This window comes from Natrinema halophilum, from assembly GCF_013402815.2.
GTDB classification, from domain to species: Archaea; Halobacteriota; Halobacteria; order Halobacteriales; family Natrialbaceae; genus Natrinema; species Natrinema halophilum.
This window is the reverse complement of sequence record NZ_CP058601.1, coordinates 4165465-4223135: the sequence shown is the minus strand read 5'-3', so window position 1 is coordinate 4223135 and position 57671 is coordinate 4165465. Positions and strand designations below refer to the sequence as shown.

The 57671-nt window shown below is 61.0% G+C and carries 53 protein-coding genes and 1 pseudogene (2 of these 54 only partly in view); 30 read left to right on the top strand and 24 right to left on the bottom strand.

The genetic code is table 11. The features are described 5' to 3' along the window. Nucleotides 1-68: the start of a hypothetical protein gene (locus tag HYG82_RS41095; RefSeq protein WP_179264033.1), read on the bottom strand. Its footprint begins 136 nt before the window's first position; 68 of the gene's 204 nt are visible here — the first part of the coding sequence; the start codon lies at nucleotides 66-68; the stop codon falls past the left edge of the window. Nucleotides 69-168: 100 nt separating this feature from the next. On the opposite strand from HYG82_RS41095, the gene HYG82_RS41090 reads away from it, so the two are divergent. The 4 genes and pseudogenes from HYG82_RS41090 to HYG82_RS41075 all read left to right on the top strand — a co-directional run. Further along, entirely contained in the window at nucleotides 169-378 is a 210-nt protein-coding gene (locus HYG82_RS41090; RefSeq protein ID WP_179264031.1) for a DUF8131 family protein, read from the top strand. A gap of 74 nt (nucleotides 379-452) precedes the next feature. After that, entirely contained in the window at nucleotides 453-1250 is a 798-nt protein-coding gene (locus HYG82_RS41085) for a sulfite exporter TauE/SafE family protein (protein WP_235217912.1), read from the top strand. 2 nt (nucleotides 1251-1252) lie between these two features. Beyond that, nucleotides 1253-3796: a heavy metal translocating P-type ATPase gene (locus HYG82_RS41080; RefSeq protein ID WP_179264029.1), complete on the top strand. Its 2544-nt coding sequence runs from the start codon at nucleotides 1253-1255 to the stop codon at nucleotides 3794-3796. 149 nt (nucleotides 3797-3945) lie between these two features. Beyond that, nucleotides 3946-4233, top strand: a pseudogene (locus HYG82_RS41075) (hypothetical protein); the annotation flags it as partial. A 124-nt stretch (nucleotides 4234-4357) separates the two neighbouring features. Here HYG82_RS41075 and HYG82_RS41070 read toward each other — a convergent pair. Both HYG82_RS41070 and HYG82_RS41065 read right to left on the bottom strand, forming a co-directional pair. Further along, a complete protein-coding gene (locus HYG82_RS41070) occupies nucleotides 4358-4849 on the bottom strand; it encodes a cupin domain-containing protein (protein WP_179264027.1) in 492 nt (163 codons plus the stop codon). A 269-nt stretch (nucleotides 4850-5118) separates the two neighbouring features. After that, nucleotides 5119-5358: a CDGSH iron-sulfur domain-containing protein gene (locus HYG82_RS41065; protein ID WP_179264025.1), complete on the bottom strand. Its 240-nt coding sequence runs from the start codon at nucleotides 5356-5358 to the stop codon at nucleotides 5119-5121. Between the two features lie 151 nt (nucleotides 5359-5509). Between HYG82_RS41065 and HYG82_RS41060 the strand changes: the two genes are divergently transcribed. Together HYG82_RS41060 and HYG82_RS41055 are read left to right on the top strand one after the other, a co-directional pair. Then, nucleotides 5510-5803, top strand: a complete 294-nt coding sequence (locus tag HYG82_RS41060; RefSeq protein ID WP_179264023.1) for a DUF7521 family protein — start codon at nucleotides 5510-5512, stop codon at nucleotides 5801-5803. 402 nt (nucleotides 5804-6205) lie between these two features. Further along, entirely contained in the window at nucleotides 6206-7399 is a 1194-nt protein-coding gene (locus tag HYG82_RS41055; RefSeq protein ID WP_179264021.1) for an NAD(P)/FAD-dependent oxidoreductase, read from the top strand. A gap of 1 nt (nucleotide 7400) precedes the next feature. On the opposite strand, the gene HYG82_RS41050 is transcribed toward HYG82_RS41055, so the two are convergent. Next, nucleotides 7401-7925 carry an Hsp20/alpha crystallin family protein gene (locus HYG82_RS41050; RefSeq protein WP_179264019.1) on the bottom strand — a complete coding sequence of 175 codons (525 nt, stop codon included), beginning with the start codon at nucleotides 7923-7925 and terminating at the stop codon, nucleotides 7401-7403. 206 nt (nucleotides 7926-8131) lie between these two features. Beyond that, entirely contained in the window at nucleotides 8132-8290 is a 159-nt protein-coding gene (locus tag HYG82_RS41045; protein ID WP_179264017.1) for a DUF7559 family protein, read from the bottom strand. 334 nt (nucleotides 8291-8624) lie between these two features. Between HYG82_RS41045 and HYG82_RS41040 the strand changes: the two genes are divergently transcribed. Together HYG82_RS41040 and HYG82_RS41035 are read left to right on the top strand one after the other, a co-directional pair. Then, the gene (locus HYG82_RS41040; protein ID WP_179264015.1) at nucleotides 8625-10376 is read left to right on the top strand and encodes a radical SAM protein; all 1752 of its coding nucleotides are present in this window, start codon (nucleotides 8625-8627) and stop codon (nucleotides 10374-10376) included. 173 nt (nucleotides 10377-10549) lie between these two features. Further along, nucleotides 10550-10960, top strand: coding sequence for a TRAM domain-containing protein (locus HYG82_RS41035; protein WP_179264013.1), 411 nt, complete (start codon nucleotides 10550-10552; stop codon nucleotides 10958-10960). Nucleotides 10961-11247: 287 nt separating this feature from the next. On the opposite strand, the gene HYG82_RS41030 is transcribed toward HYG82_RS41035, so the two are convergent. The 3 genes from HYG82_RS41030 to HYG82_RS41020 all read right to left on the bottom strand — a co-directional run bounded on the left by HYG82_RS41030 (nucleotide 11248) and on the right by HYG82_RS41020 (nucleotide 13129). Next, nucleotides 11248-11925, bottom strand: coding sequence for a YkgJ family cysteine cluster protein (locus HYG82_RS41030; protein ID WP_179264011.1), 678 nt, complete (start codon nucleotides 11923-11925; stop codon nucleotides 11248-11250). Between the two features lie 30 nt (nucleotides 11926-11955). After that, nucleotides 11956-12747, bottom strand: coding sequence for an MBL fold metallo-hydrolase (locus HYG82_RS41025; RefSeq protein ID WP_179264009.1), 792 nt, complete (start codon nucleotides 12745-12747; stop codon nucleotides 11956-11958). A gap of 100 nt (nucleotides 12748-12847) precedes the next feature. After that, nucleotides 12848-13129: a MarR family transcriptional regulator gene (locus HYG82_RS41020; RefSeq protein ID WP_179264007.1), complete on the bottom strand. Its 282-nt coding sequence runs from the start codon at nucleotides 13127-13129 to the stop codon at nucleotides 12848-12850. Between the two features lie 223 nt (nucleotides 13130-13352). On the opposite strand from HYG82_RS41020, the gene HYG82_RS41015 reads away from it, so the two are divergent. Both HYG82_RS41015 and HYG82_RS41010 read left to right on the top strand, forming a co-directional pair. Beyond that, complete coding sequence (locus tag HYG82_RS41015) at nucleotides 13353-14060, top strand: class I SAM-dependent methyltransferase (protein WP_179264005.1); 708 nt, start codon at nucleotides 13353-13355, stop codon at nucleotides 14058-14060. A 53-nt stretch (nucleotides 14061-14113) separates the two neighbouring features. Next, a complete protein-coding gene (locus HYG82_RS41010; RefSeq protein ID WP_179264003.1) occupies nucleotides 14114-15013 on the top strand; it encodes a glycosyltransferase family 2 protein in 900 nt (299 codons plus the stop codon). A gap of 451 nt (nucleotides 15014-15464) precedes the next feature. Here HYG82_RS41010 and arcS read toward each other — a convergent pair whose 3' ends face one another. Next, nucleotides 15465-17222, bottom strand: coding sequence for an archaeosine synthase subunit alpha (arcS, locus tag HYG82_RS41005; protein ID WP_179264001.1), 1758 nt, complete (start codon nucleotides 17220-17222; stop codon nucleotides 15465-15467). A 180-nt stretch (nucleotides 17223-17402) separates the two neighbouring features. Here arcS and HYG82_RS41000 point away from each other — a divergent pair, with 180 nt between their 5' ends. Next, the gene (locus HYG82_RS41000) at nucleotides 17403-19400 is read left to right on the top strand and encodes a hypothetical protein (protein ID WP_179263999.1); all 1998 of its coding nucleotides are present in this window, start codon (nucleotides 17403-17405) and stop codon (nucleotides 19398-19400) included. Between the two features lie 1078 nt (nucleotides 19401-20478). On the opposite strand, the gene HYG82_RS40995 is transcribed toward HYG82_RS41000, so the two are convergent. Continuing rightward, nucleotides 20479-20841, bottom strand: coding sequence for a TRAM domain-containing protein (locus HYG82_RS40995; RefSeq protein ID WP_179263997.1), 363 nt, complete (start codon nucleotides 20839-20841; stop codon nucleotides 20479-20481). A 1172-nt stretch (nucleotides 20842-22013) separates the two neighbouring features. On the opposite strand from HYG82_RS40995, the gene HYG82_RS40990 reads away from it, so the two are divergent. The 3 genes from HYG82_RS40990 to HYG82_RS40980 all read left to right on the top strand — a co-directional run bounded on the left by HYG82_RS40990 (nucleotide 22014) and on the right by HYG82_RS40980 (nucleotide 27348). Beyond that, complete coding sequence (locus tag HYG82_RS40990; protein ID WP_179263995.1) at nucleotides 22014-23627, top strand: outer membrane protein assembly factor BamB family protein; 1614 nt, start codon at nucleotides 22014-22016, stop codon at nucleotides 23625-23627. 181 nt (nucleotides 23628-23808) lie between these two features. Beyond that, nucleotides 23809-25452, top strand: a complete 1644-nt coding sequence (locus HYG82_RS40985; protein WP_179263993.1) for a PQQ-binding-like beta-propeller repeat protein — start codon at nucleotides 23809-23811, stop codon at nucleotides 25450-25452. A gap of 225 nt (nucleotides 25453-25677) precedes the next feature. Further along, nucleotides 25678-27348, top strand: coding sequence for an outer membrane protein assembly factor BamB family protein (locus tag HYG82_RS40980; protein WP_179263991.1), 1671 nt, complete (start codon nucleotides 25678-25680; stop codon nucleotides 27346-27348). Nucleotide 27349: 1 nt separating this feature from the next. Here the strand turns inward: HYG82_RS40980 and tgtA are convergent, their stop codons facing one another. Continuing rightward, a complete protein-coding gene (gene tgtA, locus HYG82_RS40975) occupies nucleotides 27350-28825 on the bottom strand; it encodes a tRNA guanosine(15) transglycosylase TgtA (RefSeq protein WP_179263989.1) in 1476 nt (491 codons plus the stop codon). A 345-nt stretch (nucleotides 28826-29170) separates the two neighbouring features. Here tgtA and HYG82_RS40970 point away from each other — a divergent pair, with 345 nt between their 5' ends. The 8 genes from HYG82_RS40970 (at nucleotide 29171) to HYG82_RS40935 (ending at nucleotide 38836) form a co-directional block, all read left to right on the top strand. Beyond that, the gene (locus HYG82_RS40970; RefSeq protein ID WP_179263987.1) at nucleotides 29171-30508 is read left to right on the top strand and encodes a hypothetical protein; all 1338 of its coding nucleotides are present in this window, start codon (nucleotides 29171-29173) and stop codon (nucleotides 30506-30508) included. 174 nt (nucleotides 30509-30682) lie between these two features. Next, a complete protein-coding gene (locus HYG82_RS40965) occupies nucleotides 30683-31777 on the top strand; it encodes an archaeosine biosynthesis radical SAM protein RaSEA (RefSeq protein ID WP_179263985.1) in 1095 nt (364 codons plus the stop codon). 509 nt (nucleotides 31778-32286) lie between these two features. After that, entirely contained in the window at nucleotides 32287-34017 is a 1731-nt protein-coding gene (locus HYG82_RS40960) for an ABC transporter substrate-binding protein (protein WP_179263983.1), read from the top strand. 13 nt (nucleotides 34018-34030) lie between these two features. Further along, a complete protein-coding gene (locus HYG82_RS40955) occupies nucleotides 34031-35005 on the top strand; it encodes an ABC transporter permease (RefSeq protein WP_179263981.1) in 975 nt (324 codons plus the stop codon). After that, complete coding sequence (locus tag HYG82_RS40950) at nucleotides 35002-36171, top strand: ABC transporter permease (RefSeq protein WP_179263979.1); 1170 nt, start codon at nucleotides 35002-35004, stop codon at nucleotides 36169-36171. The genes HYG82_RS40955 and HYG82_RS40950 overlap by 4 nt, the downstream gene beginning before the upstream one ends. Then, nucleotides 36168-37199, top strand: coding sequence for an ABC transporter ATP-binding protein (locus tag HYG82_RS40945; protein ID WP_179263977.1), 1032 nt, complete (start codon nucleotides 36168-36170; stop codon nucleotides 37197-37199). The genes HYG82_RS40950 and HYG82_RS40945 overlap by 4 nt, the downstream gene beginning before the upstream one ends. Next, nucleotides 37196-38539: an ABC transporter ATP-binding protein gene (locus HYG82_RS40940; RefSeq protein WP_179263975.1), complete on the top strand. Its 1344-nt coding sequence runs from the start codon at nucleotides 37196-37198 to the stop codon at nucleotides 38537-38539. The genes HYG82_RS40945 and HYG82_RS40940 overlap by 4 nt, the downstream gene beginning before the upstream one ends. Before the next feature lie 132 nt (nucleotides 38540-38671). Next, nucleotides 38672-38836 (top strand): hypothetical protein, encoded by a 165-nt coding sequence (locus tag HYG82_RS40935; RefSeq protein ID WP_179263973.1) that lies wholly within the window; start codon nucleotides 38672-38674, stop codon nucleotides 38834-38836. Nucleotides 38837-38849: 13 nt separating this feature from the next. Here HYG82_RS40935 and HYG82_RS40930 read toward each other — a convergent pair whose 3' ends face one another. From HYG82_RS40930 to HYG82_RS40915, 4 genes are all read right to left on the bottom strand, one after another. Then, a complete protein-coding gene (locus HYG82_RS40930; protein WP_179263971.1) occupies nucleotides 38850-40757 on the bottom strand; it encodes a PAS domain S-box protein in 1908 nt (635 codons plus the stop codon). A gap of 120 nt (nucleotides 40758-40877) precedes the next feature. Continuing rightward, nucleotides 40878-41570: a phosphoribosylformylglycinamidine synthase I gene (gene purQ / locus HYG82_RS40925; protein ID WP_179263969.1), complete on the bottom strand. Its 693-nt coding sequence runs from the start codon at nucleotides 41568-41570 to the stop codon at nucleotides 40878-40880. Nucleotides 41571-41629: 59 nt separating this feature from the next. Then, a complete protein-coding gene (purS, locus tag HYG82_RS40920; RefSeq protein ID WP_179263967.1) occupies nucleotides 41630-41881 on the bottom strand; it encodes a phosphoribosylformylglycinamidine synthase subunit PurS in 252 nt (83 codons plus the stop codon). Nucleotides 41882-42019: 138 nt separating this feature from the next. Continuing rightward, a complete protein-coding gene (locus HYG82_RS40915) occupies nucleotides 42020-42334 on the bottom strand; it encodes a HalOD1 output domain-containing protein (RefSeq protein ID WP_179263966.1) in 315 nt (104 codons plus the stop codon). Between the two features lie 488 nt (nucleotides 42335-42822). On the opposite strand from HYG82_RS40915, the gene HYG82_RS40910 reads away from it, so the two are divergent. After that, nucleotides 42823-43782, top strand: a complete 960-nt coding sequence (locus tag HYG82_RS40910; protein ID WP_179263963.1) for a formyltetrahydrofolate deformylase — start codon at nucleotides 42823-42825, stop codon at nucleotides 43780-43782. A gap of 48 nt (nucleotides 43783-43830) precedes the next feature. On the opposite strand, the gene HYG82_RS40905 is transcribed toward HYG82_RS40910, so the two are convergent. After that, nucleotides 43831-44001 (bottom strand): DUF7576 family protein, encoded by a 171-nt coding sequence (locus tag HYG82_RS40905; RefSeq protein ID WP_179263961.1) that lies wholly within the window; start codon nucleotides 43999-44001, stop codon nucleotides 43831-43833. A 189-nt stretch (nucleotides 44002-44190) separates the two neighbouring features. Here HYG82_RS40905 and HYG82_RS40900 point away from each other — a divergent pair, with 189 nt between their 5' ends. Beyond that, nucleotides 44191-45498 carry an acetamidase/formamidase family protein gene (locus HYG82_RS40900; RefSeq protein ID WP_179263959.1) on the top strand — a complete coding sequence of 436 codons (1308 nt, stop codon included), beginning with the start codon at nucleotides 44191-44193 and terminating at the stop codon, nucleotides 45496-45498. Nucleotides 45499-45638: 140 nt separating this feature from the next. Beyond that, nucleotides 45639-46397, top strand: a complete 759-nt coding sequence (locus tag HYG82_RS40895) for a hypothetical protein (RefSeq protein WP_179263957.1) — start codon at nucleotides 45639-45641, stop codon at nucleotides 46395-46397. Between the two features lie 128 nt (nucleotides 46398-46525). Here the strand turns inward: HYG82_RS40895 and HYG82_RS40890 are convergent, their stop codons facing one another. The 4 genes from HYG82_RS40890 to HYG82_RS40875 form a co-directional block, all read right to left on the bottom strand. Beyond that, nucleotides 46526-46798, bottom strand: a complete 273-nt coding sequence (locus HYG82_RS40890; protein ID WP_179263955.1) for a MoaD/ThiS family protein — start codon at nucleotides 46796-46798, stop codon at nucleotides 46526-46528. An 83-nt stretch (nucleotides 46799-46881) separates the two neighbouring features. Further along, the gene (locus tag HYG82_RS40885; protein WP_179263953.1) at nucleotides 46882-47091 is read right to left on the bottom strand and encodes a hypothetical protein; all 210 of its coding nucleotides are present in this window, start codon (nucleotides 47089-47091) and stop codon (nucleotides 46882-46884) included. Between the two features lie 180 nt (nucleotides 47092-47271). Next, nucleotides 47272-48291, bottom strand: coding sequence for a phosphoribosylaminoimidazolesuccinocarboxamide synthase (locus tag HYG82_RS40880; RefSeq protein ID WP_179263951.1), 1020 nt, complete (start codon nucleotides 48289-48291; stop codon nucleotides 47272-47274). A gap of 146 nt (nucleotides 48292-48437) precedes the next feature. Further along, nucleotides 48438-48617, bottom strand: a complete 180-nt coding sequence (locus tag HYG82_RS40875) for a hypothetical protein (RefSeq protein WP_179263949.1) — start codon at nucleotides 48615-48617, stop codon at nucleotides 48438-48440. 99 nt (nucleotides 48618-48716) lie between these two features. On the opposite strand from HYG82_RS40875, the gene HYG82_RS40870 reads away from it, so the two are divergent. From HYG82_RS40870 to HYG82_RS40855, 4 genes are all read left to right on the top strand, one after another. Then, nucleotides 48717-49718 carry a potassium channel family protein gene (locus tag HYG82_RS40870; RefSeq protein ID WP_179263947.1) on the top strand — a complete coding sequence of 334 codons (1002 nt, stop codon included), beginning with the start codon at nucleotides 48717-48719 and terminating at the stop codon, nucleotides 49716-49718. A gap of 269 nt (nucleotides 49719-49987) precedes the next feature. After that, nucleotides 49988-51376, top strand: coding sequence for a 7,8-didemethyl-8-hydroxy-5-deazariboflavin synthase subunit CofH (gene cofH / locus HYG82_RS40865; protein WP_179263945.1), 1389 nt, complete (start codon nucleotides 49988-49990; stop codon nucleotides 51374-51376). A 111-nt stretch (nucleotides 51377-51487) separates the two neighbouring features. Further along, nucleotides 51488-52246, top strand: coding sequence for an SDR family NAD(P)-dependent oxidoreductase (locus tag HYG82_RS40860; RefSeq protein ID WP_179263943.1), 759 nt, complete (start codon nucleotides 51488-51490; stop codon nucleotides 52244-52246). Nucleotides 52247-52342: 96 nt separating this feature from the next. After that, entirely contained in the window at nucleotides 52343-52795 is a 453-nt protein-coding gene (locus tag HYG82_RS40855) for a nucleoside deaminase (protein WP_179263941.1), read from the top strand. Nucleotides 52796-52871: 76 nt separating this feature from the next. Here HYG82_RS40855 and cofG read toward each other — a convergent pair whose 3' ends face one another. The 4 genes from cofG to HYG82_RS40835 all read right to left on the bottom strand — a co-directional run bounded on the left by cofG (nucleotide 52872) and on the right by HYG82_RS40835 (nucleotide 57293). Then, on the bottom strand, nucleotides 52872-54050 hold the full coding sequence (gene cofG / locus HYG82_RS40850) for a 7,8-didemethyl-8-hydroxy-5-deazariboflavin synthase subunit CofG (RefSeq protein WP_179263939.1): 1179 nt from the start codon (nucleotides 54048-54050) through the stop codon (nucleotides 52872-52874). Nucleotides 54051-54116: 66 nt separating this feature from the next. Beyond that, the gene (gene cofC, locus HYG82_RS40845) at nucleotides 54117-54827 is read right to left on the bottom strand and encodes a 2-phospho-L-lactate guanylyltransferase (protein WP_179263937.1); all 711 of its coding nucleotides are present in this window, start codon (nucleotides 54825-54827) and stop codon (nucleotides 54117-54119) included. Nucleotides 54828-54986: 159 nt separating this feature from the next. Then, nucleotides 54987-56165 (bottom strand): tubulin/FtsZ family protein, encoded by a 1179-nt coding sequence (locus HYG82_RS40840; protein WP_179263935.1) that lies wholly within the window; start codon nucleotides 56163-56165, stop codon nucleotides 54987-54989. A gap of 243 nt (nucleotides 56166-56408) precedes the next feature. After that, a complete protein-coding gene (locus tag HYG82_RS40835) occupies nucleotides 56409-57293 on the bottom strand; it encodes a complex I NDUFA9 subunit family protein (RefSeq protein WP_179263933.1) in 885 nt (294 codons plus the stop codon). A 114-nt stretch (nucleotides 57294-57407) separates the two neighbouring features. On the opposite strand from HYG82_RS40835, the gene tmk reads away from it, so the two are divergent. Next, nucleotides 57408-57671, top strand: the beginning of a protein-coding gene (gene tmk, locus HYG82_RS40830) for a dTMP kinase (protein ID WP_179263931.1). The gene runs 366 nt beyond the window's last position; 264 of the gene's 630 nt are visible here — the first part of the coding sequence; the start codon lies at nucleotides 57408-57410; its stop codon lies beyond the right edge, outside the window.

Genomic DNA, 57671 nt, shown 5'->3' with positions numbered 1-57671 from the left:
GGATCGTACTCATCGTGCCCGAGTTCACGAACCTGATCGGGCTCCCGTTGTTCTGTCCTGGGACTCATACGGATGAGTAGGGAATGGGCGCGACTTACCATCAACCCTGGTTCCCGTTCGATGGGAAGAAGTTGTAGTATTAAGCAGCCCTCGTGCTCAGTAGACAACATGAACCTTGAGACAGTTGGGCCGCGGTTCGCGGCGGGCGCGGGACTGCTCGCGATCCTTCCCGTACTCGTCTACGGACTGACCAACTCGGTCGTCGCCGGCGTCGTCAGCGCGGTCAACGTCGCGATCATTATCGGCTCGCTCTACATCGCGATGGCGCCGATCGATGAATCGCACGACGACCACCACGGAAACGGCACCGCCAGTTAGTCCCCGTGGTGCTCGCACCAGTCCCTCTCTCGACCGCCGCGGTATTCGAACTCGGTCGGCAGTCGGTCGCCGCTGTGTTGCTGTCGTCTGCGGGGCCAACCCTCGGTTCCGAGCGCGTGAATCTACTCGTCCTCTTCGTCGTCGGGTTGCTGGCCGGTGCACACTGCCTGGGGATGTGCGGCCCGCTGGTGACGACGTACGCCGATCGGATCGGGGCGGCGAGTGACAAACGCCGCGACGACACGCTCACCGGGTACGAGGTGCGCCAGCACGCACTGTTCAACCTCGGACGAACGGCCAGCTACGCGACCATCGGCGGCCTGTTCGGCCTGCTCGGTGCGATCACGGTCGCCTCGAGCGAGGCCGTCGCGGAAATCGGCAACGGTGTCCGCGGCGCGACGGGAATCCTCGTCGGGATCGCGATCGTCGCGAGCGGGCTCTACTACGTCCGCGGGCGGACCGCGGTTCCCGGCCACGACCTTCCCGTCGTCGGCGCGCTGTTCCGGCGCCTTTCGGAGTTGCTCTCGAGTCGAATCGATCGACTCGCGACGACGCCGGGGATCGTCGCACTCGGTGCGGTCCACGGATTCATGCCGTGTCCGATCATCTATCCGGCCTACCTGTACGCGTTCGCGGTCGGATCACCGACTCGAGGGGCGCTCTCGCTGGCCGTTCTCGGGCTCGGGACCATCCCGACGCTGTTCGCGTACGGCACCGTCTTGACATCGATCGCGCCGAAAACGCGCGTTCGTCTCCACCGTGGACTGGGCGCAGCGTTTCTCGTTCTCGGATACATCCCCCTATCACACGGACTGATGCTGTACGGTATTCACCTGCCGCATATCCCGCTCCCCTTTGCCACCCCGTTCTAACGATGAGCAACGAATCACACCCACCCGCGCGACCGCACGAATCGTCATCGGAGGATGACACTCGGAACGCGAGGCAGTCGGCTGGCACCGAGACCGGAACCGAACCGACAGCGGACACTGCGGGAGTACCGGCGGCCGACCCCGACCCCGACCCCGACACCGAGACCTGTGACCTCTGTGACCTGCCAACGCCACCGGACCCGATCACCGAGCCGGATGTGGACGGCACGTTTTGCTGTCGGGGCTGTCTCGAGGTCAGTCGGACGCTGGAACAAGCAGACGACGCACCCGACGAGTCGGAACTCCGCTCTCGGATGACACGGGCGGACGAGGGCACCGACCTCGACGACCTCGACGGTGAGGATGCCTATCTCGCAGTCGACGGCATGCACTGTTCGACGTGCGAGGCGTTTCTCGAGACGAACACCGAGCGAGAAGCGGGCATTCTGGGTGCGACGGCCAGCTACGCGACGGATACGATCCGAATCGTCTACGACTCCGATCGGCTCGCGGCCGACGACCTCCCGGACATCGTTTCCGGGTACGGCTACACCGCCGCCGATCGATCGGCCGCTGACGGTACCGCGGAGTCCGACGACGGACTCGCGCCGCTCCTGCTCGGTGGCTTCTTCGGAATGATGGTCATGGTGTGGTACGTCCTGTTTCTGTACCCGACCTACTTCGGACTCGAGCCCGTCGCCGACTTCGGCGGCTACGAGAGCAGCTTTTTGGCGGCGAACATCTGGGTGTTCACGTCGTTTATCCTCTTTTATACGGGCTATCCGATCCTCCGCGGTGCGTACGTCAGCCTCCGGGCCCGACGGCCGAACATGGACCTGCTGGTCGCGACGGCCGCAATGGGATCGTACAGCTACAGTACCGTCGCGATCGTCCTCGGGCAAAGCCACCTGTACTTCGACGTCACCGTCGCGATCGTCCTCGTCGTCACCGCAGGGACCGCCTACGAGAAGTCAGTCAAGCGTCGCGCCACCGGATTGCTCTCGGAGCTGACCGAACAGCAAGTCGACGAGGCACGCCTCGAGAGCGGCGAGACGGTCCCGGTCGAGGCCGTCAAGCCAGGCGACCACCTGCTCGTACGCCCCGGCGAGCGAGTTCCCCTCGACGGCGAAGTCGAAACGGGAAGTGCTGCGGTCGACGAGTCGCTCGTCACCGGTGAATCGCTCCCCGTCAGAAAAGCGCCGGGCGATTACGTTCGCGGCGGGACCGTCGTCACCGATGCACCGATCGTCCTCGCGGTCGGCGACGAGGCAGAGAGCACCCACGACCGGCTCGTCTCCCTGCTCTGGTCGATCCAGAGCGCCCGACCCGGCGTCCAGCGACTCGCCGACAAGCTCGCGACCGTCTTCGTCCCGCTCGTGGTCGTTCTCGCCGTTGGAACAGCCACAGTTCTGCTAGCAACTGGCTCGAGTGCGTCGACGGCTCTCCTGGTCGGATTGACGGTCGTGATCGTCTCCTGTCCGTGTGCGCTCGGACTCGCAACGCCGCTTGCGATCGCCGCAGGCGTCCAGAACGCTGCACAACGGGGAATCGTTGTCGCTGCGGAGACGATATTCGAAGACGCTCCGGACGTCGACGTCGTCGTCCTCGACAAGACGGGAACGCTCACGACCGGACGGATGACCGTCGAAGAGCTACACGTCGCGGGCGACGACACCGGTGCCAACGACGCCCAGGTCGTCGACTCGGCGGCCGACGATTTGCTCCGCCGCGCCGGCGCAGTCGAAGCCCTGTCCGACCATCCGATCGCGACAGCTATCGCCGACTCGGCACCGGATTCCGCCACCGAGGGTGCCGCGAGTACCGTCGACAGGTTCGAGCGGGCCGACCGCGGGGTGAGCGGAATCGTCGACGACGAGCGCATCCTCGTCGGTCACCCCGATTTCCTCCGCGAGCAGGGACAGGCGATACCGAACTCCCTCGAGTCGACGATCGACGACGCTCGAGCGGCGGGCGACGTCCCCGTCGCCGTCGGCTGGAAGGGACGGGTCCGCGGTACTATCGTCGTCGGCGACGAACCGCGCGAGGAACTGGAGTCGGCACTTTCGACGCTCTCCGACGGTCGTGAGATCGTCGTCCTCACCGGCGACGAGGGACCGGCGGCCGACCAGTTCCGCGCGATCGACGCCGTCGACGAGGTCTTCGCCGGCGTCCCGCCCGAGGCGAAAGCCGAGACCGTCGACCGACTTCGCGCCCGCGGGACGGTTGCGATGGTTGGTGATGGAAGCAACGACGCGCCTGCACTGGCCGCTGCCGACGTCGGGATCGCGATGGGCGGCGGCACGAAACTCGCAACCGACGCGGCCGACGCGGTGATCGTCGGTGACGACTTGGAGGCCGTCGCCGAGACGTTCGCCGTCGCCTCGAGCGCCCACAGGCGGATCCGACAGAATCTCGGCTGGGCGTTCGCTTACAACGCGGTCGCGATTCCGCTCGCAGTCGCCGGTCTCCTGAATCCACTCTTTGCTGCCGTCGCGATGGCCGCGAGTAGCGCGCTCGTCGTCTGTAACTCGGCGCGATCGATGTGACGGCAGCCGGTCCAACCCGTCGCCTCACTTTCGCAGTCCCCTCGTCTCGATCAGTACCGGAATTCCACCCGCTTCGTATCGGTGTTCCGACCGCGTCCCGGTGTTCACTTCGCCTCTGTCGCGTGCAGGCGCGAACAACATAACATAGGAACGACCAGAAACGCCGGCAGATCGCCCGTGACCAAGATATTCGCCCGCTCCTCAAGCATCGGGAATTCACCCCACTCCACAAAGCGTAGAATGCACGGCTGGACAGCGACCTCGACCATCGCAGAACCTTGAACGAGATGGTCAATGCGACAATCAAATAGAAACTCGGCGCGTTCGTTCGCTCACGCCGTTGGTGGAAGCAGTTCCGAGAACTCGTGATCAAATGCATCGTTCACAATTTGGAACGAAGCCTCGCTGTTTCAAACGATGAGTGTGAACATCCGTAATTCTGAGAGGAACGAACTGCTGACTACAGCGGTTGTATTCATCACAACCGGTGATTGGGGAGTGAGAAATGTAACGATAGCTACAGCAAGGAGATAGTGGAAGTCAATCGGTCGATAGGTCCTCCTATATTTGGAGGTCGTGTTCCTCGCAGAGCTTCGGAATGCTCTCGAGGTCGGCCTCGAAGCTGTACCGCTCGCAGATTTCCTCGAAGCGAGCGAGTGCCTCTTCGTCCGCAGGTTCGACTGGATAAACATGCGAAATCTCCTCAAAGAACTCCGAGAACTCGCCCGGCGCGATAATCTCGAGGAAACGAAGTGGTTCGTCACTCGCGTTCCAGAAGGTATGCCAGGTGTTCCGGCCCTTGACGGTAGCCTCGTCCGCAGGGACAGTCCAGATCTCGTCGCCAGCAAGAACGGTCATCTCACCCTCTAGCACGTAGGAAATTTCGTCCTCACGGCTATGTCGGTGTAGTGGGGCGGCGAGCGTGTGCGGCGGAAGCGTATGTTCGACAATAGCGACGTTCGCCTCGTTTTCGGTCCGGGCAATCTCTAGTTTAGCGCCGAGCTTCCCAAGATCAATGTCGTAATTCTCAACGGATGTGTCTTGTGAGCTCATCACATGGTTTCGCACTCCCGAACGAGATAAAACTTGCAGTGGGCCGTGTTATTTCGGCCGGAATGAGGAGCCACCGTCCTCGTCCGAGAGAGAATCATACGTTCCCACTACTATCCGCGCATCTATTGAGTATGTCAATAGCCGACACGCTCTGTGTATTCAGCAGAATCGCCGAAACCTATCACCGGCTGAGGGTTTCAACAAGGCCAGAAAATCCCAATCTCGTACGTCATCCGGTATTGGTGTAGGTCGTCCGATATTGAGATTGTTCACGCATCGCCGCCGTCGTCGGTCGTCACGACCCGCTCGACTTCACATCGCCGTCCCTCCTCGTAGACGTAGGTCGTTTCGTCGTCTTCGTCGCGGGTCTGCCGATGGCTCCCGTCGCAAAAGGGAAACGAGTTCGAGAGCCCACACCGGCAGACTGCGATGTCGCCATTCACGTCGTCGATATCGGACGCCTCGAGTTTTCGCGGTCCCGTCGCATCGAGTTCGACAAGTCGAGTCATCGAATTCGTCTCCGGTCGCCACGACCAAAACGGTTCGCGACACTGACCGGGTTGATCGACGCCGGACTGTGGGAGTGGCTGGCACGGACCACGGCTTTCAGGAACGGCAAGGTTCTTGGTACAGGTCTTGAATATCGGAGTGAGAACAGACATGTCGTTCTACGCCGCGGCTATGCCGACCGCGATCGCGCTTGCGATCGTCAAAACGCTCGTCCTCACCGTCGGCGGCATCATCACCTTCTTCGCGTACAAGGCATATCGGCGAACGCGACAGCCGGCACTGGGGTATCTCGCGCTCGGTTTCGGCCTCGTGACGCTCGGGCTCGTACTGGCCGGCATGCTGTACGAACTGCTTTCCGTCCCGCTTATGAGAGGCGTCTTGCTCGAAAGCTTGCTGGTCCTCGCCGGGTTTATCGTGATCGCGTACTCGCTGTACGTCACTTGAGCGGGCCCTTCGGGCTAGTCTCCCGTCATCGCTGGCCTCCCGTCGTCGCTGGTCTCTCGTCGTCGCTGGTCTCTCGTCGTCGCTGGTCTCTCGTCGTCGCTGGTCTCCCGTCATCGCTGGTCTCCCGTCATCGCTGGTCTCCCGTCATCGCTGGTCTCCCGTCATCGCTGGTCTCTCGTCGTCTCTCGTTTTCACACGCGCGCCTCTCGGGTTTTCGTATTCGACCGAGTAGCAAGTCCCACGGCTCGGATCGCGATGTGGAAGACCCGCGTACCGACCACCCAGACGTAAGTGGGTCGCTCTCACAATGGGTTCTATGAACGCCGACCCCGAACGCGAGAAATCAACCGGCGGTCGTGTTTCGACGCATTTCGACCGATCCCGTCCGGTGGGTGGCAAGCCATGACCGGTTCGGGCCGGACAGAATCGACCGTCGGCTCAGACGCGCTCGCCCAGCGGGGCGCAGACCTCGAAATCGCAATCGTCGGTGCAGGCGCGGTCGGCGCGACAGTAGCGTACGACCTTACCCGCGAAGGTGCAAACGTCACGCTTTACGACCGCGGCGATGTGGCGAGCGGCGCAACCGGGCGAGCAGCGGGTATCTGTTACGACGCCTTTGCAGGCGGTCTCGACGCTGCAATCGCGAGCGAATCGATCGAGCGATTCCGTGCGCTGTCGGGCGACGACACCTTCCCGTTCGTCGAATGTCCGTACGTCTGGTTCGCTCGCGATGGAGACACGGAACGGGCCGACGCCATTCGAGAACAGGTCCGACGTATGCAGGACAACGGGGTCGTCGCTCTCGAGATGGACGGCGACGCGCTCGCCGACCGATTTCCCGCGCTGCGAACCGAAGATATCGAAGTCGCGGGGGTCGCGGGCGCATCGGGGTACGCCGATCCGACCGAGTACGCGGTCTCTCTCGCGACCACGGCGGCCGATTCCGGAGCCACCCTCGAGACCGAGACGCCGGTCGAGGTTCGAGTCGATCCCGCGCGGGTGATCCGTACCGACGGCGACGCCCGCGAGTTCGATGCGGTGCTGGTAGCCGCCGGCGCCCGAACGGCGAACCTGCTCGCGGACGCGGGCGTCTCCCTGGCGATGAAACCCTACCGCGTCCAGGCTCTCGTCGCGGGCGCGGATTTCGCCGAGCCGATGTGTTACGACGCGACCGGCGGCTTCTACCTGCGACCGCACGCAGACGGCCTTCTCGCTGGCGACGGCACGGAAAACCGAGAAGCCGATCCGGATGCCTACGACCGCGACGCCGACTCGACGTTTGCAACGGATCTCGGAGAGCGGGTCGCTCACCGCGTTCCGGCGATCGACGACACCGGAAAACGCGGGTTCGATCGCGCGTGGGCCGGTCTCTGTACCGCGACACCCGATCGTGATCCGCTGGTCGGTGACGTTCGTGACGGGCTGTACGTGGCGACCGGGTTCCAGGGTCACGGCTTCATGCGCGCACCGGCCATCGGACGGCGCCTCGCAGAAGAAATGCTCGGAGGGGCAGGGATCGGCGCTTTCGACCCGACCCGATTCGACGGTGACGAGGGATTCGACGTCCTGGAGGGACTGGCGCTCGATCCGAACTGAATCAGTCGTCGATGGTGACCGGTTCCGATTCGGTGTTCGAGTCCGAATCGGTGACGGCTTCGCCAGGTCTTTCGAGGTCGGTCGTTTCGTCCGCCTCGCTGGGATCTTCGAAGTCGGCTGTGCCGTCCGCTTCGTCGACGTCATCGATCGCCGAATCCTTCGGAATGACGACGCTCAGCGTTCCTGTTTCGGATAGCCTCGCTGTTCCGGCATCCGCATCGACGACCGCGTCGGATGGTAACTCGGCTTCGCCGTTTAGATCCATTCCGCGTCCGGGAAAACGCATCTCGTACCCTTCGTGGAATTGCCTGAATCGGTCGACTCGGATCTTGACGTTGCCCTCGAGATAGCGGACCTGAACGTCGTCCGGTTCTGCCCCCGGCGCATCGAAAACGACTCGATAGGCGGTGTCGTTTTCCAGGATGTCGACGGGAAGCGATCGGTGATTCTGGACGCGACCGTTCGCGCGGCCGACCTGCCGATACAACGCACTGCCGACCGATTTCCCGAGGTCTTTGAGCGTCATGGCCCGTCACCTCGATCGGGGCGTCCATCACTGACAGCGGTCGGAGGGACCGAGAGAAGGGGTTGGCGGTACATGGGAGAGGCGACTGTACGAATGGCTATGACAGCCGCATTGATATCCCTTTTGATGGAAACAAAAGAAATGTCTGACGAGTTCTAGCCCGTCGCAGTCGATCGGAGCAGCCCGTTCGGAACCGAATTCACCGATCAGAGTTCGATCTGCTCGAGACAGTCGGTGCCGCCACAAACTGGACACGCAAGGTCCGAAATGTCGGAGTCACTCGGCACGTCGTAGGTGTAGTGGTTCTCGAACATATCGAGATAACAGTCTTCATCGGTACAGACGATTTCCTCCGTTCGTGGCATAGACGACAGTAACAGCACGACGACTATCAACGTCGGGGTTGCGGCACCACAGGTCGTAGTAGACGTTGATAGTCATTCCACACCCCGGTAGCGAATCCCCGGTCAGCGGATGCTCGCTGGCCGCCGGATGGCGGGCGATGAGTAACCCGTTTCAACGACTACTGTACTACCGGCGTGTCATCTCGCCCAATTGTCTCGTCAGCAATCGTATCAGCTATGACATCAATAACAGAACTCGGAAATCAGGACCGGACCGATCGTTGGATTCCGAGCCCAGCGAATCGGAGCGGTACGTGTAGTCATCGTTTTACCCATCGAGGGGCTATCGAACGCTATGATCGACCCCGAGACGCTGTCGGTGACGATCGTCGACGGCTACGTCGACGAACCAGCACACTTCGGGGTGCCGCCGTACATCTCGACGTATCCGCGATACGCAGCGGGTGCGCTCGTCGACGCGGGCGTCCCGCGCGAGTTGATCACCTATCACACGATCGACGGCCTACGCGACGAACCGGACAGATGGCAGGACGTCGACGAGGCGGACCTCTTGGTCTACCTCGGCGGAATGACCGTTCCGGGAAAGTACGTCGGCGGCACGCCGGCCGAACCGGACGAAGTTCGGAAACTCGCCTGGACTGCCACTGGGACGAGTCTGATGGGCGGCCCCGTCAAGTTCGGCGTCGGCGACGAAAACGCGGGCGCGACCGAGACCGAACGGCAGGATCTGGACTTCGACTTCGTCGCCAAGGGCGACGTAGAGGCCGCCGTCTACGACCTCGTCGAGAGCGGCCTCGAAGGGTTCAACGATCGGATGCGAGACGTCGACGAAGTATCGCGTTGGGCCAGACAAGGCGCATTCGTGGTCGAAGCACATCCCAATCACCCGGACCACCTCATCGCCGAACTCGAGACCTCGCGGGGCTGTGCGTACCGATGTTCGTTCTGTACGGAACCGCTCTACGGGAACCCGACGTTCCGGCCACCGCCGACCGTCGTCGGCGAAGTCGACGCGCTGGCCGACCACGGCGTCAGACACTTCCGAATCGGCCGGCAGGCTGATATCCTCGCCTACGGCGGCGACGGCGAAGCACCCAATCCCGACGCTCTTCGCCAACTGTACGGTGGAATACGTGAGGTCGCCCCTGATCTCGAGACGTTGCACCTCGATAACATGAACCCGATCACGATCGTCGAGTGGCCCGAAGCGAGCCGGGAGGGCATTCGGATTATCGCCGAACACAACACGCCAGGCGATACGGCAGCGTTCGGCCTCGAATCGGCGGACCCGGTCGTCCAGGAGGAAAACAACCTGAACGTCACCGCCGAGGAATGTTTCGAAGCGGTGAAGGTCGTCAACGAGGAAGCGGGATGGAGACCCGGCGAGAACGCGGGAAAGAACTGCGGAGAAGCGTCCGAAGACGCTCGGACAGTCGGCGGGGGCGGTCCCCGACGACTACCGAAACTGCTGCCCGGCATCAACCTGCTCCACGGCCTCAAAGGCGAACGCGAGGAGACATATCGACTCAACCGCGAGTTCCTGCAGCGCGTCTACGACGAGGGCTACATGCTCCGGCGCATCAACATTCGGCAGGTAATGGCCTTCGACGGCACCGACATGTCAGACACCGGTGCGGAGATCGCAAACGACCACAAGAAGCTTTTCAAACGGTACAAACGGCAGGTTCGCGAGGAGATCGACAACCCGATGCTCGAGCGCGTCGCGCCAACAGGCACCGTTCTACCGAACGTTCACCTCGAATATCACCAGGACGGGAAGACCTTCGGCCGCCAACTCGGCACGTACCCGTTGCTGGTCGGGATTCCGGGTGAGCGCACCCTCGGGCGAACCGTCGACGTCGCGGTCGTCGATCACGGGTATCGGTCCGTAACCGGCGTTCCCTACCCGCTCGACATCAACGCGGCATCGATGGACGAACTCACCGCCATTCCCGGCGTCGGCGACAGTACAGCGGGCGATATCATCGTCAACCGCCCGTACGAATCGGTCCAGGAAGCGTCGCTCGGGACAACCTTCGACCTCTCACGGTTCATGACGGCTCGAGCGCTCGAACGCGCCGACTAAGGCCGACTCCTGCGTTGTGACCCGGTTACAAACGGTCGACGGTACTGGGGTCTCACGATCGACGATCGTTCATCGCGGTAGTCGCGATCGGGACGATTCGGCCATCAATTGACGGTTTGGTGTCGGTAGTTCTATTATGGATGGGGATCAGAGGTGAAATAGAGGGTCTACCTGTGGAAATATCTGAAAAATTGCTGTGTCTGTTCAGTACGGACGTTTCGGAAGAGGAGGATCGATACATCATCGAAGTACCGAAACAGGAGGTCGAAACCGGAGACATCGACCCTGGGGAGGTCTACCGCGTCGCATTGATCTCGCGCGAGGAGGGGGTTGGTGGCGACGACAGTTCGGTCACCACCCAACCCCAGACTCCGCCGTCCGAACCGCAACCACCTGTCGACGTCGGCGAAACGCGCTACGTCGAGATCGAGGATATCGGCAAACAGGGAGACGGCATCGCACGCGTCGAACGAGGTTACGTTATCATCGTCCCCGGCGCCGACGTCGGCGAACGCGTCAAAATCGAGGTCACCGAAGTCAAGTCGAACTTCGCCGTCGGCGAGATCATCGAAGAGACATTCTAAGAAGAGCCCGTCAGCGCTCAGTTCACAGGGCGTGCGAACCACTGGGCGCACCAATCTCGAACGGCCGCCGTCGAATGTCCCTGTGGCGTACTCGGTGAAACGGCGCCCAAAGCGCGCTGTCCAGTCGCCGCATACAGAGTCGCTAGCGAATCCGTTCCCACCATTCGTTATCCTCCTGGCGTCGCTGGTGACTCTCGACTGTACTCACTCCGCCGGGCGCTGCCCGCAGAGACGTACGGGCGTCTCTTGGACGTCCGCGACAGCCCGAGAGAATGGGGAAACCAGTTTTAGTCCTCGAGTGGCGTTCCGTCTGCCCGTTTCGCCCCTTCGGAATCGTAAACGACTATCTCGCCCGGATCGGGGTCGGCGGGACGGTAGGTGTCTCGGACAGCGATAGCTTCCTCGAGTTCTCGAACGGCTCGTTCCTTCAGCGCTCGAGCCAATTCTTCGGCGTCCGCCCGTGAGATGTCGCGGCCCAGTCCCTCGCATTCGTGGGCGCGAACGACGCCTTCCTCGTCGACGGCCTCCCCCATCGGCTGGCTGGTGCCCGCGAGTGCAACGCTGAACGGATAGGTCTGACAGATGAGCGGCCGGTCCTCGTGGGCGACGCACGCGCCGACTCCATCGTCGTCTTCCTCGTAGAACGTACAGTTACCGCAGTCGTCGGTCTGAAGCGCCCACTCGAAGGTTTCGCCCTCGAGGTCGCCGTCGTCGGTTTCGGAGAGGCCGTAGGGCATCGGCCGAGCGACGTCGCGCCAGTCCCGGTCGTCCTCACGGTTTGTCGTCGCATCTCGCAGTTCGCGCACTTCGTCGGGGAAGACCGTCGCCGTGTGTTCGTCTTCGCCGTGGCCCGTACAGCAGGCACCACAACGCGTACACTCGAAGCCGATAGATTCGATTGCATCTGCGAGGTCGTCGACAGCGAGGGAACGGGCTTGCTCAAGTTCGGCTTCGAGTGATCGCACAGTCGAACGGAAACCGTCGAGGCGGAAAAGTCAGTCGCCATCGAGCGTCCTCGCTCGTTCACCGTCCCACGACAGTCGTCTCTCGACGGCGAGTTTCTCGAGGTGGGCAGCCACGGTCGCCCGCGCGAGGTCACGGACGCCGGACAGATCCTTTTCGTAGGCCCCACCGAGGATTTCATCGAGCGACCGAGCGCCGTCGGCGACAGCTTCGAGCACGCGCTGTTCGCGCTCGGTTCGATGGGAAAGCAGGCGCTCGAGCGTTTCGCGAGGGGCGTCGATCACGGGACCGTGACCGGGATGAAGCGCTGGCGGGTCGATCGCCCAGAGTCGTCGTAACGTCGTTACGTATGCGCGCATGTCACCTTCCGGTGCGCCGACGACGACGCTCCCCTCGCGGACGGCACAGTCGCCACAGAGGATGGGACCGCCGCGGCCAGCCTCGAGGGCGACGTGGTCCGGTGCGTGCCCCGGTGCGCTGAGGACCCGAACGCGCTTGTCACCACTGTGAATCGTCGTGCCCGACGTGAACGTGCGATCAGGTTTGCAACCTGTGGCGTCCCGAAACCTGTCGATTCGTCCGTTTCGCGCCCAGACCGTCGCGTCGGTGCGGTCGGCGTAGGAATCGACGGCCCCGACGTGATCGGGGTGGGTGTGAGTGACGAGGATGTGCTCGACACGTCGGTTACGGACCAGGTGATCGAGTTCGTCGGATCGTGTCGCTGGGTCGACGAGAATCGCCGGATCGGTGCCGAGCAGATAGGTGTTGGTGGTACCGCTCGGCGCTCGCGTAGGGACCGGAACGGATCGCGAAACGATGTCCATACGACAAACAGACACCGGCCGGAAAAGTGTATATCGGCACCTGGCGATCTCGCGACCGCCGTCGTCGCATCACGAAAGACGCACTCGTCGTAGCGCCGAATCAGTGCTTGAGAAAGTACACTTGCTTGCGAGCATCTCTGAAACTGTACCGGGAGCCGACCAGGCCGACCTCTTCGAGTCGATTGAGCGCGTAGCGGACGGTGCGATCGGGGAGCAGCGATTCTTCGGTGAGTTGTCCCTGTGAGAGCGGCGAGTCGATCTCTAACACTTTTGCAACGAGCTTCGCGCTCGGCGGCAACTCGCGGAGTCGGTTGCGGTATTCCTCCTCCGACAACGGTTCCTCAGCAATGGCATCCGGGTCCTCGACTGTACTTGTGCTCATATCTACGAGAGCGGAATCAACGATGGTAAAGCTTCCCTATATTCAGATACGAATAATCCAGTTTGTATAATGCATCTAAATGACCTATTATCACAGGGCGGTGAAATTCCTATTTCGACGTCGTCCAGCTGGCAACCCAGACGAATCACGATTGACTTGGGCGACGAGTCGCCGACGGACTCCAGTATCGTTTTATCCCAGCACGATAGTAGCTTCGCCCAGTGTGAAAGGACAGGAGTGGTACCAGGCTGACGATGTTGCCAAGGAATACGACGATAAGCGGTTTTCTCGGGGTGGACAACTGATCGACCGCCGGGAAAAAGAAGCCGTCCTCGAAGCCATCATGCCTGTCGAGGATCGGAATATACTCGAGATCGCCTGTGGTACCGGGCGATTTACGCTCATGCTCGCCCATCAAGGGGCGGACGTCGTCGGACTCGACATCTCTGCGGCGATGTTACAACAGGGGCGCCAGAAAACCCGGAACACCGATATTTCGGGCACACTCGAGTTCCTCCGCGGGGACGCGGGTCGGTTGCCGTTTCCGGATGATCACTTCGATACCGTAATCGCGATGCGATTTTTCCACCTTGCGGACGATCCGGAGGCATTTCTGCAGGAAATGCGGCGGGTTTCCCGTGATCAGATCGTTTTCGACACTTTCAACCGATTTTCCGCCCGAAGTGTCTACAACTGGGCGCTTCCGATGGGGTCGCGGTTGTACTCGAAGAGCGAAGTCGCCGTTCTGCTCGCGAAAACGGATCTGACGCTCCTCGACGTCGAGGACGACTTTCTCCTTCCGTACGGGCTCTACCGAGCGATTCCGAACGCACTCGCGTCGCCGTTGCGAGCGCTCGACGAAGCGATCGGAGGCCGACAGATCGTGGATCACCTCGCGTCGGTGTCGTACTGGAACGCCCAGGTTCGCTGACCGTGCTGACTGGAATCCCATCTATTTACTATCAGGAGCCCCTATCGGGCGTTATGGAGCTCTCGGTAGTCGTGTCGACGCTGAACGACCGGGAGCGGCTGCTATCGAGTCTCGACGCCCTCGCGGAACGGACGCCACCATCGACGGAGATAATCGTCGTCAACGGCCCGTCATCGGATGGGACGACCGGTGCTGTCCGCGAACGCGACGACGTGGACGTCCTCGTCGAGATCTCCGAACGGAACGAAAGCGTCTCTCGAAATGCCGGACTGGAGCAGGCGACGGGCGACGTCGTTGCCTTTCTCGACGGCGAGTACGCGATCGACCAGAGCTGGTATGAGGCCATCGACGACCAAATCGACGACGAAACGAACGTCGTCACCGGACCCGTCACCGGCAGCCCCGCCGTCTCCGAACTCAAGCAGCCACGCGAGAAGGGAGGTCAGCGGATAACGCATTTTCACGGCGACAACGTCGCTTTCGAGCGGCCAGTTCTCGAGGCACTGGACGGGTTCGACGAGTACATTGGCCAGGAAAGCGAGCGGGACTGTGCTCACCGCGTGGCAGCACTCGGCTTCGACGTCTCGTGGAACGCAGCGATGGCTGCCCGCTGTGAATTCGGCACCGACGGTGGTCGAGCCGACCCCGACTGGGGTGTGACCTACCGATCGATGACGTACCGACTCGCGAAGAACTACGGGCCGCGGCCGCGCGTCCTCACCCGAACCGCCAAGAACGCGGTACACGACGGTGCTGCTGGCGCCTGTCAACTGGCGTCAGGGGACGCGACGCCGACGGGCTGGGTATCCGACGGCACGGACGTCGTCAGAAACGCCGCTCGAGGGTTTTTGGACGGCCTTCGCGCCCGGTACGCCGATCGGTCGAACCGACGAAATCCAAACGGTCTCTCGAAGCGACACGACCGGGCCGTCCACGTTTACGACCGACGCTGATCAGTACCGACCAATCGGAACTCTCCGACTTCCTCGCCGCGATATTCGGGCTCGCGATCTTCGAGTCTCGCTTCGATCCGCCGCGATAGTCATCAGGTTCGTCGAATTCGCGTCTCAACGGCTTTCGTAATGGTGATAAGGATGATCGCACAGCGGTGACGAGGATGAACGCACAGCACCGACCCCCCACGCATCGGCTCACCGGTTCGCGACCGGGTCCGTTTTCCCGCAGTGAAGCACGGGAAAACACCTATTCGGCTCCTCGAAATGGCGACGAAACAAGATGTCCCCCTCGAAGTCCTGTCTCTTTCAGTGTCCCGAGTGTGAACGATTCGTCAATCGATTCGTAAACGGTTCCCGGTGTCCGTCCTGTCGAGAACGCGTCGTCGACGGCCGCGAAGCAGTACAGCCGTCGCGGTAGCGTCTCCGTCGGTCGTCGGTTTCCGTGTTCCTACCGCTCCTCCACATGGCGGATCTCACAGGCGATACCGCGCGTACTCTCGGACATTTCCCGGCCGAACATCTCTGCACGTCCGACTGCGAAGGCGTTCGGTCCCTCGACGACGACCTCGTCGCCGACGCGGATTTCCTCGTCGGCATCGACGACGCCCGGCGCGAGGACGCTACCGTGAGGAACGAACCCATCGATCTCGACGCGTTTGACCGGCGCATCACTCTCGAGCCACCGTCGAGCACCCGCGAGAGTGAACGAAAGGGTCCCGTATTGAGGAACCATCGTCGCGAGTTGGGTATCCGCGTCGTCACGGACCTGGATCTTTGGATACCGGCTGGTCGTCTTGATATCCTCGAAGAGGGCGTCGCCGGCGCCGTCGCCGAGCAGGTAGTCCGCGATGGCACGGACCGTATTGTGCTCTCGTTCCCGCTTGGAGTACTGCAATTCGCCCGAGAGGGACTCGGCGAGGTTCGCAAGCGACGTGTCGTCGGTCGGATGTCCACCCTCGGGAACCGTGTACGTGATTTCGAGTTCGAGTCGTTCTTCGACGCGTTCGACGATGTCTCGGTAGCCCTCGTCGGGGACGTGTGCGATTACGTCCGGGTACTCGTTGCGCTCGAGGTAGCGTTGCAGCACCTCGCTTACGAATTGCTTCTCGTCTTCGGACCAGCGGCCCGTCACCACCGTATCGTAGTGTTGAGCGGGGTAGGTCGTCTCGAGTTCCTGGGGAACGACGCCGATGGGGCTGGTCATGGAGACGAGGTGGGCGCGCCACTGAATGGCGTCGTGGAACTGGCGGTGGCTCTGGGACTCGCTGTAGGGTTTGGCCGCAGAACAGGGGACCAGCACGAGCGGGTTCTTGAACCGGTTTCGGTAGCGCGTCGTCACCCGGTCGGCAAAGCGCTGTATTTCCACTCGGCGGAGGGTGTCCTCGGTCGCGGCGCTGATTTCGGCATCGCGAAGGATGGGCGTCCGTTCCTCGAGGTAGCCCCACTGGGAATCGAGCTCTCGCATTGCAGCGGTGAGCCACTGGTCGTGGCGGGTCTGTCCTTCGACGTAATCCCGAAGGCGGCCGTCGCGAATGCGCCGACGGACGATCGCCAGTTCTGCTGCGAGGGCGTTGGTGTTGTGGTCGGCGCAGTCCTCGCGGGTAAACTCGTCGCGGGGCTGCTGGCACGCCGGGCACGAACAGGGAAGTTCGTCGAGATCCTCGAGAAAGTACGCATCGTCGGCCGTCAGATACCGGCCTTCCGTTCCCCTGACGACGGCTGCGGTCTCGTCGAACAGGTCCACGCCCGCGTAGGCCAACAGCGCGACGTTTCGTGGCGTCGCGACTCCGGAGAGGAGCAACGCCGTGTCTGCTGGAATCGCTTCGCGAACGGTTACGATTGCTTCGACGAGTGCCTCGCCGTGGCCCATCACTGACTGGACGTCCGAAAGTGCGTACGCGTCGGTGCCGTGGTCTTCGGCGTGCTCGCTCGAGACGACGGCGACGCTGGGATAATCGACGTCGGGGTAGTCGACGGCGAACGAGTCCTGAACTTCGTCTGCGGTGCCGCCGGGAAACGCTCGGTGAGGGAGCACGGTGAGGTGTGACTCGTCACCGGCCGGCATTTCACGGTCGCCGCTCCAGAGCGAGCCCGCGTCCTCGAGGACGCCGTCGGCGAGCGCAGGGGTCGAAATTGGCGAAGACAGGCGAAGTTCGCCCACGCGCGCTGCCCCGTCGCGCTCGTGTACTTCGAAGAAGTCGGTCATACTCGATATGACCGGGGCGAGCGAAAGAGGCTGTCGATCGGAAGCGACACCTTCCGAAACGAATACCGACTACCGACCATCGTTGGAGTGGTTGGCCATTACTAGTGCTATCTTTTTGATTTTTACCGTTAGGTATTTATGAAGATAAAACTTTATAATCTATCAGCTGAACTACAAACCATGGTGCCAAAAATAGATACAAAGATACGAACGAAAGACGGAGTACGGGCGTTCCTTGCCGTCTTTCTGGTAGCTACCGTTGCAGTTGCAACGATGGGATTGCCGCTTCTCTACGGTGGGGTGACGACGACTGCAGAAGCTGCAGAGCCGACCGCAGACGTCGAATCGTACGACAGCATTTCGCAGGCCGAATCGAGCCTCGGCGCTGCTGACGACATCTATCTGAAAGACGACGGGAGTGCCGTTCTCCATTACAAAGACGATAGTTCCGACCTCAACAAATTCGACCTCGGGGTGGACGTCAGCGAAGGACTCGTCCACATGCTGGTCGTCGACGACACCGATAACCAGAACGCGGAGTACGAGGAAGCGAGCTTCTCCGCGGTCCTCGACCAGAGCGGGCTCTCCGGAGACGGCTCGATGATCATGCAAAAGCCCGACGACCTCAAAGACCTCAACGCCGAGGTTTCCGGCGAAGTTTCCAGCGAGGCGAATACGTTCGATGCGTCCGCAACGGGAACGTTCGAAAGCCAGGCCGCGACTGCTGGGACGGTCAGCACGAACGGCCACGTCACTGCTACCCCGGATCGCCTCGAGACGAGCGGATCCGTCTCCGTCGAGGGTGGGATGGGTGCGGCCGCTTCGGGCACCTACATGGACGTTTCCCTCGAAGATACGAACAGCGGGTACACCTTGGACATGACCCAGGAGCAACTCGTCTCCGAGTGGAGCGCCAGTCAGTGGGAAACCCGTGAAAAAGCCAAGCAGACCCTCCAGCAGCAGTACGCAAGCGTCGCAACGGGGCTTGGCGGATCGAGTGAAGTCACGATTTCCAACTACAACTTCGTCGAACAATCCAACGGCCAATACAAGCTCACACTCGAGTTCACGGTCGAGTACTCCGGAATCGACAACGGTATCGAACAGCAACTCGCGAGCCAACTCGCGAGCGATCCGTCGACCGATCTGAGTCGGTCCGAAGCAACCGAAATCGCGTCTACCGTCACCGACCTCGAGATCGAGACGCTCGAGTTCACGCTCGACGGAAGTGGTGGATCGATGGACGCCGATTGGACCATCGCCATCGCGAACTACGATGAACTGTCGCTCGCGATGATCGATATGATAGAAGCGAGTTCCGCCAGTGGGGAGATACCGCAGGAGGACATCGAGAGCGCAAGAACGGCAATTGAGGCCCAGCAGGCGGCCGACCTCACGTGGAAACTCGAGTGGGACGGGTCGATCGAACAGACGTCGAATCAGGAGATGAAACTCGACGCCTCGATCTCGAGCAACACCGAAAACTGGGGCGCCTACATCGATAAACTCGAATCTGAGGGCGTCGAACCGCCGAAAGACGTCACGTTCGAGATGTCCGCGAAAACGGACGGGGACGAACTCGCGCTCGATGCGCAGTTCGATCTCGAGGCCAAAGACTTGGCAACGCAGGCGGTCAACGCGTGGGCCAAGTCGGTTCAGAGCAGTTCGACCACGATGTCCTCGGACGCCGATCAGTTCGTTCAGGCGCTGGCCGAGTCCGAACTCGAAGTCGCTCGCGTCGACGCGAATCTCGGTGACGGAACCGTTCGTATCGAAGGCGGCGCACGATTCAAGGACATGAGCAAGCTCACGGATACCGTCAGCAACTCCATGTCCATCAGCGGTGTCGCGTCAGAAACGAACGATGGCAGCGCATCGGTGTACGTCTACGTCGACGATATGGGCGACGTCGACACCGCGTCGGCGACGAAATCGGACATCGAGCATCTCGACGTGGTCGGCTCGAAGACGACCGTCCACGCGGCCGGCGAGTGGGACGAGGAATTCCCGCCGGTCAAAACCGACGAGATGCAAAATTACCTGAAGACCGATTCGAACGACGGAGATGACAAGGACGACAAAAACGGCGGCGACAGCATCCCCGGCTTCGGAATGGGAGTTGGACTCGCGGCGATCGCAGGTCTGCTGACGACGTTCGTCCTCCGACTCCGCGAATAACGGCGTCGGCGCTGACGAACCGACTCGGTATCGATTTTTCATTTTCACCCTATCTGAACGATCAGTTCGTGGCGGCTGACGCTGAGATCAGAATAATCGCGAAGTCCCATCGGGAACCCCAACAGTCGTGTCCGGCGGCGCCTGGTCGACGGCTTCTTGAACGGTGTCCGTACCGTCACCGACGACTATCGACGTCGGCCAGTCGGAAAGTGACGACGCGTTTTCTACTCGTTCGCCCGCCAGTCACTAGCGGTCGTCGACGCGGGCGCGGGCGACTGCCGTGTCGTCGCGCTCGAACGAGCGACCGAGGATGGATTCCCACGACTGAACGGTGCCGCCGTACTCCTCGGTAAACGCCGTCGCCTCCCCGCGGTCGCAAACGGAACGACCGTGTCCCCGGTCGGCGTCTGGGCGTCGCTACCAACGACGAACCGCGCCCTTTCTGCGTCGGTCCATCCGGGGACCGCTCGGGCAACGGATAGCCATCGTCCGTCAGCTCGATTCCGACGTCGCCGTAGTCCGAGACGTAGATAGTGAGCCGATAGCCGAACCGCTGGTCGTGGACCGGCTGGCGCTGATCTTCGACGAACGTTTCGACCCCGGAATAACCGACGACGGACTCATACTGCGAACAGAATACCCGGGCGCGCGGGAGTTCGTCAGCTTCGTCGAGTGCGTACTCGTCCACGAGGGAGAGGCCGGCGGAAACCGCGTCGGTGAACGCGACGGGTCGGATGCTGTCGAACCGACATCGGCGACGATTGGACCACCAGCACCGATCGCAGCCGCGACGAGAATCCCAGAAAGATGGTGCTACAAAACGATCGATCACGACCGCTATAGTAGTCGTTGAACGTCATTGCACATCTCGCTCGCGAATTCCCGGCCAGCGAGCGCTCGCTGGGCGCCCCAGCGCAAGCGGTGGGTGAATCGTTTCAACGACTGCTATAGTTCAGGTCTGGCGAAAATACGACGAGTGGTCCACCCATCTAACTGGCCTGCACGATCTACCTGACTCCCCGCGCAGGGTCGGCCTCACATCCGTGTGGTTTCGTCGGCTCCGTAAGTTCCGACACGTCTACGCAGCCTCGAGATATCGCGCCGTCGCCGACGTGTGACCGCGGTTGAACGAAAGAATCGAGATTCGAATCGGGTCGGTCACCTCGCAGTCGTCGGGAACGTCTTCGACGAAGACGACGAATCCCTCGACTTTTCCGACCGCTCGTCGTTCGCCGGAGTGATGGTCGGTAAACTCGCTGATGGCGACCGTCACAGTGTCGCCGATATCGACCGGCGGCTCGCGTTTCTGTGCTGCCTCGTGGCGGTCCTTCGATCGGCGCTCGCCTGCCGATCGATTTCGGCCGCGAGCCCGTTTGAACAATACGGAGCCGATTACGAGGACCAGAAGTCCACCCGCGCCGAGTACTACTGGGCCAGCCATACCGAAATCGGTTCCGCCCGGGTCTTTGGTGTTGCGATACTGACCATCGGCTTCCGCTTCGATATCGAATCCACGTGTTGGGGGCTCCTTGCCGAACGTGGCGAAGCCAGGATGCGACTGTTGGGTTGAGACGAGGTATCAACGAATGGTGTCGCTACCGCCACTGCCGGGACTGCACGCTCAACGTCGCCCTCCAATCTGAATCGACCGGATGGATAGACCGTCGGCCGCGCCGCTCCGAAGAACGCGAACCACAGCAAGGATGGCCTCGATATCGATCCGGACGCACTCGGAACGGGCTGGATGAACGAAGAACCCAGAAAAGAAGCCCACAGCCGCATTGCTGGTACGGACGGCACTGAATATGGCCCGTATTCGGCAAGCGATGCAAGCGGTGTCGGCCCACTCCTCGTACACGACGTGGGTAGATCGACGGAGAGGGACACTGTTCACGCCAGAGTTGCCAGATATTCTCTCGTTGTCCGGCTTTCGAGTCGTACCAAGCATCGATGCGATCTATGTCATCGGCTCTGACGGCCGAATTGCTTCGCCACGTAACGCACCGGATGAAACTGACACCGACGGCGATGGTGCCTGCAACTGTGATGAAGACCACAAATGGAGTCCCGATTCCAGATCCGATACGGATAAGCGCGACGCAAGATAGTGGAGGCGATGGCGGCACCGATGCCGACGATTTCGATGGCGCTTCTAAAGGAGACGCCGACGGTGAAAGCGGTAGTATCGATCCTTCTGATACTGACACGAGTGCTGCAGACTCCACTGACGCCGGTTCGAACGGGCCGATACTGACGAGAGCGGGAACGGCCCGGTTGACCCCGAGACCGATTCGAGCATAGCGGAATCCGACACCAATGTGCAGAAAGACTTCCGGCTTCGGGTGGCCGTCGGACTCGCAAGCACCGTCGATGGCGCGGTGCGTGTAACTCGCCGTCTCGGCAGAAGTGACGATCCGACAGAGCGTGACTGAGAATAGACGCACGTATTGTCATTTTTGCCAAATTCGAAGCGTTGGGCACCATGCAAGTGCCGCGACGAATCCGTCTATCTCCGAGGAAACCGGTACCGACGACGTATCGCAACCCACAGCGTGTTAATTGTAAAACTATACCATCCGTAAGTAAAAGAGGGGCGCTACTTCACATCGGTGTATGTCTGAATACAAGCGGCGCGACGTTCTGAAGACGAGTACGGGTGCAGTACTCATCGCTGGTGGGAGTGCGGTAGGAAGCGGGACTGTCACTGGCGCTGAGACGGACAGCGATTTCCTGTCTCTTCCGGAGACGGGTCAACCCGAGGGGTGGACATCGTACCAGGGGAATTCGAAGAATGCGAGTTACATCGAGAATGGCCATGAATTCGATGGCAATGCACTCGAAACAGTGTGGGTGAACGATCAATCGTATACGAGGCCGACCTTCAAAAACTCTCAGATAGCCACAACAGACGCCACCGTGTACACGGGGTACTCCGCAGGTAACGCCGAGGGTGTCGCCGCACTCAATGCCGACGATGGGTCGATCAAGTGGAAAAACGAGACCGTTGCTGGCACCGATCCAGCGGTGGACGATGAATCGGTCTTCGTCAGGAAGCCATACGGGATCGTTGCGCTGGATCGCTCGGACGGACAGATCAGCTGGGAGGTCACCTTCGACGAGAATCAGGGCCCTTCAGAAGATAATTTTCTTTGGTGGACACCCAAGTATGGGAAGGCAAGCGTCCCAAATGTGGCATATGGCGCCGTATACACGACGGTCAACGGCTCGCTGTATGCACTCGAGACCGATGATGGCACGGTTCGATGGCAAATCGAGCACGCAACGGAGGATCGGATCTTCGATACGACGCCGGCTGCAGCCAACGGATTGGTGTATGCATCAGCGGTCGGAGAGCTCCTCGCGCTCGATCCGACGACGGGTGAGATACAATGGAAACTAGACGAGGACTTTCAGGCGGAGGACAGTCTGAGTAGATCTGTCGAATCAGTGGCCGTCAGTTCAGCGACGTTCGCCTTGGATCGTCGTGTGGATCCAGTCGTCGGCCTCTACGACATCGAGACCCAAGAGGTGATCACGAGAGGAATCGACGGCGATCGAGTTGCTCATGGTGAAAACGTGTCCATCATCCGCCACTACAAGGGCGGGTTGACAGCGATTGATATAGAAAGCGGCGAAAAGCTGTGGAGGAATTCTAACGTGACGGCCCAACCGATCATCGTCGGGGATACCGTCTACACATATGAAAACGAAGAAATAATCGCCCTTTCGAAACACGATGGGACGAAACAGTGGACGTATACACCAGCTCTCCCGGACGACGACTCGAGGGATTTCCTCGACCTCGTCGTGAGCGGCGACATGATGTATCTGGTAGGAGACGGTGTAGTAGCAATGCGGGACATGTCGGACACCACTGGAAGCGAGAGTGGCGGTACCGGGAATGACGGTGCCGATGGTGCTGGCGACGGCACCGAATCTGGAGGGGCGGACACTGGCGACGGCACCGAATCTGAGAGTTCCGACACCCGAAACGGTACCGAGTCGGACGATTTCGAGTCTGAAACCCCTGCTGTCGACGATTCGAACGCCACTGAGACGAACGAGAGTACCGGGGGGACGAGCGACTCGAAGGCCGATTCGAGCGGGTCCGACGACGAAACGGAAAAGACACCCGGCTTCGGCGTCGTTGGCGGACTTGCCGGAACGGTCGGTGGCGCAGTACTCGCCGCCCGTCGCCTCGTCTCGAGTGACGACCTGCCGGAGTGACTGAGCGCCGACTCCGCGATACCGCCTCTGTTTTTTCTTTATCAAACGTTGTGTCTTACTCAATAGCCACAACGGCCGAAAGAGAGCTAACAGCGCCGATATCGCCAGCATGGAATGTGAGCGATTTCCACGGCACATTAACTCGAATATACGTAAAGAGTGACGACTTCAGGAGGGCTGTATGTCGGACTACAACCGTCGCGATGTGCTCGAGACGAGCATGGGTGTGGCACTCATGGCTGGTGGGATTCTGTCGGCCGGCGGGGCTGCCAGTGTCGGTGCAACGGGTACCGGTTCGAACTCCCTCCCGAAGACGGACAAACCGGCGGGCTGGATCTCTGCTAACGGTAGCGCGCGAAACGCGAACTACATCGCTGATGGGCCCGAATTCGGTGCGAACACGTTCGAATCTGTCTGGGAATACGACAAGGCGAGAAGCAGGCATCCCTATTTAGGCGGCGATCGGATCGCCGTTGCGGATGGCACTGTGTATTCCGGTGCGGCGACGATGGACAAGAGTGTCATTCATCGCGAGGGCATGGTTGCTCTCAGCACCGCCGACGGGTCGGTCGAGTGGAAGAACGAAACGGCGTTTGGCGATCCCACTGTGACCGAAGACACAGTCTATTGTGTGAGAGCCCAATCAGAGGCCCAGCTCCATGCGCTCGATCGAGCGGACGGGAGTCACAGGTGGACCGTTGACATCGGGAACGACAGACCGATTCAGTCGTCCCCGACAGTGGCTCACGGTGCAGTCTATCTGATCAGCGGGGAGACGGTGTACGCATTCGAAACCGACGACGGCTCGCTCCGGTGGTCCCGACAGTCCGACGAGTTGAACGTTCGCAGTTTCTGGGGGACACCGGCTGTGGCCAACGGTCTCGTTTTCATCTCGTCGGAGCAAGCCTTCGGGTTCGATCCGAAGACGGGAGACGTCGCATGGGAACTACCGTACGATGGAAGTGCCGCTCCGAGAGTCGCTGCGAGTTCCACCACGCTCGCAGTTGCGGGAACGAACACGACCTGGCTGTACGACATCGAGACGCAAGAGGAGATCGCAGCCGTTCCCGGATCGTCTTCGTTGGCTCTCGGTACGCAAGTCGCCGTCTGTATGCACGAGAATTACGAGGAGCACGGACTGTTTGCGGTCGATCTCGAGACCGGCGACAGGCTATGGGAGGTGCCGGAAGGGGGTGTCCAACCCGTGATCGTCGGCGAGACCGTTTACTTCCACGACGGAAGTTCAGGGAAACTCATCGCTTTCGACAAGTACGATGGGACAACAAAGTGGGAGTCCAAACTCGATCATGGATACATCCAACCGACACTCGTCGTCGGCACCGAAATGCTCTATCTTCTGGGCGGTGGACGGCTGACGGCATATCGGAACACGTCTACGACCCCTGACGACGGCGACGAGGATGACGATCAGCGCCGCGAGTCCGAATCCGACGCTAACGGGTCCGACGGTAGTGGTCCCGACGGCGGTACCAACAACGACGGCGAATCTGAGAGCACTGATGGAGAGGATGGTGATACTGCTGGAGACAGCGACGAGTCATCCGATACAGACACCAGCGGTGATACCGTCTCGAACGACACTGATTCAGCTCCCGGTACCGAACTGAACGGAACTGACGCCGACGAAAGCAACGGCAGTTCCGGAGACGCCGAAGAACCATCGAACGAGCCTGAAGACGACTCCGACAAAGCGGAGTCAACACCCGGCTTCGGCATCGTCGGCGGACTCGCCAGCACCGTCGGTGGCGCGGCGCTCGCCGCTCGTCGCCTCATCGCCAGCGACGAATCGGTGGATCGTGACTGACGTCGAAATTTAGCGCCAAAACCGAAAACGAACCGTTTCGTCGAGACAAGCGATTGTATCATTGCGCGGTCGCGGGCGGGCGGCGTCGCCGAAACCGGATATTTCCCCAAAAGCGGTGAAACAGCAATCTGAGGCGTTTCCAATGCCGTCCGCCGCGTATGTTGCTTGACGTGCAACCTCCTTAGATTGTGTGTATGAATAACCGCTGTTTCTGATCGTCAGTATATGTCGAGATGCAACCGGCGCGGCCTCCTGATAACGGGGGCTGGGGCAACTATCGCTGGCGGGGTACTCACCGGCGGCGATAGTGTCAGCGCCAGCTCAGGAGAACGGTGCGAGGATTCCGATGGGAGCGAGGATCCGAACGCACTCCCCGAGACGGATCGGCCGGCTGGCTGGATGTCGTATCGTGGTAACGAGGCGAATACGTCTTTCTTCGAAACGGGCGGCGAGTTCGACGGCGACACCCTCGAGGTCGCATGGACGGCCGACAGGGGAAGTGATACGGTTGCGGTTGCAGACGACACCATCTATATCGGAACCGGTGACGGCATCCATGCTCGAACCGTCACCGACGGCTCGGTCAAATGGGAATCGAATGACGTATGCGGTTCGTATCCGGTCGTGGCCGATGAAACGATCTACGCCGGCGGAGACGGCGAAATCGTCGCTCTCGACCCGAGCGACGGGAGTAGACGATGGCACAGAGACCTCGGAGCCGAGTTCATCTCCGCGCCGACGGTCGCCTACGGTGCTATCTACGTAACTGTGGATGGAACGCTGTACGCCCTCGAGACTGACGACGGTTCGAGCCGGTGGACGCGGGAACTGTACGAATGGACGGACAACACGGGGTCGTGCGACGAACCCCCGTTCCGAACGGCGGCAGCCAACGAACTCCTCTATTTTGCGGCGATCAAGATGTGCTTCGCGCTCGATCCGATGACGGGTGAAACGGTGGATCGGTTCGGGGGTGACGCCGCAGGTAACGTGCGGTCGGTCGCGGCGAATTCGAACGCAATCGCGATCGAATCAACCGCGTTCGGCGAAACGGACATTACCGTCTACGACTCCCGGACGAAGGAAGCCCTGTTTGATCGCAGTGGAACTCATTTCGCGCTCGGAGACGATATCGCCGTTATCACCGGCCAGAGCGGCGCGAAAGCAGTGGATATCGAGAGTTGCGAGACCCTGCACCAATGGTCAGGGGGCGGAACACGGCCTGTGATCGTCGGCGAGACGATCTACACGTATTTATCGTCCGACTCCGGAGCCGAGACGGAACCCGACTCCATAGTCGCTCTCGACAAGACTGATGGGACGGAAAAGTGGCGGTTCGACATGGATCGCACGGATCAGACCAGTCAGCTCGCCATTAGCGAGGAAACGATCTATCTGGTCGGTGATGAGACCGTGATGGCGATTCGAGAGACGTCACACGACGGCACCACCGACGACGGTACCTCAGATGACGACTCCGGAGACGGTTCGAAAGACTCCGACGGGTCCGATGGTTCCGGAGACGGCTCGAGCGATAGGGGCGGCTCTGGCGGCGATTCAGAGGATTCCGACGGGACGGGCGGTTCCGGAGACGATTCGAAAGACTCTGACGGCTCTGGCGATTCCGGAACCGATTCGAAAGAATCCGACGGAACAGGCGGGAACTCGAACGAAACAGAGGGTTCGGCTGACGATTCCGGTAACGACTCGGGCGGTGGTGCGAACCAGTCCGGGGCGCCATCCGAAACGGGATCGACGGGAAGCTTCTTCGGCGATGTGAATCCACTCGGTGCCATCACCGGTCTCGCCGTTATGGCCGGTGGTGCGGCCCTTGCCTCGCGTCGACTCATCACTAACGATAACCAGGGGGGCGACAAACGAGCGGACGATGAGTGACCTATTCAGCCAGGAGGTCGAGTAGTTGGACCGACTCGGGGACCGTCTCGAGGACTCCCGTCGGCCATCCTCGATGAGCGAGCGTAACCGACGCGTTCGGATTGGCCTCGACGAGTCGAGTGATGCCGGCGGCTGCGGCCTCGAGGGCCGCCCGATCCGTTCGTTTCGGGACCTCAGCGGTGAGGGGGTAGCTCTTCGAGAGGGCCCGTGGGAAGGGACCGAACGGGGGTTGGACTCGCCAGACCTCGTCGAACCCGTCGTCAGGTGCGGACCGATCGACGGTTAGCAACAGCGAATCGGGAACGGAGAGTCGCTCGAGGCGCTGGTGGTGACGCAGGATTTCCGGGCGACGTGCACTTTCGTGGGACGTGTAGAAAAACGAGCCCTTCGAGACGGGATCAGAGCGTTCGAGTTGGGCGGCGTGGTCGAGCAATGCGCGATACCCGTCGAGCATCGTCGGGTGAGCGCGGGCGCGTTGCTCGACGAGTTCGAGCAGATTGCCGGCGCGGATCGCCTGCTTGATCCGACGGATTTCGGCAAATGTGACGTGGAGGTTGTGGGCTGCGAGCTCCGTCTCGCGTTCGTTCGGGGGGAGCGACCGGAGCTCGTCAGGAGAGTGTTCGGTGCAGACGGCACAGGAACAGGGGAGGTACTCGATATCCTCGAGCGCTCGAGTGCCTCGCACGGTCAGGTAGCGGTCGTCGCGGGCGTACAGCGCGTAGGCCGCCGAATCGAACAGGTCACAGCCTATCGCGACCGCGAGCGCGAACATCATGGGATGGCCTGCGCCGAAGAGGTGGACAGGGGCGTCAGCACCCAGGCTGCGTTTGGCGGCGGCGACGACGTCGATCATATCGTCGTATCGGTAATCGTTCATCAGCGGGACGACCGCGCCGATCGGGAAGACGTCGAGGTCAGTTTCCTCGGCGTGGCTGCCGGCACGCTCGCGGAGGTCCGAGTAGGTCGATCCCTGGACGGGCGCGCTGATGAGCATCTCTCCCGTGTCGGCCGCGTCGGCGATCTCGAGGCGTTCCTGGGTCATCTCGAGTTCGGCTTCGGCGCGCTCGCGGGAGACGTCCGGCGGCGTCGGGATATCGACGGGGGTGGCGATGTCGGAGCCAATCTCGCGCTGGAAGGCGAGGATCTCCTCGGTCGTGACGTCGATTTCACCGTATTCTGATAACTGGAACGAACCCGAGTCGGTCATGATCGCGCCGGGGAAGTCGAGCATCTCGTGGAGACCCTGCTCTATGGCGCGTTCGCGGAGGGTATCGTCGCCGTGGATGATATAGGAGTTCGTGATGAGGATCTCGGCGCCAAATTCGTCAGCGAGGCGTCGAGGGCTGATAGTATCCAGGTTCGGGTTGATCACCGGGAGGAGCGCCGGGGTTTCGACGGTGACGCCGGCACGCGGGACGGCGAGATCACCGATCCGTCCGCCGGCGTCGGTGTCCCGTAGTTCGAAGCACTCGCGCATCGACCGTCTGTTGCAGTGTCCAACGTAAGTCTTGCGGGGTTTCGGCCGAGTGGCTAACTGAAGCCAGCTAAATTCGTCACGAAAAGCGGTTACGAGCGCCTTGGCGACCGTTTCGTGGCGATCTACGTCGGGAACTGGCAGCTGCAACCCAAATACCCGTCCCGGCGGAGTCGCGCTTCCTATTAGTCCATCGATCGTTCCTGACGAATAGCTAAACAGTAATCGAGAGCAAAACGATGAACTAGCGGTTAGCGCCTGCTGCGAGATTCTAACAGTAACTTTCTCGAGGCTAATTCCGTAACAGTCACCTCGTTTTAGTCTGTGATCGGTGGGAGCCGAAATCGCATGGTTTCACGACCGCAGACAGTCGGCACCGTCTTCGTCGCACTACTCGTCGCACTTTCGGGGGGTCCCGCCCTCGCCGGTGCGACCGTAGTCGCGGACGACGCCGGAGACATGGGCGAATCGGAGTCAGATTCTGGCACAACGCTCGAGAACGTACAGGTCGAGACACTCGAGATAGAGAACATCACGATCGAAAACGCGACGATCGAGGAGTTGAACGTCGAGCAGTTGGACGCTGACGTACAGGAACTGCAGGACGAACTCGGCGGTACCGCTACCGTCGACAACGAAAGCAACGCGACCGACGCTGATACCGCCACCGCTGGCGATAACGGAACCGCCGCCCGAAACGAATCCAACGCCAGCGATAACGTAACGCTCTCGAACGTTCAGTTCGAGTCTCTCGAGCTCGAAGGCGTCACGCTTGAGGACCTCGAACGCGGCGACGCGAACCAGTCCGCCAAGATAGGCGCGAACGAATCCGCCAGTCAGAACGAGACGAATCTCGGCGTCGGCGGCGACGGCAACGGTGTGGAAACCGACCACAGCACCGACGAAAACGACACTATGGCGAACGAAAGCGCCGGCGATCAGGGCCTGCTCGACGAGAACACGAGCGAGGTCACGATTCAGAACCTGACGATCGAGCGGATGACTGTCGAAGAGATGACGATCGAGGAGTTGACTGCCGGCGAGAACGCCGGTGACTCCGCATCGGCCAACGAAACCGCGTCGACGAACGATACGGCGACGAACGATACGGCGACGAACGATACCGAGATGACCGGAGGCGACGACCTCGAGTCGGCCGGCGACGAGAACGCGACGACCGAGAGTACCGACCTCGAGATGTCGGATGCGAGTAACGCGTCAGCCGAAAACGCGTCGGCGGAAAACGCGTCGCGGGAGATCGAGAACCTCACGATCCAAGCGTTCGACGTCAATACAGTGACGATCGAATCGATGTCCGTCGAGTCGGTCGAAGAAGGCACTGAGAGCGTCGGCATGGACGCGGATGGCAACGGAATGAACAACGAGACCACCGACGGTGACGACCTCGATAGCGCCGACGAAAATACGACGATGGGCGAGGACGACGCGACGATGACCGACGGGATGGCAAATGAGAGCGACGCGGGCTCTAATCGGACCATCTCGTCGCTCTCCGCATCGTCGATCACGATCGAGAACGCAACCGGTGACACGCTCACGCTCGCCGACGCAAGCGAACTCGAGGACATCGGAAGCGACGACGCGTCATCTGAAATGAACGAGAGCGGTGGTGAAGACGAAGCCAGTGCCGAGGGCGACGGCGTTGCCGGCGGAGCCGAAAACTAGCTCGCAACTCGACGTTCGAAGATACTTTTTTCAGAGCGCGCGAGCCGAGTCGAGGCAGCCGATACCCGTCTCTTCTTGTACGGGCCATCGATCGACCACCGACGGAAGCAGAGCGAACGCGAGGGTCGAGGGCAGACGAAGGCGCTTTACGCGCTGGTCCGCTTTCGTCCTCTAATGAGTAAACCCACGCCCGAAGTCTACGAGCAGGGCAAGGGCATGGACGCCCACAACCAGGCGATGCGTGAGATTCGCTCGCGCAAGGAGGCCAGTTACGATCCCCACGAGCCGACCCGCGTCTGGCTCGACGAGGACAATACCCCCGACGGCGTCAAGAAGAGCCTGACGATCATTCTCAACACCGGTGGCTGTCGCTGGGCACGCGCCGGCGGTTGTACCATGTGCGGCTACGTCGCCGAGAGCGTCGATGGCGGCTCCGTCCCTCACGACGCGCTCATGGACCAGATCGACGTCTGTCTCGAGCACGAAGCCGACAACGCAGACGAGCTAGCCGACCTGATCAAGATTTACACCTCCGGCTCGTTCCTCGACGAACGCGAGGTCGGCGCGGAAAGTCGCCGTGCGATCGCCGACACCTTCGCCGACCGCGAGCGCATGGTTGTCGAATCCCTTCCCGATTTCGTCGACCGAGAGAAAATTGGTGATTTCGCCCGGCACGGACTCGACACCGACGTCGCGATCGGCCTCGAGACGGCGACAGACCGCGTTCGCCACGACTGCGTGAACAAGTACTTCGATTTCGCGGACTTCGAGGCCGCCTGTGCGGAAGCCGCCGCCGCAGACTCGGAGAGCGACGCCGCGGCAGGGATCAAGGCCTACCTCCTGCTGAAGCCGCCCTTCCTCACCGAATCCGAATCCGTCGAGGACATGATTTCGTCGGTCGAACGGTGTGCAGCCGTCGAGGGCTGTCACACCGTCTCGATGAACCCGTGTAACGTCCAGCGCTACACGATGGTCGACGAACTCTACTTCAACGACGGCTACCGGCCGCCGTGGCTCTGGTCAGTTACCCACGTCCTCGAGGAGACGGCGGACGTCGACGCGATCGTTGTCTCGGATCCAGTTGGCCACGGCTCTGATCGAGGGCCCCACAACTGCGGGGACTGTGACGACCGCGTTCAGAAGGCGATCAAAGATTTCGACCTGCGGCAGGATCCGGCGGTCTTCGAGCAGGTTTCGTGCGAATGCGAACTGACCTGGGAGACCGTCAGAGATCGCGAACGGAGCTTCAATCAGCCGCTGACGCGATAACAGGCGCCGTATGGACAGTTCGACGAGTTGCCATTTCAAGCCACCGACCTACAGAACGGTGCAAGCGGCTGCTGTTTTGCTACGCAGGTGGGTATCGCGGTTCGGTTCGATTCGACCGAGACCCTGCCGATTGGTCGGGGCTGGCGAACCAACTGTTCGATTTCGAATCGGATTCGGACGGGACCGGTCGATAGAGCGTAACTCAACACGTTCGATTGCATCGGGCGCAGTGGCATCTGGAACGGGATAGAACCGCAATTCGAGCGACGTCTCGAGACGGCGTGACGTACTGGTAATGGCAGCTTACGCGAACATCTCGAGACGCGATAACTATCGGTATTATCAATAGGCGATAGTATTACTATTCGCCAGATTATGATATAACTAAGCAGAAGTAGCGATACATTTTCCAAAATAGCGGAAAGTATTATGTAAACGGTTACTTATTACCTAGTGTGACACCCAGTAGAAAATTAAACGGTAACAGGAGGCGAACCGTCCTGAAATCGATGGCGATCGGTAGTACGGCATTTCTGTCTGGCTGTACCGATTCGCCGGCCACCGGTGGCTCCAATCAGAAACACTGGATCGGTGCTCAAGGGAGTGAAGCCCCAAATTACAACGTCTTTCGAATCACGGACACCACCTCCGGCAATCGCGTCTCCCGCGTGTTGGACCCGGCCTACGGTTTCGACGAAAACGACGACTTCGTACCCCGTCTCGTGAGGGATTACGAGACCAACGACGACTTCACTGAGTGGACGTTCACGCTTACCGAATACGGCGAGTGGTCGGACCCTTACGGCTCGATGACCGCCGAGGATTGGGTGTATTCGATAACCGAAATCATCCAGGGCGAGGACAACTGGGCCGCAGTCTCGATGGCCGACAATTGGCGAATGGGCGTCGACGAGGTACCGGAGGGATTCGAGACCGCCGGTTCGGACGGAACTCAGGCGTGGTTCAACGTCGAGCAAACCGGCGACTACGAGATCGTGGTCCGGACGCCGGAGCCGTTCCCGGGATTCCTGAAGGCACCGGTTCTCTGGGGATTTCAGGCAGTCGTGCCAAAAGAACTCGCCGAGCCGTACGTAAAAGAGCGTAACGGAGACGGGTTGAACAAAGACGAAGAAATCCAGGGACTGAGCTACACCGGTAATCTCGGTGCGTTCACCGTCGACGAACTCGAGACCGAGTCGCGAATGTACGCACCCCGAAACGACGACTACTACCTGCGAAACTACGAGGGGTACGAAGACGCACCGAATATCGAAGAGTGGACCTATCAGGTCATGCGCGAGGAATCGACACGGTTGTCTGCCATTCAGGCCGGCGACATCACCAACACGGGCATTCCGGCACGTCGCGCGGACGAGTTCGAGGCGATGAACGGAGTCCAGGTCATCCCGACGCCGACTGTCTACTGTACCAGCCTGATGTACAACATGCGAGCTGACGGCTGGAATCCACTCGAGACGGCCGAAGTGAGACAAGCGTTAACCATGGCCGTCGACAGAGCGGCGATCGTCGAGAACATCATCTATGGGTACGCAGACGTCGCGCATACGCTCCAGCCGGCGTACTCCGAGTTCTACGATGATTCGCAGGTCGTCGAGTGGGAGTACGATCCGGACGGCGCTCGAGACCGACTCGAGCGGTCTCTCTCCGGTCAGTACACCTACGTGGACGGACGCGTCGTCGACGGCGATGGCGAGGTGGTTACCCTCAATTACGTGTTCTCGGACTCGTCTGAGTCGACGAAGCTGACGGCCCGATACATCCAGAAGGAGTTCGAGAATAATCTCGGACTCACGGTGAAACTCGATCCGACCCCGTGGAATACCATGCTGGACGAGTACTTCTACTCGCCACCGGGAGACGCGCGACAGTGGGACCTGATGGGCGGGATCGGTCGCAACTCGTACCCGCGAGCCCCGGAAGCGACCGAATCGTACTGGCGTGCCACCGACGAGCCGTGGAACACGGCAAACGCGTACGGCTACGACGATCCACACGGGATTGCAGACCGCCTCGCCGAGTCGGCCAGAACGACTGACCTTGACGAGCGACGAGCGGCTCTCGCCGAGGTGTTCGGTATCCTCAGCGAAGAACAACCCTGGAACTTCCTCTACTTCGGAAAGGATGTCAACGGCTACCGCAGCTACGTCGATCCGACCGAAGAACCGAGCATCTCGTGGGGGTACGACATCGTCCGTTGGCAACTCGAGACCGAACAGTAACCACGATCGAACAATGAAACGGTACATCGCGAAGCGACTTGCGTGGACTGTCGTCGCGACCTGGATCACGGTGACGATCACGTTCCTGCTCATCGACTTCTCGCCAATCTCCGCCGGCGGGGCCACGTTCGTCGATCAGCAGGTGCAATCGGGCATGAGCGTGAACGAAGCGAAAGAACTGTACCAGCACCAGCTCGGGTACGGAGACACCGTCTGGGAGCGATACGCGAATTTCATGATCGGGCTGGTGACCCTCGACTGGGGCTGGTCGACCCTGTACAACCAGCCGGTGATCGACGTCATCACGAGTTCCTGGATATACTCGTTCCAGTACGTGTTCCCTGCAACGGTGCTCTCTGTCGTTCTCGGGTTCGGAATCGGGCTGTACTCGGCGACTCACCAGCACACGAGAGAAGACTACGCGGCGACGCTGGTCGCGTTCACCGGCATCAGTCTCCCGAACTTCTGGTTCGCGATCATGCTCATCTTGCTTTTCAGCGTCCAGTTCGACGTGCTGCCGAGCTTCTACACCACCAAACACGCCCTCCTCTCTCTCGGGAACGTCAAGCAACTCCTCCTGCCGATCGTCGTTCTCGGGACGTCCGCAATCGCCACCGAGATGCGTTACGCCCGGGCGGAATCGCTCGAGTACGTTCAGGCGGAGTTCGTCAAAACGGCCCGGGCGAAAGGGCTCTCCGAGGGAGAGGTGACCCTCCGGCACATCTTTCGGCCGGCGATGGTGCCGTTGATCACGATCCTCGTCGGTGACGTTCTCGGGTTGTTGTTCGCCGGGGGCTACGTCCTCGAGGTGATCTTCCAGATCCCCGGGCTCGGGCTGGTCAGCTATCAGGCGATCATCCAGCAAGACACGCCGCTCGTCCTCGCGACGGTGCTCATACCAGTGTTAATCGCTATCCTCGGGAACCTGATTCAGGACGTCTGTTATACGGTTCTCGATCCGCGTATCGACTTCGGTGATCGCGAATGAATACGGACACACGAACCGACCGCGGTCAGGACGATATCGGCTTCGAAGATATCGACTGGGACGAGTACGAAGACGGGTTCGAACTGACGCCGACACGGATCGCGACGCTCGTCACGATAGGCGGGATCATATTCGCCTGGGTTCTCGACGCCCTGTTCGCCGGAAATCGTCACCCGCTCGTCGCGTACGAGGTGGGACCGCTCGAGTTCGCTCCGAACCCGGGGAACGTCGAGTGGCTATTTACCCTCACCATCGCGGTGTTGTTCTTCTACGGGATCGTCCCCCTGTATCAGAACCCGCGGATGACCCGCCACTACTGGGCGGAGTTCAGCAAAAACAGGGCCGCAGTGGTGAGTCTCGGCTTCCTCGGGTTCGTCTTTCTGCTGGCCGTGTTCGGGCCGTTCATCGTCGGCCGGCCCGAGATTGATATCACGAGCCCTTACCAGCCGCCGGTGTTCTACCGCTACCTTCCCGGTCTCGAGGGCGGGACCTGGGAGCATCCGCTCGGAACGATGCAGTCGGGCGAAGACGTCCTTCAGATCGTCGTCAGTGGCGCTCGGGTGAGCATGATGGTCGGTCTCATCGGTTGTCTGCTGATTATCGTTCTCGCCAGTGCAGTTGGAACGACCGCCGCCTACTTCGGGGGGCTGGTCGACGAGGCGTTGATGCGGTTCGTCGACATCATGCTCACGTTCCCGACGTTTTTCCTCATTCTATTCGTCGTCTACCTCTACGGCGGCGATCTGTTCACCATCCTTCTCATCCTCGGATTGACAACGTGGACGGCGACCGCACGGCTCGTCCGATCTGAGGCGCTTCAGCGCACCGAAGAGCAATACATCGATGCCGCAAAGAACGTCGGCGCGAGCGAGTGGTGGATCATTACGCGACACCTCGTTCCGAACGTCTCGAACACGATCATCACAGCTGCGACGCTCGCGATCCCGTCGCTCATCCTCTACGAGGCTGTCCTGGCGTTTCTCGGGTTCGGTGACCCGAACGTCTGGTCGTGGGGGCGGGCGATTTCCGTCGGCCGCAACGACCTCCAGAACGCGTGGTGGGTCGCGACGATTCCCGGACTCTTCCTCTTCCTGACGGTACTGGCTTTCAATTTCCTCGGCGATGCGTTGCGAGACGCGCTTGACCCCCGACACGAACAACGATGACTACCGAACCACTACTCTCGATCCAGAACCTGCGAACGCACTTTCACACCGACGACGGAGTCGTCGAGGCGGTCGACGGCGTCAGCTTCGACGTGAATCGCGGTGAGACCGTCTGTCTCGTCGGTGAGAGCGGATCCGGAAAAACTGTGACGGGCGAATCGGTGACGAAGCTACTCCCGATGCCGCCCGCAGAACTCGTCGGGGATTCGGTCGTTTTCGACGGTGAGGACCTCGGTACCGCTTCCGACGCCAGGTTACGGGAGCTCCGCGGCGACCGGATCGGACACGTCTTCCAGAACCCGGAAGGAGCTCTCAATCCCGTTTACACCGTCGGCTACCAGATCCGGGAAGCGATCGACGCTCATCGCGACGTTTCGAAGGCGACGGCCCGTCGACGGGCGATCGACCTCCTCGAGGACGTCGGTATCCCCGAAGCTACCACCCGCATCGACGACTATCCTCACGAGTTCTCCGGCGGAATGAAACAGCGCGTCGTGATCGCGATGGCACTCGCCTGCGACCCGGACCTGTTGATCGCGGACGAGCCGACGACGGCCCTGGACGTTACGATAGAGGCACAGATACTCGAACGCTTCCGGGAGCTGCAGGCGGAATACGACATGGGTATCATCTTTATTACCCACGATCTCGGCATCGTCGCCGAGATCGCCGATACGGTCGTCGTCATGTACGCGGGGAAGGTGATGGAAATCGGCTCCGTCGAGGATATCTTCGAGAATCCGGCCCATCCCTACACGAAAGCACTACTCGACTGCCTTCCCGGCCGCTCAGGTCTCGAGCCGATCCCCGGAACGCTCCCCAGCCCGATCGACCCGCCGGCCGGGTGTCGGTTCCACGAACGGTGTGAGTACGCGACCGAGGAGTGTCACGCCGGTGAGCAGCCACCGTTGTCCGAACTCCGCGACGGTCATCGGGCGTCTTGCGTCCACCTGTGTGAGGGAGCAGATAGCCTTCCCGACGTAGCGGGGACGCCCGACGCGAACCCGCACCTCGGAGGTGGCCAATGAGCGAGGACCGATCGTTGCTCGAGGTCGATTCCCTCGAGAAACACTTCCCGATGACTCGAGGGGTGTTGAACGACGAAATTGGGCGCGTGCAGGCCGTCGACGGGATCTCCTTCGAGATCGCCGAGGGCGAAACGTTCGGCATCGTCGGCGAGTCCGGGTGCGGGAAATCGACTGCGGCACGGACCATCCTTCGTCTCGAGGAGCCGACTGGCGGGACCGTTCGGTTTGATGGACGGGACGTTACCGGGTACGATCGAGCGGAGCTGAAGCGGTTCCGCCGCGAAGCACAGCTACTCTTTCAAGATCCCGATTCGAGTCTCGATCCGCGAATGAGCGTCGGCGAATCGCTTGCGGAGCCGCTGATCGTCCACGGCATGAAAGATCGCGAACGCCGCAGGTCGATTATCGAGTCGCTTCTCGCCCGCGTCGGGCTGCAAGCGGACGACATCGACCGATACCCCCACGAATTCTCGGGCGGGCAGAAACAGCGGATCGGACTCGCCCGGGCGCTCGTTTTGAATCCGCGACTGCTCGTTGCGGACGAACCAGTCAGTGCGCTCGACGTCTCAGTACAGGCCGAAATCCTCGAGCTTATGGCTGACCTTCAGGAGGAGTTTGGGCTGAGTATCCTTCTCATTAGCCATAATCTCGGGGTCGTTCGGCACATCTGCGATCGCGTCGGCGTTATGTACCTCGGAAAACTCGTGGAAGTCGGACCGGCAGCGGATCTGTTCTCGAATCCCAAGCATCCCTATACAAGTGCCCTGGTCTCGGCCATTCCCTCGGCCGACCCCTCTCAACGGGGACGACGTGTCGGACTCGAAGGCGACGTCCCCGATCCCGCAAATCCACCCAGCGGGTGTCGGTTCCACACTCGCTGTCCGGAGGTCATCCCGCCGAACGAATACGACATCGAACAGGAGACCTGGCGGGCGATCCTCGATTTCAAGCAACGGATCGAGTCGGGGATGACAACCGACGAACTGTTCGAACTGGTGTATCCTGCGTTGGCCGAAGAGCGCGAGGGTCCCTGCCAACTCCTCGAGGCCGACGTCGACGACGCGCTTCGTTCGGAGTACGAACTCGACGTTCCCCTCGAGGACGAGCGGATCGAATCGGTGTTCGCGAGCACCGTCGAACGGCTGGCGGTCGGGGACTTTGCCGCGGCCCGGAAGTTGCTCGACGCCGAGTTGCCGACGATCTGTCAGCACTCGAGTCCGGACCTCGTCGCAGAGAACGGACGGCGGGTCTCCTGTCATTTGATCGACGAGCGAACCGTCTCCGAGGACCCACCGGCACGCGCGAGCGATCCGGTCCAGGTGGACGAAGCAAACGAGTGAGCGGGCCGCCGAGGCGACGATCGGCCACTCCGTCGAGTCCTGCTCGAAACCCTCGATCCGGGCGGGTGCGAACGGACTCAGAAGTCGATCAAACGAGGCAGGTATTTTACGCTACCGCTGGTAGCAGATCGTATGGCGATCCCATCGGTCTTGGATTACTGGAACGAAATCGAACCAACGCTGCTTATCGCCGTCGGTTTCGTACTATTCATTTTCCCCGAACCCGCAACGTCGGCTTTCGGAGCGGGGCTTATGCTGCTCGGCGCAAGCTGGTGGTTCTACGAATGGGGGCGCTGAGGAGCCACTCGGCCTAATCTCCGGTTGCCGTTCCGTCGCTTGCCGCCGTGATCGATTCCACGCTGGCTCGGGGCACTTCGATGGTGACGACGGTACCACGAGGGTCGTTGTCCGTGAAGCTTAGGTGACCGCCCGTCCGGGTAACGGCCCAATTGACCAGCCAGAGGCCGAGGCCGCTCGCGTGTCTGAGTTGCGTGATCTCCTTGTCACCCTCGAGCAGGTCTTGCTCATCGTCGGGTATCCCGGGACCGTCGTCCGAGATCGAAAGCGAGAGGAACTCGTCGTCCGGACTGTCCGCCAGTGTCACCTCGATGGTCGGACGCGCCCGATCGTTGTGTTCGACGGCGTTTTCGAGGAGCTGGTAGATGGCCGTCTGGAGGTACTCGTCGGCCTGAGCGAAGCTTCGGTCCGGTACCGAGCAGGTGATGTCGACGCTGGGATGGGCGCTTTCGAGGTTCGAGACTGCCCGTTCGATCGCTGCAGTGAGGTCGATCGGTCCGTCTACGATCTCATCGCGGTCGAGGATCCGCTCGACGGTGCGTGTTTTCTCTGCGAGGTCGATGAGTTCGTCCGTGCGCTCCTGGATGATATCGGCGTATTTGCGGTCCTCGTCGTCGATGCCGTCTGTGAGCATTTCCGCACACCCGTCGATGATGTTCATTCCGTTGCGCAGATCGTGACGCAGTACGCGGTTGAGGATCTCGAGTCGTTTCTGTCGCTGTTTCTGTGTGGTGATGTCGGTGTAGAGGGCGAACGCACGATCCGACGATCCATCCGTTTCCATCGGAACGACGCGAAGCCTGAAGTCGCGTAGACCGTCCGACGTTTGTCGTTTCACTTCCGCCGTACCGATTTCACCACGGCTGCCCTGTCGATTGAGGGTTTCCGCGTCGGTCATCCGATCGCGTGGAACGATGATCTGATCGATCTGAGTGCCGACGATTTCAGCTTCCTCGTAGCCGAAAATCCGTTCGAACGCCGGATTTGCCTTCTCGACGATCGGACCGTCCTCGAGTTGGCTGACACTAATGACTGCGTCTGGCACGTTCTCGAACAGTGCCATAAACCGATCTCGCTCCGCCCGCAGGCGTTCCTCGAGCGCGTTCGCGCGCTTTTGTTCCTCGGTGACGTCTCGCGCGATGGAGAGAACACTGGCGACCTCGTTGTCGGGACCCGAAGTGATGGCCTTCGGTATGTTAATCCACTCGCAGGTGACCTGCCTCCCGTCTTTCCGGACGTTCGTATCGACCTGCCAGAACGGATCGCCGTCGAAACCGTCCTCGACGATGGCTTCCTGTAGTTCGTAGACTGTGTCCCTGTCTCGCTCCGGCACGAGCAGTTCTACGGCCGATTCGCCGACCGCCTCGTCTTCGGTGTAGCCGAACAGTTCCGTCGCCGCCGGGTTCCAGGTTCGTATTTCATCCTCGAGGGTCCATTCGATGACCGCAAGTGGTAACCGTTCGATAAATTGCTGAAAGCGATCTGATGGGACGTCGACTGTGGTCGACGGTATCGCGGTAGTAGCGTCGGTTGGATCGGTTGTGTCGACTCTATCGGCGGCCACCAACTCGCGCAGCCGGTCGATGAGGGTTTCAGTTCCCTGCGTGCGAGGGACGTATGCATCGGCCCCCGCTGCGACGACCGCGCCTGCAAGCGCTTCACTTCCGTTCGCCGGGTAGACGACGATCGGGATTTCGGCTCTCCGAGATCGAATATCTGCACAGAAATCGACGACCGTCGTGTCGGGGAGCGTGTCCGCTATCACGACCCCATCAGCACTCGGTATCTGCCTCAAACAGGCCTCTGCAGTCTGGACTGCGTCGATCGTAACGCCGAGGTCATCGAGAGCGCATTCAACGGTGGTACCCGCGTCGGGTACCGCACTGACGATGCGAGTGTTTGGTCCGATAGTCGTACCCATCCCCTGTACTCCGGCTGACAATGAGGAACGGCATCACTATTACTGTTTGACTCAACTCACGAGGTGAGTCGTCAGATATCGAAGGAGAACGACCGTCTCGTGGTCGGCCGTTTGTGGCCCCTAGATGGACGTTTCAACGCGAACGAAGCCCTCGAGGATGCCCTGGCCGTCGGTCGGTCCCACGTCGGGCAGGCTGGCGCGTTCGGGATGGGGCATCAAGACAGCGACTGTGTGGCGATCGCCGAGAACACCGGCGATGTTGTGTTTGGACCCATTAGGGTTTACTTCTGGACCCGTCTCGCCGGTTTCATCGCAGTATCGAAAGAGGATCCGGTCTTCGTTCTCGAGTTCCATCAGTCGGTCATCGTCGATCTCGTATCGACCTTCTCCGTGGGCGATTGGGACTTCGATGACGTCACCTTCGTCGTAGGCGACGGTCCAGGGAGTGTCGTCACGCTCGACGCGCAGATAGACGTGTTCGCACTGAAAACGCGCGCTCTCGTTCGTCGTGAACGCTCCCTCGGTGAGTCCGGACTCGCAGCCGACCTGGGCACCGTTGCAGATTCCGAGGACTGGAACGCCCTCGGCTGCAGCCTCGCGGATCTCGGCCATGATCGGTGATCGAGCCGCCATCGCACCGGCGCGGAGATAATCCCCGTAGGAGAACCCACCCGGGAGGATGATGCCCGTCGTCTCCGCCGGCAGACCGTCCTCGTGCCAGACGATTCGTGCGTCGATATCGAGATGCTCGAGGGCGCGCTCTGCGTCGCGATCGCAGTTCGAGCCACCGAAGCGGATGATAGAGACTGTCACAACCGCCACCCCACGGTGTCGAAACCGCCGGCATCGATTGATGTGATTAAAACGGTCATCTACCGTTCGTCGACCTCCACGTCGTAATCGTGGATGGTCGGATTCGCGAGGAGGCGTTCGGCCATTTCGCCCGCGCGATATCGAGCGCCGTCTGCGGAGTCGGCCTCGAGGTCGATCTCGAAGCGGTCAGCCGACCGCAGATCCTCGAGATCGAATCCCAGCCGCTTCAGGGCGCCCTTCGTGGTCTCGGCCTCCGGGTCGAGCACGCCGTGTTTGAGTCGAACCGTCACCGTCGCGGTGTAGGCGGTCATCGTCTAATACCCCGTATTCGTGCTCAAAAACGCTTTCGTCTTTGGGCCGCAATACACATATATGGATACAATTTCGAGTCTCGACGCCGGTTCGCCGCTCACCAGATCGGCGTTCGGTGGTAATCGGCCGGTCGGCGATCATACCGCCCGTGTGACGACGATATCGCCCGTCGCGTGGACGGTGATCGTATACGCTTCCAGCTGGAACGACACCTGTCCGATGTTTCGGGCCGCAGCTCCAGCCGTCGGTGCGAAGAGCGTTTCGAGGCTTTCGGGATCGATTCGATCGTAGAGGCGTTCTACCTCGGTCGGGTCGGACCCCGAGAGCTCCGCAACTGTCGATATGATGGTCGTCGTCAGCGAGTCAGTTCCCGTCCAGTCGTGTGAAACGAACGCGGTCTTCCGTTCGCGATCGATTCGCGATCGTCCGTAATCGTGTGGTGTAGCCGTCATTGTAGTTACCTCTCTGCTGGCGACTGTCACTGTACGTGACTGAAAAGTCGTTCCACAGTCGAAGGTATAAAACCCTGTCAGACAAATTACGTTTGATTGTACGACAAAATAATCCCATTCACTCGACGGGGGAGGGGTTTCGCGCGAGCGTCCGTCATACGTCAGACGTCCGATGACCGACGAGCGATTTACGCGACGTGAACTGTCCGGCAGCGAGCGAACAGGGGCGGAAGAAGATTCGTCGACTCGTATCTGACGGGGTCCGGAAAATAGTCACCGGATCGACGGCGGCCGCGCTGACGGAACTCTGTCGTAGCCACGTCCGGAGTGAACGATCGTATGAAGGGTTGCGATTAGATTCGATCCGGCGTGGTATCGGATCAAGCGGCCAGTGGGGGCAATTCGCACGGCTCCCGCTGGAAAGCAGGATTTTTAGCCGCTCGCAAACTGGTGTCCGTCGTGATGAATCGAGATTCGCTCGAGCGGAGGTGGCAGCGTTGACGACCGACGTAACCGAAATTACGGTGATCGGAGAGGACGACACCGGGCTCGTCGCCCGAGTGACTAGCCTTCTGTTCGAGCGCGGGGTCAACATCGAAGACCTCGATCAAGCGGTCCGCGACGACGTTTTTCGGATGTATCTGGCCGTCGATACCTCCGAGATGGTCTGTACGGAGACGACGCTCCGCGAAGACCTCAACGAGCTCGGAGACGACCTCGGACTGGACGTTCAGGTCAGGTTTCCCGCCGACCGCGAGACCCAGCAGATCGCCGTCCTCGTCACCAAGGAAAGTCACTGCCTCGAAGCGATGTTCGAGGCCTGGGCCAACGACAACCTCGGGGCGGACATCGGCGTCGTCATCGGAAATCACGACGACCTCCAGCCCCTGGCCGAACACTACGACGTGCCGTTTCACGACATCGGCGACGAGGGCGGCCAACAAAACGAGGAGCAACTCCTCGAGTTACTCGCAGAGTACGACGTCGATCTGATCGTTCTCGCACGATACATGCGCATCCTCAGCCCGAACGTCGTCTTCCGCTACGAGGACCGCATCATCAACGTTCACCCCTCGCTGTTACCGGCGTTCCCCGGTGCGGAGGCGTACCGGCAGGCCGTCGAGGAAGGGGTCCGCGTCGCCGGCGTCACCGCCCACTATGTGACGACCGACCTCGATCAGGGGCCGATTATTACCCAGCGCGCGTTCGACGTCCCCGACGATGCCGACCTCGAAGAGATGAAGCGACGCGGCCAACCGCTGGAAGCCGATGCCCTGCTCGAGGCCGTCCAACTTCACCTCAACGGTGACGTTTCGGTTCACCGCGGCCGAACGTCGGTCCGCGAGAACGGCGATAGCTATCAACTCGGCCTGCCCGCCGAGATCCGAGAATTCACGCCGGATCGGCCCGTCGACGGCATCGGGAGTGCAGTCGCCGACAATCAGTAGACGCCACGTTAGTTCTACGGTTCGTCCTTTCTGACCGCAGTTCGACGCTCAAGCGGAACTCGACAACTCCCAGGCTTCGAAACATTCGTCGTTACAGAAGTACTGGTACACTGCCGTTCCGTCTTCGACTGTCGTCACGACACGCTGATCGGCAGACGGTCCGACGGTATCGCCGCACTGGTGACACTCGGATACGTCCTCATCGGTCGAGTCAGTCATCGGGTAACAGGTGGACCGAGACCTACTTTAACGAATACTTTCCGGCCGTATCGTCCGTCGGTGGGTGGACTCCTCAGCCTGCTCGAGTGGGAAACCGTGTTTTCTCCCGTTAAAATGTCTGAAACACCGTTTTTAGGAAACCAAACGAACGGTACGCTTATCGCTGCTGCAGGTGTATCTTGGTATGCCATGTCACAGCAAGGAATTCAACAGGAGCTATTCGTCGACCAGTACACGCTCGGTCTCGTCGGCCCCGATCAACAATGGGCGGGAACCGTCGCGAACGGTGGGACGATCACGACGTATACGCCGCCGGGCTGCTGGGGACCGATGATTACACCCGAGTTCCGTGGGGGCCACGAGGTGACCAGGCCGATCCGCGTCGAAGGCGCGTCGGTCGGTGATGCCGTCGCACTCCACATCCGCGAGGTCGAGGTGACGAGCCTCGCGACGAGTACCGGATCGATGGCCGAGCGAGAGAACGCGTTCGGCGACGATCCGTTCGTCGACCACCGTTGTCCGGAGTGTGGAACCGAGTGGCCCGAGACGACTGTGGAAGGGACCGGTGAGGACGCGATCGTATGCGCCGATTGCGGCGCAAACGCCTCCTCGTTCGGCTTCGAGTACGGGTATACCGTCGCCTTCGATGAGGACCGCACCGTCGGAATCACGCTCGACGAAGACGGTGCACACGAACTCGCCGAAACCGCCGACGAAGTGATGGACATTCCGGACAACTCCCGACAACATCCCATCCTGCTGTACGAACCTGGCGAAATGCCCGGCACGCTGGGACGGTTGCGCCCGTTTATCGGCAACGTCGGCACGACCCCGGCGGTTACGATGCCCGACTCCCACAACGCGGGTGACTTCGGCCAGTTCCTTATCGGAGCAGAACACGAGTACGGCCTCGAGAGCGAAGCCGAACTCGATGCTCGAACTGACGGTCACATGGACGTTCCGCAGGTGCGCCCGGGCGCGACGCTGATCTGCCCCGTCAAGATCGACGGTGCGGGAATCTACGTCGGTGACCTGCACGCAAACCAGGGCGACGGCGAACTCTCGCTACATACGACCGACGTAAGCGGTACCGTCACGATGGACGTCGAAATCGTCGAGGGCCTCGAACTCGACGGCCCGATTCTCCTCCCCCCTGCGGAAGATCTCCCGTTCATCAGCAAACCTTACAGCGACGAGGAACGCGAAGCAGGCCGTAAACTCGGCGACGAACACGGCGTCGAGGTCGAGGACGAAATGGGGCCGATTCAGGTAATCGGCACGGGCGCGACCATCAACGACGCCACGCAGAACGCATTCGACCGTACGACCAAACTGCTCGATATGAGCGAAGGCGAAGTCCGCTCCCGCTGTACGTTCACCGGGGGCGTACAGATCGGTCGGCTTCCCGGCGTCGTTCAACTGGACATGCTCGCGCCGATAGCCGACCTCGAGGACCGCGGCATCGCTCATCTGGTGTGCGACCAGTACGATCTGTAGCTCGAACCGCGATATTTACTCGACTATTGCGGCAGAGAACGCATTGGACAGTGTCCCGCTCGAAACGGAACTATGATACGTCGATGACGCTATATCTTTCCAAAAGCTATTATCAACGGTGGGTGGTGGGCCCACACGCGATGAGCGATTCACACAACTCAGATGATGTAAAAATTCAAGAACATATGCTGGAAGCGAGAGAGCGGCAACTCTCGAGTCAGATCGAATCCGTCGAATACATCGATGCGAAAGCAGCGAGTTTGTTCACACTCATCACCGGTGCTTCGGGGATCGCCTCGCTCGTTGCCGTAGTTTCCCCGTATGTTGGCCTCCCCGTCCCACCCTCTCAGAGTTCGGGAGCCGACGTTATCGCATACTACAAGCCATTTTTATCCGAACCGGCGATCGTTTTCGGCGTCGTGAGTTTACTGGCCTCACTTATACTCGCAGTCTTGACCCGCGACGTCGGCGACTATTACGACGGGTTCAAAGACGAAGAGTTCGATGGGTTTATTGCCGATATAAAGTCGGGCGCAGTCACCGAACAGTGGCGAATCAACCTGATAGAGGGGCTAGAGAAGAGTGTCCAACACAACGCGAGCCGGATCCAATACAAGACGATGACGTATACTCTCTCAGTCTATTGCGTAATGGGTTCTATTCTATTTCTCTTTGGCGGCCTGTACAATCTCGCTAACGATACGTCCCGCTTGGTCTCGAGTGCGACGACGGTTGGAGTATTATTCGTAATCGCCGTGGTTTGGTCCATCTCCAAACTATCCGCCCCGGGCACGGATAAAAATGCGCCACAGAACCGAGGAATGCCGAGTAGCAACGTCGTACGGGACGCGAGGAAACGAGTAGCGAACGATGAGGAGTTCAAAAACGAGAAGCTGTGATCATGGATCGGGACGAACGAATTTACCCGGTGCGGTGACCGGGAGCGCGTCGGAACGGGTCGTGACGGAAACCGACGGTGAGATTCTCACGGGTTTCCAGTTATTCTGCAGTCTGATCGACCGTCCACCTACTCCTCAGAACCGCCCTGAATCGCGGGTACTACCATCAGTGACGCGTCCTCGGGAACCCGATCAGCAAACCCAGCGCGATCGCCATCCACGGAAACCCTGACGCTCGGCCGAATTTCATCGTCGGCGTAGAGGTGCGACTCTGCTCGTGGGTACGCATCGACGAGTGCTGCGATGGCATCGGCGACCGTTCCGCCCGACCACTCGAGGGAGATAGTCTTCCCACCCGTTGCGCTCCGCAGCGGTCCGAAAACCGTGACCGTGGTCGTCATAGTCTCTACTGGATCGCCCTGACACAAATATCGACCGAGAAATCGGGGTTTCGGCCGCAACCGTATCTATCGAGGCGGGAATCTCAGTCGTCGCTCGGTTCGGGAGTGCTCGAGGCAGGTGCCGTCGCGTCACTCTGTCCGGACCACTCCGGGGAGAACGCCGATGCGGCGGTAAGACCGAGCATCGCGAGAACGATAAGCCCGAGTACGCCGCTCGCGACGGCTGCGATTCCGGTAGTGAAGGTAAACAGGACGACGTCAGTTGCGATCCCACTGGCGATAGCGAGTGTCATTGTGGCTCGCTCGAATGTGAGTTACCCCGCCATATGAGGGTTACTTTGTTCCGGCTGGGTTGTGAAACGATACCAATAACCAGATGAAGGCGATGGCGATTCGCATATTGCCGGCTACCCTATCGACGCCTTCGATCCGACTGCAGCCGCGGAACGGCGCCCAGTGCCCGCGAATCACGGTTACAACCGCCGAACCGCCCCGATCGCACTCGAGAGCGGCGGCGCGTCGAAAAACTCCCGACCAGTGTAGGCGTTTGCCCCGGCGCAGTACATATCGCGGGCGGTATCGAGGATATTCTCCTCGAGCGGTTCGGGATCGACACTGCAGAGTGATTTCCAGTCGGCGATGTTATCCCGTTTCGCCTCGGCCTTCGCGGCTTCGACGGCTTGCACCCATTCGGGCTGGGTTCGTTTGTGATACTGGCGGAGCACTTCCTTCGAGAGCTGGGTCCCTTCGTAGCTGAATCGGTTCTCGTCGAAGGTACCGACGACGTCGGCAACGCGGATCTCGCCCCCATAGTACAGGCACTCGATCTTCCCATCCTCGTGGACCAATCCGGCCGAATCCGCCTGTTCGGTAACGATCCGATTCACCTCGCGGGCGACCGACGCGAGGTCGTCGACGGCGGCCGCACCCGCGATGAAATCCGCCTCGTCGCGTTCGAGGTAGCGGTCGCCTTCCTCGTACTTCGTCGAGAATTCGACGATCGGATCGTCCAGATCGACGGCCTCGTCCGGCCACTCGTCGAACCCGAGGCCGTGATCGGCGGGTTCGGTCCGGTGTCGCAGACTCGAGCCCACGGGGACGCGGTTGCGAAAGACGATTTCGAGTGGAATCAGGTAGTTTTCGCCGGCCGCGTCGTGGTAGTGGTCGTAGTCATACTCCCGCCCCTCGTGGGGCAGGTCGGGCACTTGTGTGAGGTCGATCGCCATCTCCCACGGCGGATGGGACGCGTCTTCGAGGCCGACGACGTCCCCGTTTTCGACAATGCCCCGATAATGGGTCGGAACGCCGTCAGCTTCGAGCAGTTCGAAGTTGAACGCGCCCATCGTACAGAGGCTCGCACCTTTCTGCGGGATCTGATCGGGCATCTTTCCCCAGTCGAAGACCGAGTAATCGTCGGTGAAGACGAACGAGCCGCGACCGAGGTCCTCGGCGGTCGCTTCCGTTTCGATGCGGAATTCTTTGACGCTCGTCACGCGAGACACCCCGAAACGAATTCGGCGCCGCAGTTCATACCTCAGTTGCCGTGGCGGGACCGTAAGAAGGTTTCAATATCCAGTTTGGTCCCGCTGCCCGTCGATGTGACTCCCTCGGCCGCAAACCGGCTCGTCGAGTCGTTCACTCAGCCGTCGTCGACGGCCTCGAGCAGTTCCGTTGCGTCCTCTCCTAACGACTCCGCCAGGGATTCCTCGTCGGTGACGTGAGCAGTCACCGATCGTACCGGTCGGGACGTCTCCGGAGCGACGGTGATCCGGACGGAGACCTTTCCGGCCCGAGACCGAATACGGAGACGTGAGTCCACTGATTTTGGACCGGAACGGCACGCATGTTCCGGTCGATTACTCGATGGCCGGCGGCATCGAAGAACCAGGAACACGGACAGTTCCGAGGTGGTTGTAACATGGGTATTGGAGCATTCGCTCTCGGGATGGGGCTTCTCGCTCTCGTCGTCGTGGATCTCGTGTGGACGACGCTCTGGGTCGAAGGAGGTGCAGGGCCGCTCACGTCGCGGCTGATGTCGTGGACGTGGCGCGGAATTCGACGAATCGGAAGTCGAAATTCGGCGCTGCTCACCCTCTCAGGACCGATTGTACTCGTGATCGGCCTCGCCGTCTGGATCGTCCTCTTGTGGGGTGGCTGGACGCTGATCTTCGCGAGCGCCGAATACCCCCTCACCGATACGATCGACGGCGGTCCGATCTCCTGGCTGGACCGGATCTACTTCACCGGGTATACGATATTCACGCTGGGTAACGGTGATTTCGCCCCGCGAGACGGCATCTGGCAACTCGCAACGACGTTCGCGACGGCCAGCGGGATGTTGTTTGTCACGCTGAGCGTGACATACGTCCTCTCCGTTCTCGACGCCGTGACGCAGAAACGGTCGTTCGCGAGCAGCGTAAGCGGTCTCGGAACGCGGAGCGACGAAATCCTCCGGGCGAGCTGGAACGGCGACGAATTTCGCGGCCTCGACGTCCCCCTGAACAGCCTCACCACGCAGTTGAACGTACTCACGGAGAATCACAAGGCGTATCCGATTCTCCACTACTTCCACACTGGACAGCCCGAACGAGCACCAGTGACGAGCATCGCGATTCTCGACGACGCGCTTGCGCTGCTTCGGTTCGGCGTTTCCGAACCCGACCGGCCAAGCGATACGATCGTGAAAAACGCACGGGCGAGCGTCCACAGTTATCTCGAGACGCTCCACGAAGCGTTCATCGAACCCGCTGATCGATCTCCGCCCGCGCCGTCTCTCGAATCGATTCGCGACGCTGGAGTTCCCACCGTTTCCGACGAAGAGTTTACTGAATCGGTCGCGGACCTGAGCCAGCGACGACGACTGTTGCTCGCCCTCGTCGAATCTGACGTCCGAGAGTGGCCGACCGCGGGAACGGAATAGTCCGAGTACCAAGCATCGAAACCGCCATCTTCCGATCGAGGCGCGTCACTTCGAACGAAAGCAAAGGCGTCGTCCCGACGATTCAGTTTCTGTCGCTCGGAATGATCTCCTCGCCAGACCCACAAATTTGTGTGTCGGTTCCCAATTGTGTGTCGGTTCCCAATTGTGTGTCGGTTCGCCAAATTCATGTGTGGCTGACTGGCAAATACCTCGGTGTCGGACTCGCAAATCCATCACGCTTTTCTCACTGTACTGGTATCGTTCGTTCAATGGATCGACCGGTGACCGAGGCAGACCTCACGTTCGAACACGTTCCCGAGACCGACCAGTCCTTCGAGAACGCACTGGCAAAGGCGCGCGACGGCGACCGATTGACGGTCGACGACGCAATCGAGTTACTCACGACGGGAACGGACAGCGGAGGGATCGACCGGACGCGAAAGGAACGCGTCCTCGAGGCGGCAGACCGCCGTCGCGCGGAGACCGTCGGCGAAGAGGTCACCTTCATAGCGAACCTGAACAACAACGTCACGACCGCCTGCAACGTAGGTTGTCTCTTCTGTAATTTCAAGGATGCTGCACATACCTTCGAGCGAGAGACGGAAATAGAGACGGCAGGCTTTACGAAAACGCCGGATGAATCCCGAGAGATAGTCGCCGACGCCGTCGAGCGAGGTATATACGAGGTGACGTCTGTCTCCGGTCTCCACCCCGCGTTCGCGCTCGACGACGACCACCGGGAGATCCTCGAAGCCCATCCAAACCCGAAGGAAGTCAACTACAAATCCCCTGAACTTTACGAGACCAGCCCCGGCACGTACACCGAACAGATGGCGGCGATGGACGTCGACGGGGTTCACGTCCACTCGATGACCCCTGAAGAGGCGTATCACGCCCGCCGCGGAACCGACTGGTCCTACGAGGAAATCTACCGACGGTTGCGAGACGCTGGACTCGATACGGTCCCCGGAACGGCCGCCGAGATCCTCGTCGACGAAGTCCGGGACGTGATCTGTCCCGGGAAAATCGACACCGACGGCTGGCTCGAGGCCATGGAGGCCGCTGCGACTGTCGGTCTCGGAATGACGGCGACGATCATGTACGGTCACGTCGAAAACGAGGCCCACCGGGCGATTCACTTAAAGCGCGTTCGCGATCTGCAAGATCGGACGGGGACGATCACGGAGTTCGTTCCCCTCTCGTTCATCCATCAGAATACGCCGCTTTACGAACACGACGTGGTTTCCGGCGGTGCGAGCACCGACGAGGACGAATTGATGATCGCCGTCTCGCGGCTCTTCCTCGACAACATCGATCACATCCAGTCGTCCTGGGTCAAATACGGCGACCAGCAGGGGCTCAAAATGCTCTCCTGCGGCGCTGACGACTTCATGGGAACGATCCTCTCCGAGGAGATCACCAAGCGTGCGGGCGGAGAGTTCGGCGAGTATCGCTCGTTCGCCGACTACGTCGACCTCGTGAGTTCGATCGGCCGCATTCCCGTCGAACGGTCGACCGACTACGAGAACCGCCGTGTCATCGATCCCGGCGAGTCACCTCTCGGCCCCCAACTCGGCCCGAAAGCGGACGGAACGCCGCTTCTCACACGCGAGGAACAGGATGCGCGCGAGGCACGGACTGCTCCTGCAGACGACTGAGCACTGCCGGACAGCGTCTTGCCATCAGACGACTGGCTTTGACGGCCGTGGCGACGAACGGACGGGTTCCGGTGTGAAATAGTTTATATTGCGTCGAAATAGCATTTGAGTATGCGACTCGAAGGCAAGACAGCGTTTATCACTGGTGCCGGATCAGGTCTCGGTCGAGAAGCTGCGAAACTGTTCGCCAAAGAGGGTGCGACGATCGTCGCGGCCGACATCGACATCGAGGGTGCCGAGGAGACGATAGAGCAGGTCGAAAATGCAGGACGAGACGGAACTGCACTCGAGTTGGACGTTCAGGACGCCGATGCGGTTCACGCGGCCGTCGACGAGGCGGCCGCCGAATTCGGCCTCGATATCATGATCAACAACGCCGGCATCAGCCACGGCCCCGCCGCGGTCGAGGACATCGACGAGGCGAAGCGGGATCGGCTCATCGACGTGAACGTGAAGGGCGTCTGGAACGGCTGCCACGCGGTCATTCCGCACTTCAAGGAGCAGGGGTCGGGTGCGATCGTGAATACGGCGTCGCTGGCCGGCGTTATCGGTGCACCACAGCTCGGCGCGTATTCGCTGACGAAAGGCGCAGTCGTCAACTTCACCCGCACGGTCGCGGCGGAGGTCGGTCCGAGCGGCATCCGGGCGAACGCGGTCTGTCCCGGCGTGACGGACACGCCGATGCCGCGGAAGGGCCAGACCGACGCGGAGTGGGAGGCCACCAAAGAGGAGATGGCCCGCCACTATCCCCTCAAGCGACTCGGTCGGCCCGAGGACATCGCCAACGCGATGTTGTTCCTGGCGAGCGACGAGGCCGACTGGATCACCGGCGAGGCCCTGGTCATCGACGGCGGTTTCTCCTGTTCGTAGCCACACCGACGACCGGCGAGATCGAGGTCGCTGGCCGATCCCACTCGAGTCACCGGGAGAGGAATTGTTTCAGTGCTGGCGATGAAATGTCCGGGTATGGAGACAGACGAGTCCTACGTTCGCCAGGCGGTCGATCTGTCGAAGGCGGCGGTCGAAAACGGAAACACACCGTTCGGGTCGCTGCTCGTGATCGACGATACGGTCGTCCGGACGGCCGAGAACACAACCCTGACCGACGACGACGTGGCCGCCCATCCGGAGTTCAAACTGGCTCGATGGGCCGCGAGCGAACTCGAGCAGGCCGAGCGCGAGGCGTGTACGATGTATACCAGCACGGAACCGTGCCCGATGTGTACGAGCGCTATCGTCTACGCGGGACTCGATCGGGTCGTCTACAGCGTCTCCGTCGAGTCACTCGCGTCGATTCGAGACGACGGCGTGATCGAGATCCCCAGCGCGGAAGTCGTTGACCGGGCCGACGCGTCGACGACCGTGGACGGGCCAATTCTCGAAGACGAGGGACTCGCGGTCCACGAAGAGTACTTTTAACGTCGGGCAACTCGGCCGTCTGCGCGATCGGTTCCTCACATCTCCGATCATCGTCGCATCTTCGGGTGACAGTTCGTCACCGCGTCGCGGTCCCCGCTTCCCTCCGTAGCACGGATCGGTAGCGCTCGCCGGCCGGATCGTCCGCCTCGAGCGCGTCCCGGATCGTCGGCGAGATCCAGTTGCGCTCGGCGTTGGAGCCGTCGAACCCCGCGCCGTCGGCGAGGACGCCATCGAAGCCGTCCGTTCGCAGGTCCGGCGGCAGGAACCGTTCGTAGACGGGCAGCCGTTCGCCCAGCGGGACGCCCGCGTGGTCGGCGATTTCCTCGAGTTCGCGGAGTGCGGGCCACTTGTATTCGGGATTGATGTGGTCGTCCGTGACGGGCGAGACACCGCCAAGATCGTCGACGCCGCAGTCGATCAGGTCCTTCGCAGGGGCGAGGTTCGGCGGAACCTGCACCGAGATTTCTTCGGGGAGGGCGACCCGGGCCATCGACGTCACGCGACGCATCGTCGCGAGATCCGGTGAGCCCTCGGCCCAACGCTCGTTGTTCACGACGGGTTGGACGATCACCTCCTGAATGTGATCGTAGCGGTCGTGTAGTTCACGAATAGCCAGCAGGCTCTCGGCGCGATCGCGCCAGTCCTCGCCGATTCCCACGAGAATGCCGGTCGTGAAGGCCACGTCCAGTTCGCCCGCGTTCGCGAGGGTCCGGAGCCGCTGTCCGGGCACCTTGCGCCGCGGTCCCGCGTGTGCGCTCACCTCCGCAGTCGTCTCGAGCATCACGCCCATACTCGCGTTGACATCCGCGACGGTTTCCATCTGTTCGCGGGTCTGGTCGCCCGGATTGGCGTGCGGGAGCAGTCCCTCCTCGAGGGCGACCTCGCAGGCCTCGCGCAGATACGTATGAATCGAGTCGTGCCCCCAATCTGCGAGTTGGTCGTGGATCTCGGTGTACCGGTCGTCGGGATCGTCGCCGAACGTAAACAGCGCCTCCGTACACCCGGCGTCTGCACCGCGCTGACAGATTTCGCGGACTTCCTCGAGCGACAGCAGGGAGGCCTGTCCGGGCGGGTCGAAGTACGTACAGTAGGTGCAGGTGTACCGACAGGCCGTCGTGAGGGGCACGAAGACGTTCCGTGCGAAGGTGAGAGCCGACGGCGCGTCGACGTCGTTCGGGCTAACCTGAAGGAGATTCTCGACGGCCCGGTCCTGGACCGTGATATCGACGCCGTACTCGCTCGCCCCGGGGAACATTACCTCCCTGTGTTGGCGCGTGGAACATAAGGGCTTCACTTCGCGACGGAGGGCGTCCGTACCCTATTATTCAGTCGCCGCGCTTTCCTCTCGAGAGACCGCGACACGCCCATCCCTCACGTCGAGTTCGAAGCCAAATTCCCGGAGGCAGGTAGGTGCGCGGTCGGTCTCGCGGCCGTGGACGAGCACCTCGACGAGATCTACCGGCTCGTCGACGTCGGTGGCGAGCCGAAACGAATCGATCGTTTCGAGAGAAGCTCCGACCTCGCTTGCGATCACGCGGTGGTCGAGATAGGAGGCGCCGTGGTAGTCGACCCGGAACGCTGGGTGGCGAACGACGAGCGCGTTCGTCCCGCCGGCTCGCCCCGGCGAGATCGCCACGTCGGCCGCGGCAGCGAAGAGTGCTTCGAGCGCACTGGAACTCGCCAGCGCGAGGTCGGCCATAACGACGGCGACAGCGTTCGAGTCTCCGTTTCCGTCTTCGGACCCGCCTGCGTCACTTCTCTCGTCCGTCGGCAGTCGCGCGTTGACCGCCGCTGTAAGCGAGCGGTCGTCGACCACGACAGACGTCGACGTGGCGACCTCGCCCGGCAACTCGAGGTCGGCGAGGTCCAGTGGTGCGGTCGTGACGACCGCCGGCTCGTGACCCGCTTCGACGATCGTCCGCAGCACGTCCGCGAGCATCGCCCGGGAAAACACCGACCGCTCGGCTGCCGTGAGCACGGGCTCGAGGCGAGTCTTCGGCGACTTGGCGGCGTACGGGACCACGACGCGCATCTGAATCTGATTGCGGTAGTTCGGGCGCGTTCAAAAGGACATCGGAGTGCTCTCATCCGGGGAGAACCCACACACGGTCTGACATTTCGAGACCGGATTCAACCGTCCATCGGCGCGAAATTGGCCGCTCGTGGCGTCGAAAATAGAACGACCTGCTGCTTAAAACAGCGGTTCGAGTTCGTCTTCGTCGTCCTCGACGAGTTCCTCGAGGTTCTCTTCGCTTTCCCGTTGGATGTCGTCGATGTTGTCCTGTGCTTCGATCGCGACCTGCTGGAGGCGCTTGATCCGCGGGACGTTCGTCACGCCGGAGAGCAAGATCGCCGCGGCGACTTCCGGTTCGCTGCGCGGGAAGTCACCACCACGGACTTCCATGCTCCCGGTTTCTTCTTCGAGCCACTTGCGCCCGCGCTCGATTCCTTTTCGGTTCAGGTACTCCGAGGGTCCGGAAAGGACGAGCAGTGCGCGCTCGGTGCCTTCGATTTCACACGGCAACGTGAGTCGGCCGAGTGCAGCCTTGCGGACGAGGCTCGTGATTCGATTCGTTGTGTTCGCAGCGTCCAGATCGTCGTCACCACCTGTGTCGCCGGTAAACCGCGAAAGGAGGCCGCCACCCGAATTGACTTCCACCTCCTCCGAGGCGTAGCCAACGGTGGAGACACCACCGCCGGAGAGCGTGTTGATGATCTCGGAGGAGTCGACGACGCTCTCGGCGACCTCCTGGCCGTCGCCTACCTCGCCCGCCCCGAAGAGGATACCAAAGCGGCGGACGATCTCCTCGTTGATCTGGTCGTAGCCCCCCTCGACGGACTCGCCTGTCTGTCGCCACGAGTCGTTGTCGAAGACGAGCAGGTTATCGACTTCGCGGACGAACGTCTGGAAGGACCGGGCTGCGTTGAGCGTGTAGATGCCCCCCTCGTCCGTGCCGGGTAGAACGCCGAGCCCGTACACGGGGATCGTGTAGATTCGCTTGAGATGTTTCGCAAGTACCGGCGCACCACCCGAACCGGTCCCGCCTCCCATCCCGGCAACGATCAGAAAGGCGTCGACCTCGTGAGTCGGAATCGAATCGATTGCGTTCTGTACCTCGTCGATGTCCTCCTCGGCGACTTCGGCGCCGAGTTCGTTATCAGCACCGACCCCGTGGCCCTTTACGCGGGCCTGGCCGATGAGTACGCGATTCTCCTGTGGTATGTTGTCGAGACCGATGAGATCCGCTTTCGCGGTGTTGACGGCAATCGCCGCGCGGACGATTCCGCTGTTCGTCCGATCGTCGTAATCGAGGAATCGATCGACGATTTTGCCACCAGCCTGTCCGAATCCGATCATCGCCAGCTTCATTGTTTGATAGGGGGCTCCGTTGGATTTGTAACAGTGCGATGGAGGATATAAGTCTTGTGCTAAGATGAATTTCACGAATAATTCAATATTGCGCCTCATTGGCCTGGAAGTGTGGTTTTCGGCACGTACAGTAATTCGGATGTGGGCGTTTTATCCAGCCACTCGCGCCCTTTATATTACCCGTGGGAGAGGAGTGCGGCCGATAGCGAACTGAACGTGCCGATCGGCCGTCGGTACGACTGTCTATTCGAGGCCGAGATAGTCGCCGAAGGTCTTCAATTCGCTCGGATCGCGGCCGAATGCGGTAACGTCGTTGTCCGAGACGGTGTTGTCGATCTCGAGCGATCGACCCTGATCGGGACCGAGAGGAACGACCGGTATCGGGCCGATCGCCGCTAACCCGAGTTTGGCGACGGCCATCGGAATGGGAACGATCGTGACGTCCCTTCCCTCGGCGTCGTAGACGAGTTCCGTCACGTCCGCGAGGGAGAGTATTTGCGGGCCCGCGACGTCGTACGTCTCGCCGACGTGATCGTCGTCCTCGAGTGCATCCGCGAGCAGCGGAACGAGGTCGCCGATCCAGATCGGCTGAAAGCGCGTCTTCCCGCCGCCCGGGAGCCCCGTTACGTACGGCGTCGTCACCGTTTTCGTAAAGTCGACGAACTCGGCGCCGTCACCGAACACGACCGACGGACGGAAGATCGTCCATTCGAGAGTCGATTCCCTGACGACTGCCTCGGCTTTCCCCTTGGCGCGAAGGAAAGCGGTGTTGCCGTTCGGATCGGCCCCGAGCCCGCTCATTTGCAGGAATCTATCGACACCGCCGGCTTCGGCGGCGCGGACGAGATTTTCCGTGCCGCCGAGGTGGACCTCCTCGTGTGTCTTCCCATCGGGGGGTTGATAGAGCGGGGAAAGCGAAACGAGGTTGACGACAGCCTCGTGCTCCGCAACGGTGTCGACGATCGAGTCGTACGCCCCGACGTCGCCCATCGCCGTATCGACCCCGTCCGGGAAATCGCCGCTGTCCGGGTGTCTCGACAGCGCCGTCACCTCGTGGTCGCGCTCGGCCAGTTCAGTACACAGATTCGAGCCGATGAAGCCGGTTCCGCCGGCGACGAGGATTCGCATACCGGATACATGCAGGTACGGCGATATATAGATGGGCGGCCACGCCGTCAGACTGGTGGGATCGTCCTCACCCCCTCTCGACAGATTGTAGTAGCAGTCACGACGAGTGCACCCATGCTCGCTACGCTCGAGGGGTTAGATGGCAGCGGTAAAACGACGGTCTGGGAGGCCTTACACGAGCGCTATCCGGACGCCACGTTCACACGTGAACCGACGAATTCGTGGTACGGCGACGCCGTCTACCGGTCGATCGAAGACGACGAGGCCGATCCGCTCGCCGAACTCTTTCTCTACACGGCCGATCACGCCGATCATCTCTCCCGCGTAATCGAACCTGCACTCGAGCGCGGCGACCTCGTCGTGTCGGATCGATACTCC

Coding starts and splice junctions, on each gene's coding strand:
- cofC (WP_179263937.1), bottom strand. CDS start 54,827: ATGCGCGTCGTGGTCCCGTACGCCGCCAAGTCGCCGAAGACTCGCCTC.
- HYG82_RS40915 (WP_179263966.1), bottom strand. CDS start 42,334: ATGACGGCTACACCACACGATTACGGACGATCGCGAATCGATCGCGAA.
- HYG82_RS40995 (WP_179263997.1), bottom strand. CDS start 20,841: ATGGCTGGCCCAGTAGTACTCGGCGCGGGTGGACTTCTGGTCCTCGTA.
- HYG82_RS40870 (WP_179263947.1), top strand. CDS start 48,717: ATGGGTATTGGAGCATTCGCTCTCGGGATGGGGCTTCTCGCTCTCGTC.
- HYG82_RS40950 (WP_179263979.1), top strand. CDS start 35,002: ATGAATACGGACACACGAACCGACCGCGGTCAGGACGATATCGGCTTC.
- HYG82_RS41055 (WP_179264021.1), top strand. CDS start 6,206: ATGACCGGTTCGGGCCGGACAGAATCGACCGTCGGCTCAGACGCGCTC.
- HYG82_RS40900 (WP_179263959.1), top strand. CDS start 44,191: ATGTCACAGCAAGGAATTCAACAGGAGCTATTCGTCGACCAGTACACG.
- tgtA (WP_179263989.1), bottom strand. CDS start 28,825: ATGCGCGAGTGCTTCGAACTACGGGACACCGACGCCGGCGGACGGATC.
- HYG82_RS41045 (WP_179264017.1), bottom strand. CDS start 8,290: ATGCCACGAACGGAGGAAATCGTCTGTACCGATGAAGACTGTTATCTC.
- HYG82_RS41060 (WP_179264023.1), top strand. CDS start 5,510: ATGTCGTTCTACGCCGCGGCTATGCCGACCGCGATCGCGCTTGCGATC.
- HYG82_RS41050 (WP_179264019.1), bottom strand. CDS start 7,925: ATGACGCTCAAAGACCTCGGGAAATCGGTCGGCAGTGCGTTGTATCGG.
- HYG82_RS40855 (WP_179263941.1), top strand. CDS start 52,343: ATGGAGACAGACGAGTCCTACGTTCGCCAGGCGGTCGATCTGTCGAAG.
- HYG82_RS41065 (WP_179264025.1), bottom strand. CDS start 5,358: ATGACTCGACTTGTCGAACTCGATGCGACGGGACCGCGAAAACTCGAG.
- HYG82_RS40960 (WP_179263983.1), top strand. CDS start 32,287: ATGGCGATCGGTAGTACGGCATTTCTGTCTGGCTGTACCGATTCGCCG.
- HYG82_RS41090 (WP_179264031.1), top strand. CDS start 169: ATGAACCTTGAGACAGTTGGGCCGCGGTTCGCGGCGGGCGCGGGACTG.
- HYG82_RS40985 (WP_179263993.1), top strand. CDS start 23,809: ATGTCGGACTACAACCGTCGCGATGTGCTCGAGACGAGCATGGGTGTG.
- HYG82_RS40990 (WP_179263995.1), top strand. CDS start 22,014: ATGTCTGAATACAAGCGGCGCGACGTTCTGAAGACGAGTACGGGTGCA.
- HYG82_RS40895 (WP_179263957.1), top strand. CDS start 45,639: ATGAGCGATTCACACAACTCAGATGATGTAAAAATTCAAGAACATATG.
- HYG82_RS41040 (WP_179264015.1), top strand. CDS start 8,625: ATGATCGACCCCGAGACGCTGTCGGTGACGATCGTCGACGGCTACGTC.
- HYG82_RS41025 (WP_179264009.1), bottom strand. CDS start 12,747: ATGGACATCGTTTCGCGATCCGTTCCGGTCCCTACGCGAGCGCCGAGC.
- HYG82_RS41010 (WP_179264003.1), top strand. CDS start 14,114: ATGGAGCTCTCGGTAGTCGTGTCGACGCTGAACGACCGGGAGCGGCTG.
- HYG82_RS41070 (WP_179264027.1), bottom strand. CDS start 4,849: ATGAGCTCACAAGACACATCCGTTGAGAATTACGACATTGATCTTGGG.
- HYG82_RS40965 (WP_179263985.1), top strand. CDS start 30,683: ATGAGTAAACCCACGCCCGAAGTCTACGAGCAGGGCAAGGGCATGGAC.
- HYG82_RS40945 (WP_179263977.1), top strand. CDS start 36,168: ATGACTACCGAACCACTACTCTCGATCCAGAACCTGCGAACGCACTTT.
- HYG82_RS41080 (WP_179264029.1), top strand. CDS start 1,253: ATGAGCAACGAATCACACCCACCCGCGCGACCGCACGAATCGTCATCG.
- HYG82_RS40930 (WP_179263971.1), bottom strand. CDS start 40,757: ATGGGTACGACTATCGGACCAAACACTCGCATCGTCAGTGCGGTACCC.
- HYG82_RS40885 (WP_179263953.1), bottom strand. CDS start 47,091: ATGACACTCGCTATCGCCAGTGGGATCGCAACTGACGTCGTCCTGTTT.
- HYG82_RS40905 (WP_179263961.1), bottom strand. CDS start 44,001: ATGACTGACTCGACCGATGAGGACGTATCCGAGTGTCACCAGTGCGGC.
- HYG82_RS40955 (WP_179263981.1), top strand. CDS start 34,031: ATGAAACGGTACATCGCGAAGCGACTTGCGTGGACTGTCGTCGCGACC.
- HYG82_RS40940 (WP_179263975.1), top strand. CDS start 37,196: ATGAGCGAGGACCGATCGTTGCTCGAGGTCGATTCCCTCGAGAAACAC.
- HYG82_RS40935 (WP_179263973.1), top strand. CDS start 38,672: ATGGCGATCCCATCGGTCTTGGATTACTGGAACGAAATCGAACCAACG.
- HYG82_RS40840 (WP_179263935.1), bottom strand. CDS start 56,165: ATGAAGCTGGCGATGATCGGATTCGGACAGGCTGGTGGCAAAATCGTC.
- HYG82_RS40860 (WP_179263943.1), top strand. CDS start 51,488: ATGCGACTCGAAGGCAAGACAGCGTTTATCACTGGTGCCGGATCAGGT.
- HYG82_RS40835 (WP_179263933.1), bottom strand. CDS start 57,293: ATGCGAATCCTCGTCGCCGGCGGAACCGGCTTCATCGGCTCGAATCTG.
- cofH (WP_179263945.1), top strand. CDS start 49,988: ATGGATCGACCGGTGACCGAGGCAGACCTCACGTTCGAACACGTTCCC.
- cofG (WP_179263939.1), bottom strand. CDS start 54,050: ATGTTCCCCGGGGCGAGCGAGTACGGCGTCGATATCACGGTCCAGGAC.
- HYG82_RS41000 (WP_179263999.1), top strand. CDS start 17,403: ATGGTGCCAAAAATAGATACAAAGATACGAACGAAAGACGGAGTACGG.
- HYG82_RS41020 (WP_179264007.1), bottom strand. CDS start 13,129: ATGAGCACAAGTACAGTCGAGGACCCGGATGCCATTGCTGAGGAACCG.
- arcS (WP_179264001.1), bottom strand. CDS start 17,222: ATGACCGACTTCTTCGAAGTACACGAGCGCGACGGGGCAGCGCGCGTG.
- HYG82_RS40890 (WP_179263955.1), bottom strand. CDS start 46,798: ATGACGACCACGGTCACGGTTTTCGGACCGCTGCGGAGCGCAACGGGT.
- purS (WP_179263967.1), bottom strand. CDS start 41,881: ATGACCGCCTACACCGCGACGGTGACGGTTCGACTCAAACACGGCGTG.
- HYG82_RS40980 (WP_179263991.1), top strand. CDS start 25,678: ATGTCGAGATGCAACCGGCGCGGCCTCCTGATAACGGGGGCTGGGGCA.
- HYG82_RS40970 (WP_179263987.1), top strand. CDS start 29,171: ATGGTTTCACGACCGCAGACAGTCGGCACCGTCTTCGTCGCACTACTC.